This window comes from Streptomyces sp. NPDC058045, assembly GCF_042885635.1.
GTDB lineage: Bacteria > Actinomycetota > Actinomycetes > Streptomycetales > Streptomycetaceae > Streptomyces.
Window position 1 is genome coordinate 1 of the sequence record NZ_JBHVRR010000007.1, and the last position, 57671, is coordinate 57671.

General features: G+C 70.0%; 51 protein-coding genes, 2 tRNA genes and 1 pseudogene (1 of these 54 running past the window's edge). 30 read left to right on the forward strand and 24 right to left on the reverse strand.

Features of this window, described 5'->3' with window-relative positions; genetic code table 11:
• Nucleotides 1-91: 91 nt before the first annotated feature.
• Nucleotides 92-1564 carry a CCA tRNA nucleotidyltransferase gene (locus ACFVST_RS06475; RefSeq protein ID WP_390147469.1) on the reverse strand — a complete coding sequence of 491 codons (1473 nt, stop codon included), beginning with the start codon at nucleotides 1562-1564 and terminating at the stop codon, nucleotides 92-94.
• Nucleotides 1565-1806: 242 nt separating this feature from the next.
• Between ACFVST_RS06475 and ACFVST_RS06480 the strand changes: the two genes are divergently transcribed.
• The 7 genes from ACFVST_RS06480 (at nucleotide 1807) to trxA (ending at nucleotide 11862) form a co-directional block, all read left to right on the forward strand.
• The gene (locus ACFVST_RS06480) at nucleotides 1807-4197 is read left to right on the forward strand and encodes a DUF6049 family protein (protein WP_390147471.1); all 2391 of its coding nucleotides are present in this window, start codon (nucleotides 1807-1809) and stop codon (nucleotides 4195-4197) included.
• A 44-nt stretch (nucleotides 4198-4241) separates the two neighbouring features.
• A complete protein-coding gene (gene murJ, locus ACFVST_RS06485) occupies nucleotides 4242-6515 on the forward strand; it encodes a murein biosynthesis integral membrane protein MurJ (protein ID WP_390147473.1) in 2274 nt (757 codons plus the stop codon).
• A 128-nt stretch (nucleotides 6516-6643) separates the two neighbouring features.
• Nucleotides 6644-8485: a protein kinase family protein gene (locus tag ACFVST_RS06490; protein ID WP_390147475.1), complete on the forward strand. Its 1842-nt coding sequence runs from the start codon at nucleotides 6644-6646 to the stop codon at nucleotides 8483-8485.
• A 155-nt stretch (nucleotides 8486-8640) separates the two neighbouring features.
• Nucleotides 8641-9411 (forward strand): RNA polymerase sigma factor SigM, encoded by a 771-nt coding sequence (sigM, locus tag ACFVST_RS06495; RefSeq protein ID WP_390147477.1) that lies wholly within the window; start codon nucleotides 8641-8643, stop codon nucleotides 9409-9411.
• Entirely contained in the window at nucleotides 9408-10349 is a 942-nt protein-coding gene (locus ACFVST_RS06500) for an anti-sigma factor family protein (protein ID WP_390147479.1), read from the forward strand. The genes sigM and ACFVST_RS06500 overlap by 4 nt, the downstream gene beginning before the upstream one ends.
• Before the next feature lie 169 nt (nucleotides 10350-10518).
• Nucleotides 10519-11484, forward strand: a complete 966-nt coding sequence (gene trxB, locus ACFVST_RS06505; protein ID WP_390147481.1) for a thioredoxin-disulfide reductase — start codon at nucleotides 10519-10521, stop codon at nucleotides 11482-11484.
• A 45-nt stretch (nucleotides 11485-11529) separates the two neighbouring features.
• Nucleotides 11530-11862: a thioredoxin gene (gene trxA, locus ACFVST_RS06510; RefSeq protein ID WP_390147483.1), complete on the forward strand. Its 333-nt coding sequence runs from the start codon at nucleotides 11530-11532 to the stop codon at nucleotides 11860-11862.
• Nucleotides 11863-11985: 123 nt separating this feature from the next.
• Here trxA and ACFVST_RS06515 read toward each other — a convergent pair whose 3' ends face one another.
• From ACFVST_RS06515 to rpmH, 9 genes are all read right to left on the reverse strand, one after another.
• The gene (locus tag ACFVST_RS06515; protein WP_390147485.1) at nucleotides 11986-12603 is read right to left on the reverse strand and encodes a GNAT family N-acetyltransferase; all 618 of its coding nucleotides are present in this window, start codon (nucleotides 12601-12603) and stop codon (nucleotides 11986-11988) included.
• 170 nt (nucleotides 12604-12773) lie between these two features.
• Nucleotides 12774-13916, reverse strand: coding sequence for a ParB/RepB/Spo0J family partition protein (locus tag ACFVST_RS06520; RefSeq protein ID WP_390147487.1), 1143 nt, complete (start codon nucleotides 13914-13916; stop codon nucleotides 12774-12776).
• A complete protein-coding gene (locus ACFVST_RS06525; protein ID WP_390147709.1) occupies nucleotides 13913-15007 on the reverse strand; it encodes a ParA family protein in 1095 nt (364 codons plus the stop codon). Before ACFVST_RS06525 ends, ACFVST_RS06520 begins: the two co-directional genes overlap by 4 nt.
• Nucleotides 15008-15276: 269 nt before the next feature.
• The gene (rsmG, locus tag ACFVST_RS06530) at nucleotides 15277-15993 is read right to left on the reverse strand and encodes a 16S rRNA (guanine(527)-N(7))-methyltransferase RsmG (RefSeq protein WP_390147489.1); all 717 of its coding nucleotides are present in this window, start codon (nucleotides 15991-15993) and stop codon (nucleotides 15277-15279) included.
• Between the two features lie 118 nt (nucleotides 15994-16111).
• Nucleotides 16112-16624 (reverse strand): protein jag, encoded by a 513-nt coding sequence (locus tag ACFVST_RS06535; RefSeq protein ID WP_390147491.1) that lies wholly within the window; start codon nucleotides 16622-16624, stop codon nucleotides 16112-16114.
• A gap of 14 nt (nucleotides 16625-16638) precedes the next feature.
• Complete coding sequence (yidC, locus tag ACFVST_RS06540; protein ID WP_390147493.1) at nucleotides 16639-17967, reverse strand: membrane protein insertase YidC; 1329 nt, start codon at nucleotides 17965-17967, stop codon at nucleotides 16639-16641.
• 3 nt (nucleotides 17968-17970) lie between these two features.
• The gene (gene yidD, locus ACFVST_RS06545; protein ID WP_390147495.1) at nucleotides 17971-18330 is read right to left on the reverse strand and encodes a membrane protein insertion efficiency factor YidD; all 360 of its coding nucleotides are present in this window, start codon (nucleotides 18328-18330) and stop codon (nucleotides 17971-17973) included.
• Entirely contained in the window at nucleotides 18327-18698 is a 372-nt protein-coding gene (rnpA, locus tag ACFVST_RS06550) for a ribonuclease P protein component (protein ID WP_390147497.1), read from the reverse strand. Before rnpA ends, yidD begins: the two co-directional genes overlap by 4 nt.
• A gap of 19 nt (nucleotides 18699-18717) precedes the next feature.
• Nucleotides 18718-18855: a 50S ribosomal protein L34 gene (gene rpmH, locus ACFVST_RS06555; RefSeq protein ID WP_003956500.1), complete on the reverse strand. Its 138-nt coding sequence runs from the start codon at nucleotides 18853-18855 to the stop codon at nucleotides 18718-18720.
• A 523-nt stretch (nucleotides 18856-19378) separates the two neighbouring features.
• On the opposite strand from rpmH, the gene dnaA reads away from it, so the two are divergent.
• The 9 genes from dnaA to ACFVST_RS06600 all read left to right on the forward strand — a co-directional run bounded on the left by dnaA (nucleotide 19379) and on the right by ACFVST_RS06600 (nucleotide 32518).
• Nucleotides 19379-21604 (forward strand): chromosomal replication initiator protein DnaA, encoded by a 2226-nt coding sequence (gene dnaA, locus ACFVST_RS06560; RefSeq protein WP_390147711.1) that lies wholly within the window; start codon nucleotides 19379-19381, stop codon nucleotides 21602-21604.
• A gap of 1030 nt (nucleotides 21605-22634) precedes the next feature.
• Complete coding sequence (gene dnaN / locus ACFVST_RS06565; RefSeq protein ID WP_390147499.1) at nucleotides 22635-23765, forward strand: DNA polymerase III subunit beta; 1131 nt, start codon at nucleotides 22635-22637, stop codon at nucleotides 23763-23765.
• Nucleotides 23766-23926: 161 nt separating this feature from the next.
• Nucleotides 23927-24802 carry a phosphogluconate dehydrogenase (NAD(+)-dependent, decarboxylating) gene (gene gnd, locus ACFVST_RS06570; protein ID WP_390147500.1) on the forward strand — a complete coding sequence of 292 codons (876 nt, stop codon included), beginning with the start codon at nucleotides 23927-23929 and terminating at the stop codon, nucleotides 24800-24802.
• Between the two features lie 41 nt (nucleotides 24803-24843).
• The gene (gene recF / locus ACFVST_RS06575) at nucleotides 24844-25968 is read left to right on the forward strand and encodes a DNA replication/repair protein RecF (protein WP_390147502.1); all 1125 of its coding nucleotides are present in this window, start codon (nucleotides 24844-24846) and stop codon (nucleotides 25966-25968) included.
• On the forward strand, nucleotides 25965-26525 hold the full coding sequence (locus ACFVST_RS06580; protein ID WP_390147504.1) for a DUF721 domain-containing protein: 561 nt from the start codon (nucleotides 25965-25967) through the stop codon (nucleotides 26523-26525). The genes recF and ACFVST_RS06580 overlap by 4 nt, the downstream gene beginning before the upstream one ends.
• A gap of 329 nt (nucleotides 26526-26854) precedes the next feature.
• On the forward strand, nucleotides 26855-28942 hold the full coding sequence (gyrB, locus tag ACFVST_RS06585; protein ID WP_390147506.1) for a DNA topoisomerase (ATP-hydrolyzing) subunit B: 2088 nt from the start codon (nucleotides 26855-26857) through the stop codon (nucleotides 28940-28942).
• Nucleotides 28943-29013: 71 nt separating this feature from the next.
• Nucleotides 29014-31620, forward strand: coding sequence for a DNA gyrase subunit A (gene gyrA / locus ACFVST_RS06590; protein ID WP_390147508.1), 2607 nt, complete (start codon nucleotides 29014-29016; stop codon nucleotides 31618-31620).
• A gap of 18 nt (nucleotides 31621-31638) precedes the next feature.
• A complete protein-coding gene (locus ACFVST_RS06595; RefSeq protein WP_390147510.1) occupies nucleotides 31639-32358 on the forward strand; it encodes a DUF3566 domain-containing protein in 720 nt (239 codons plus the stop codon).
• 86 nt (nucleotides 32359-32444) lie between these two features.
• Nucleotides 32445-32518 (forward strand) — tRNA-Ile (locus ACFVST_RS06600).
• Between the two features lie 534 nt (nucleotides 32519-33052).
• Here ACFVST_RS06600 and ACFVST_RS06605 read toward each other — a convergent pair.
• Nucleotides 33053-33508: a DUF6344 domain-containing protein gene (locus ACFVST_RS06605; RefSeq protein WP_390147512.1), complete on the reverse strand. Its 456-nt coding sequence runs from the start codon at nucleotides 33506-33508 to the stop codon at nucleotides 33053-33055.
• Between the two features lie 361 nt (nucleotides 33509-33869).
• Here ACFVST_RS06605 and ACFVST_RS06610 point away from each other — a divergent pair, with 361 nt between their 5' ends.
• Nucleotides 33870-33998: a DLW-39 family protein gene (locus tag ACFVST_RS06610; protein ID WP_217710499.1), complete on the forward strand. Its 129-nt coding sequence runs from the start codon at nucleotides 33870-33872 to the stop codon at nucleotides 33996-33998.
• A gap of 331 nt (nucleotides 33999-34329) precedes the next feature.
• Entirely contained in the window at nucleotides 34330-35589 is a 1260-nt protein-coding gene (locus tag ACFVST_RS06615; RefSeq protein WP_390147514.1) for a hypothetical protein, read from the forward strand.
• A 22-nt stretch (nucleotides 35590-35611) separates the two neighbouring features.
• Here the strand turns inward: ACFVST_RS06615 and ACFVST_RS06620 are convergent.
• Together ACFVST_RS06620 and ACFVST_RS06625 are read right to left on the reverse strand one after the other, a co-directional pair.
• Nucleotides 35612-36941, reverse strand: a pseudogene (locus ACFVST_RS06620) (protein kinase).
• Between the two features lie 29 nt (nucleotides 36942-36970).
• Nucleotides 36971-37519 (reverse strand): helix-turn-helix domain-containing protein, encoded by a 549-nt coding sequence (locus tag ACFVST_RS06625; RefSeq protein ID WP_390147516.1) that lies wholly within the window; start codon nucleotides 37517-37519, stop codon nucleotides 36971-36973.
• 178 nt (nucleotides 37520-37697) lie between these two features.
• Here ACFVST_RS06625 and ACFVST_RS06630 point away from each other — a divergent pair.
• Nucleotides 37698-37770: transfer RNA gene (locus ACFVST_RS06630), tRNA-Ala, on the forward strand.
• Nucleotides 37771-38278: 508 nt separating this feature from the next.
• On the opposite strand, the gene ACFVST_RS06635 is transcribed toward ACFVST_RS06630, so the two are convergent.
• The 8 genes from ACFVST_RS06635 to ACFVST_RS06670 all read right to left on the reverse strand — a co-directional run bounded on the left by ACFVST_RS06635 (nucleotide 38279) and on the right by ACFVST_RS06670 (nucleotide 46653).
• Nucleotides 38279-38452, reverse strand: a complete 174-nt coding sequence (locus ACFVST_RS06635) for a hypothetical protein (protein ID WP_390147517.1) — start codon at nucleotides 38450-38452, stop codon at nucleotides 38279-38281.
• Between the two features lie 106 nt (nucleotides 38453-38558).
• Entirely contained in the window at nucleotides 38559-39737 is a 1179-nt protein-coding gene (locus tag ACFVST_RS06640; protein WP_390147519.1) for a DUF711 family protein, read from the reverse strand.
• Nucleotides 39734-40918, reverse strand: a complete 1185-nt coding sequence (locus tag ACFVST_RS06645) for a cytochrome P450 (protein ID WP_390147521.1) — start codon at nucleotides 40916-40918, stop codon at nucleotides 39734-39736. The genes ACFVST_RS06640 and ACFVST_RS06645 overlap by 4 nt, the downstream gene beginning before the upstream one ends.
• Nucleotides 40915-41634 carry a thioesterase II family protein gene (locus tag ACFVST_RS06650; RefSeq protein WP_390147523.1) on the reverse strand — a complete coding sequence of 240 codons (720 nt, stop codon included), beginning with the start codon at nucleotides 41632-41634 and terminating at the stop codon, nucleotides 40915-40917. Before ACFVST_RS06650 ends, ACFVST_RS06645 begins: the two co-directional genes overlap by 4 nt.
• A complete protein-coding gene (locus ACFVST_RS06655; protein WP_390147525.1) occupies nucleotides 41631-43358 on the reverse strand; it encodes a non-ribosomal peptide synthetase in 1728 nt (575 codons plus the stop codon). The genes ACFVST_RS06650 and ACFVST_RS06655 overlap by 4 nt, the downstream gene beginning before the upstream one ends.
• A 134-nt stretch (nucleotides 43359-43492) precedes the next feature.
• Entirely contained in the window at nucleotides 43493-44197 is a 705-nt protein-coding gene (locus ACFVST_RS06660) for a ubiquinone/menaquinone biosynthesis methyltransferase (protein WP_390147527.1), read from the reverse strand.
• Entirely contained in the window at nucleotides 44187-45203 is a 1017-nt protein-coding gene (locus tag ACFVST_RS06665; RefSeq protein WP_390147529.1) for a UbiA family prenyltransferase, read from the reverse strand. The genes ACFVST_RS06660 and ACFVST_RS06665 overlap by 11 nt, the downstream gene beginning before the upstream one ends.
• A gap of 67 nt (nucleotides 45204-45270) precedes the next feature.
• Nucleotides 45271-46653 carry a cytochrome P450 gene (locus ACFVST_RS06670; protein WP_390147531.1) on the reverse strand — a complete coding sequence of 461 codons (1383 nt, stop codon included), beginning with the start codon at nucleotides 46651-46653 and terminating at the stop codon, nucleotides 45271-45273.
• 325 nt (nucleotides 46654-46978) lie between these two features.
• Here ACFVST_RS06670 and ACFVST_RS06675 point away from each other — a divergent pair, with 325 nt between their 5' ends.
• From ACFVST_RS06675 to ACFVST_RS06690, 4 genes are all read left to right on the forward strand, one after another.
• Nucleotides 46979-47488: a hypothetical protein gene (locus ACFVST_RS06675; RefSeq protein ID WP_390147532.1), complete on the forward strand. Its 510-nt coding sequence runs from the start codon at nucleotides 46979-46981 to the stop codon at nucleotides 47486-47488.
• Nucleotides 47489-47513: 25 nt separating this feature from the next.
• Nucleotides 47514-47987, forward strand: a complete 474-nt coding sequence (locus tag ACFVST_RS06680; protein ID WP_390147534.1) for a hypothetical protein — start codon at nucleotides 47514-47516, stop codon at nucleotides 47985-47987.
• Nucleotides 47987-48295 carry a hypothetical protein gene (locus tag ACFVST_RS06685; protein ID WP_390147536.1) on the forward strand — a complete coding sequence of 103 codons (309 nt, stop codon included), beginning with the start codon at nucleotides 47987-47989 and terminating at the stop codon, nucleotides 48293-48295. The genes ACFVST_RS06680 and ACFVST_RS06685 overlap by 1 nt, the downstream gene beginning before the upstream one ends.
• 106 nt (nucleotides 48296-48401) lie before the next feature.
• Complete coding sequence (locus ACFVST_RS06690) at nucleotides 48402-49658, forward strand: MFS transporter (protein ID WP_390147538.1); 1257 nt, start codon at nucleotides 48402-48404, stop codon at nucleotides 49656-49658.
• 97 nt (nucleotides 49659-49755) lie between these two features.
• On the opposite strand, the gene ACFVST_RS06695 is transcribed toward ACFVST_RS06690, so the two are convergent.
• Nucleotides 49756-50454 (reverse strand): DUF5324 family protein, encoded by a 699-nt coding sequence (locus tag ACFVST_RS06695; protein WP_390147540.1) that lies wholly within the window; start codon nucleotides 50452-50454, stop codon nucleotides 49756-49758.
• 250 nt (nucleotides 50455-50704) lie between these two features.
• On the opposite strand from ACFVST_RS06695, the gene ACFVST_RS06700 reads away from it, so the two are divergent.
• Both ACFVST_RS06700 and ACFVST_RS06705 read left to right on the forward strand, forming a co-directional pair.
• Nucleotides 50705-51238 (forward strand): peptidylprolyl isomerase, encoded by a 534-nt coding sequence (locus ACFVST_RS06700; RefSeq protein ID WP_390147541.1) that lies wholly within the window; start codon nucleotides 50705-50707, stop codon nucleotides 51236-51238.
• Between the two features lie 153 nt (nucleotides 51239-51391).
• Nucleotides 51392-52291 (forward strand): rhomboid family intramembrane serine protease, encoded by a 900-nt coding sequence (locus ACFVST_RS06705; RefSeq protein ID WP_390147543.1) that lies wholly within the window; start codon nucleotides 51392-51394, stop codon nucleotides 52289-52291.
• 256 nt (nucleotides 52292-52547) lie between these two features.
• Here the strand turns inward: ACFVST_RS06705 and crgA are convergent, their stop codons facing one another.
• A complete protein-coding gene (gene crgA, locus ACFVST_RS06710) occupies nucleotides 52548-52799 on the reverse strand; it encodes a cell division protein CrgA (RefSeq protein WP_390147545.1) in 252 nt (83 codons plus the stop codon).
• A gap of 173 nt (nucleotides 52800-52972) precedes the next feature.
• Between crgA and ACFVST_RS06715 the strand changes: the two genes are divergently transcribed.
• The 5 genes from ACFVST_RS06715 (at nucleotide 52973) to ACFVST_RS06735 (ending at nucleotide 56801) form a co-directional block, all read left to right on the forward strand.
• Complete coding sequence (locus ACFVST_RS06715) at nucleotides 52973-53752, forward strand: DUF881 domain-containing protein (RefSeq protein WP_390147713.1); 780 nt, start codon at nucleotides 52973-52975, stop codon at nucleotides 53750-53752.
• A 106-nt stretch (nucleotides 53753-53858) separates the two neighbouring features.
• Complete coding sequence (locus tag ACFVST_RS06720; protein WP_390147547.1) at nucleotides 53859-54044, forward strand: hypothetical protein; 186 nt, start codon at nucleotides 53859-53861, stop codon at nucleotides 54042-54044.
• On the forward strand, nucleotides 54044-54700 hold the full coding sequence (locus tag ACFVST_RS06725; RefSeq protein ID WP_390147549.1) for an aminodeoxychorismate/anthranilate synthase component II: 657 nt from the start codon (nucleotides 54044-54046) through the stop codon (nucleotides 54698-54700). Before ACFVST_RS06720 ends, ACFVST_RS06725 begins: the two co-directional genes overlap by 1 nt.
• Complete coding sequence (locus ACFVST_RS06730) at nucleotides 54697-55974, forward strand: class E sortase (RefSeq protein WP_390147550.1); 1278 nt, start codon at nucleotides 54697-54699, stop codon at nucleotides 55972-55974. The genes ACFVST_RS06725 and ACFVST_RS06730 overlap by 4 nt, the downstream gene beginning before the upstream one ends.
• Nucleotides 55975-56033: 59 nt before the next feature.
• The gene (locus ACFVST_RS06735) at nucleotides 56034-56801 is read left to right on the forward strand and encodes a class E sortase (RefSeq protein WP_390147551.1); all 768 of its coding nucleotides are present in this window, start codon (nucleotides 56034-56036) and stop codon (nucleotides 56799-56801) included.
• A 71-nt stretch (nucleotides 56802-56872) separates the two neighbouring features.
• Here the strand turns inward: ACFVST_RS06735 and pknB are convergent, their stop codons facing one another.
• Nucleotides 56873-57671, reverse strand: partial view of a Stk1 family PASTA domain-containing Ser/Thr kinase gene (gene pknB, locus ACFVST_RS06740; RefSeq protein WP_390147553.1) — the end only. The gene runs 1220 nt beyond the window's last position; 799 of the gene's 2019 nt are visible here — the last part of the coding sequence; its start codon lies off the right edge, out of view; it ends in the stop codon at nucleotides 56873-56875.

Genomic DNA, 57671 nt, shown 5'->3' on the forward strand with positions numbered 1-57671 from the left:
AAGACCAACCCCCGCCCCCGGTGCGTTCCCCGGTCACCACGAGGGCCCGTGTTTCACGTGAAACACGGGCCCTCGTACTGCTGTCGAGCCGCTACGACTGGCTCTGCGTAGCCCACCACTCCTTGAGCGCGGCCTCGGCCTCTTCCTGGCCCATCGGCCCGTTCTCCAACCGCAGCTCCAGCAGGAACTTGTACGCCTGCCCCACCACCGGTCCAGGGCCGACATCCAGCGCGGCCATGATCTGGTTGCCGTCGAGATCCGGGCGGATCGAGTCCAGCTCCTCCTGCTCCTGGAGGCGCGCGATCCGCTCCTCCAGACCGTCGTAGGCCCGTGAAAGGGCGTTGGCCCGCCGCTTGTTGCGGGTGGTGCAGTCGGAACGGGTCAGCTTGTGCAGCCGGATCAGCAGCGGGCCGGCGTCCCGTACATAGCGGCGGACCGCCGAGTCGGTCCACTCCCCGGTGCCGTACCCATGGAAGCGCAGATGCAGCTCGACCAGCCGCGCCACATCCTTCACCAGCTCATTGGAGTACTTGAGCGCGGTCATCCGCTTCTTGGTCATCTTGGCGCCGACCACCTCATGGTGGTGGAAGGAGACCCGGCCGTCCTTCTCGAAGCGCCGCGTCCTCGGCTTGCCGATGTCATGGAGCAGCGCGGCCAGCCGAAGCGTCAGATCCGGCCCCTCCTCCTCCAGCTCGATGGCCTGCTCCAGCACGATCAACGAGTGCTCATAGACGTCCTTGTGCCGGTGGTGCTCATCCCGCTCCAGCCGCAGCGCCGGCAGCTCCGGCAGGACGTACTCGGCAAGCCCGGTGTCCACCAGCAGGCTGAGGCCCTTGCGGGAATGGGCGGAGAGGATCAGCTTGTTGAGCTCATCGCGTACGCGCTCCGCGGAGACGATCTCGATCCGCCCGGCCATCTCCTCCATCGCGGCCAGCACTTCGGGCGCCACTTCGAAGTCCAACTGGGCGGCGAAGCGCGCCGCCCGCATCATCCGCAGCGGATCATCGGAGAACGAGGCCTCGGGCGTGCCCGGGGTGCGCAGCACGCCCTCAGCGAGGTCGTCCAGCCCTCCGTGCGGATCCACGAACTCCTTCTGCGGCAGGGCCACCGCCATGGCGTTGACGGTGAAGTCCCGCCGGACCAGGTCGTCTTCGATGGAGTCGCCGTAGGAGACCTCGGGCTTGCGGGAGGTGCGGTCGTAGGCCTCGGAGCGGTAGGTGGTGATCTCGATCTCGAAGGTCTGCTCTCCGTCGCCGACCCGGCCCGACTTCTGGCAGCCGACGGTGCCGAAGGCGATGCCCACCTCCCAGACCGCGTCGGCCCAGGGCCGCACGATCTTCAGGACCTCCTCCGGGCGGGCATCCGTGGTGAAGTCCAGGTCATTGCCCAGCCGTCCCAGCAGCGCGTCCCGGACCGATCCGCCGACCAGGGCGAGGGAGAACCCCGCCTCCTGGAACCGGCGGGCCAGTTCGTCCGCGACAGGGGAGACCCGCAGCAGCTCGCTGACCGCACGCTGCTGCGCCTGACTCAGGGCACGGGGATTGTCTTCGTTGGCGTTCGGCACAACAGGAAAGGGTACGTGGCACCGCGCACTCGTCCCGCCCCCACCGGCCCCTGGAATCCGGCCCACCGCGGGACCGGTACCCTGCCCCAACCCGGTAGTCCGATCCGGTGGCACAGCGCGCGGCACTCAGGCACAGCGACCCTCGTTACCATGCGTGGACGCAACACCAACGAGTACCGACATCGCAGGCATCACCTGACGACGACTGACGACCACTGACGACGACGAGGACGGGCGAGCGCGTGGCCGAGGCGGCAGATCACCAGAGGACGAGTGCCTCGCCCGCCCGTCGATGGCTCCGGCGCACCGGCACCGCACTCGCCGGTGCCCCGCTGCTGGCCGGGCTGCTGCAACTCCCCGCCGCCGCCACGGCCCCCGTGAACGTACGGCCGGTCGCCGCCCAGTCCGATGCGGTCGGCTCGCACACCGTCGACGTCTCGCTGGACTCCCTCTCGCCGGACATCCCGGAGGACGGCGACACCCTCACCGTCACCGGGACCGCCACCAACAAGAGCCGACATGCGGTCAACAGCGCGGAGTTGGGCCTGCGGCTCGGTTCCGCGTTGCACGGCCGGTCCGCGATCGACGATGTGAACAGACGCAGCGGCTATCTGCCGGGCGTGGACGGCAACGCGGTCAGCGGCTCCTCGGCCACCCAGAAGTTCTCCCGGCTCGCTCCCGGCGTCACCCAGCACTTCAAGCTGTCCGTGCCGGTGGACAAGCTGAAACTCGGCGAGGACGGCGTGTACCCGCTGGGCGTCGGCCTCGCCGGCCGGACCTCGTCCCAGCCCTGGCAGCAGATGCTCGGCTTTGAGCGCACCCTGCTGCCGTACCAGTCCGAAGCCGCCGAGACCCGCACCAAGACCACCGTGCTGTGGCCGCTGATCTCCTCCAGCCATGTCACCGCGGAGACCGGCACCGGCGAGCAGCAGACGCCAATGTTCCGCAACGACGACCTCGCCAAGGAGATCGCCCCGGGCGGCCGCCTCAACCAGATGCTCTCCCTCGGCAAGAGCCTGGACGTCACCTGGGTCGTCGACCCGGACCTGCTCGCCTCGGTCAACGCCATGACCGGCAGCTACCTGATCAAGGGGCCGGACGGAAAAGCGGTCCCGGGCCGCGGCCAGAAGGCCGCCGCCCAGTGGCTGGACGACGTGGAGAAGGCCGTGGCCGGCTCCAAGGTGGTGGCCCTGCCGTTCGCCGATCCGGATCTGGCCTCGCTGGCCCACACCGGCAGGAATGTCACCGGGTCCATCAGCCACCTCAAGGACGCCACCGATGTGGCGGCCATGACGGTCGAGACGATCCTGCACACCAAGGCGGCCACCAACTTCGCCTGGCCTGCCGAGGGTGCCCTCGACCCGTCCGTGGTGGACGTCGCCACCTCGGCCGGCGCCGACACGATCATCGCCCGCAGCGACTCCTTCCCCGAGCACGGCGGCCTCTCCTACACCCCGACCGCGGCCCGGCCGATCGGCGGGGGGACCACGGCGGTGGTGGCCGACGCCCCGATGTCGACCGCCTTCAGCGGCGATATGACGCGCGCCGAGAACTCCACCCTCGCCATCCAGAACTTCCTGGCGCAGTCCCTGATGATCAACGCCCAGGACCCGGGCAAGCAGCGCAGCATCGTCGTCGCCCCGCAGCGGATGCCCACCGCCAGCCAGGCGCAGACCATGGCGGAGGCGGTACGGGCACTGCAGGACAGCGGCTGGTCGCAGGCACAGGATCTGACGGCCGCCGCCAAGGCAAGCCCGGACCCGCGAGCCACCACCCGCGTCCCCTCCTCGCGCGACTACCCGGCGTCGCTGCGACGGCATGAGCTGCCGCGGAGGGCCTTCGACGCCATCAAGCGGAAGCAGGACAAGCTGAACCGCTTCCAGGGGATCCTCGCCGACTCCTCGCGGGTGATCACTCCGTTCGGTCGGGCCATGGACCGCGAGATGTCCACCTCCTGGCGCGGCCGCACCAGCGAGGCGAGGCAGTTCCGGAAGGGCGTCTCGGACTATCTCGCGGTGCTGACCTCGGGCGTCGGGCTCATCCAGAAGTCGGAGACCAAGCTCTCCGGCCGCAGCGCCACCATCCCGGTCACCGTGCAGAACAACCTGCTGCAAGGCGTCGACCACCTCACACTCCGGCTGACCTCCACCAAGCCGACCCGCCTCAAGATCGGCGATGGCCCGTACGACGAGAAGCCGGTACTGGTCTCCAGCGGCCACAGCCAGTCCCTCAAGTTCACCACCAACGCCAACGCCAACGGCCCGGTGGAGGTGCTGGCGCAGCTCTACACGGACGACGGCCGCCCGTACGGGAAGCCCGTCAGCTTCACGGTGGACGTCAACGAGGTCACGCCGACGGTGATGCTCGTCATCGCGGGCGGCGTACTGCTGCTGGTGCTGGCCGGCTTCCGTATGTACACCCAGCGCAAGCGGGCGGCGGCCCGACGGGCGGCCACGGAGAACGCCGAGAGCCCCGAGACCGCCGACTCCCCCGACTCGACGGACGGCGCCGCGGCGGAGCGGGAGCCGGTGGCCGAGGGCGACGCCACGCCCGTGCAGCCGAGTGACGAGGCAGCGGACACCGCCCCGGAAAGCGCGGGGCCGTCCGGACCGGGTGAGAGAGTGGACCGTTGAGCGAAGCCATGGCCGCCGGGCCGGGACGATGAGGTGGGGTATCCATGAACGCGCCGTACGACGGTGACCGTCAGAGGGCAGGTGCCTCCCCGCCGGGTCCGCCACCCGGCACACCCGAGACCGGCCAGGTGCCCCCGCAGTCGACAGCCGACGGCCCCCACCACCCGCGGTCCCCCCACCCCGAGGACGGGCACGTCCAGGACCCGTACGCGCGTGACGCCCCGGATCCGTATCTGCAGGACGCCTATGCGCAGGACCCGTATCGCGCGCAGGACCTTGACGCTCAGGACCCGGTGGCCGAGGCGCTCTACGACCAGGCCGCGCACCCCCCGCCGCCCCCCGGCAGCCAGCCCGCGCCGCAGCCGCTCTACGCCCAGCCGCCCAGCACCCAGCAGCCCCCCGACCCGCGGATCTGGGCGCACACCCCGCCACCCGAGCCGGACGGCCCCACCCGCCACCTCCCGTACGGCGACGACGAGCGCACCACGCAGTTCGTCGGCGTGGACGACATGATGAGCCGGGACGGCGGACAGCAGCAGGGCGGGCAGGACGCCTTCGCCCATCTCTACCGCGACCAGCAGGTCGGCGGTGCGCGCCCGCCGGCGGAGCCCACGATGGCGCCGCCGGCCGCCCCCGCCGCGGCGGCGACCGCCCCGGCGCCCGCACAGCCCGCCACCTCCGGTGGCAAGGCCTCCGGCCTGCTGAAGTCGAGCGCGGTGATGGCGGCCGGCACCATCGTGTCCCGCGTCACCGGCTTCCTGCGCACCCTGATCATGGCCGCCGCCATCGGCGTCGGCACCCTCAACGACAGCTACCAGGTCGCCAACACCCTGCCGACGATGATCTACGTCCTGGTCGGCGGCGGCGCGCTCAACGCGGTCTTCGTACCGCAGTTGGTGCGGGCCATGAAGAACGACGACGACGGTGGCGAGGCGTACGCCAACCGGCTGCTCACCCTGGTCATGACGCTGATGGCGGCCGTGACCATCGTCTGCGTACTCGCCGCGCCGCTCTTCATCCGCATGATGGACAGCTCGGTCGCCTCCCATCCGGAGCGGATGGAGGTGGCCGTCGCCTTCGCCCGCTACTGCCTGCCGACCATGTTCTTCATGGGCATCCATGTGGTGCTCGGGCAGATCCTCAACGCCCGCGGCCGCTTCGGCGCGATGATGTGGACCCCGGTCCTCAACAACATCGTGGTCATCACCACCTTCGGCGCCTTCATCTGGGCCTTCGGCAGCTTCACCAGCTCCGGGGTGAGCGCCGACAACATCACCCCGGAAGGTGTGCGGCTCCTCGGCATCGGCACCCTGCTCGGCCTCACCGTGCAGGCGCTGGCGATGGTGCCGTATCTGCGGGAGACCGGATTCAACCTGCGGTTCCGCTTCGACTGGCGCGGCCACGGCCTGGGCAAGGCGGCCGGTCTCGCCAAGTGGACCTTCCTCTTCGTCCTCGCCAACCAGGCGGGCATGATCGTCGTCACCCAGCTCGCCACCTGGTCCGGCTCCGTCGCCGAGAAGCAGGGCTACACCGGCACCGGTATCACCGCCTTCAACTTCGCCCTGCTGCTGTGGCAGATGCCGCAGGCCATCATCACGGTCTCGGTGATGACCGCGGTGCTGCCCCGGATCTCCCGCGCCGCCCACGACGGCGACACCGCAGCCGTCCGCGACGACATCTCCTACGGGCTGCGCACCTCGGCCGTCGCCATCGTGCCCGCCGCCTTCGCCTTCCTCGCCCTCGGCGTCCCCATCACCGTGCTGCTGTACGCGGGCTCCGGCGCGGAGGGCGCCCGCAACATCGGCTACGTCCTGATGGCCTTCGGCCTGGGCCTCATCCCGTACTCGGTGCAGTACGTGGTGCTGCGCGGCTTCTACGCCTTCGAGGACACCCGCACGCCCTTCTACAACACGGTCATCGTGGCCGGCACCAACGCGGCGGGCTCCGCGATCTGCTTCCTGGTACTGCCCGCCCGCTGGGCCGTGGTCGGCATGGGCGCCTCGTACGGGCTGGCGTACCTGGTGGGTGTCGGCGTCGCCTGGGGGCGGTTGCAGCGGCGCCTCGGCGACCTGGACGGCCCGCATGTGCTGCGCACCTACTCCCGGCTCATCGGCGCCTCGCTGCCAGCCGCGATTGTCGGCGGTGGTGTGGGGTACGCGCTGTTGAAGGTCCTGGGCAACGGCGCCCTCGGCGGTCTGGCCGCACTGGTCTTCGGCGGTGCCGCACTGCTGGTCGTCTTCTATGTGGCCGCCCGCAGGATGCGGATCCAGGAACTGAACGCGCTGGTCGGTATGGTCCGCAGCAAGCTCGGGCGCTGATCTACAGCCGGCAGGGAAACCCCGCACAACCATCGCGGCCCGCCACGTGTCGTGCAGAGCGGTGGACTTTGGGCACAATTGGCTTTGGCCTCGTATGGAGTGCGATGAATGGGGAGGCAGGAACGACGGTGGCGGAACGGAGCACGGCTGCCGTCGACGTGGCAGACACCAGCGGTGAGGAATCGCTGACCGCGGAAGCGGGCGGGGCCACGGCCGACGGGGTGGACCAGACCCGGGACCAGAGCACTGCGGACGCGAGAACCACGGAGGTGGAGCACACGGCCGCAGCCTCTTCAGCCGCTGCCCCGGACTCCGATTCAGCCACCGGTGACGACGCTCCCGCCGGGGAGCCCGCCTCCAGCGCCGTATCCGCCTCACCCGTCAACGGCGCCGGCGCCAGAGCCGCCTCCGCGGCCACCCGGACCCCGCCGGAGCTGCACAGCGGCCATAAGCTCGCCGGGCGCTACCGGCTGGAGGAGTGCATCACCCGCCTCGACGGCTTCAGCAGTTGGCGCGCCGTCGACGAAAAGCTCCGCCGCGCCGTCGGCGTCCATCTGCTGGCGGCCGACCACCCGCGCGCCCGCTCTGTCCTGGCCGCCGCCCGCGCCTCGGCGCTCCTGGGCGACCTGCGCTTCGTACAGGTACTGGACGCGGTCGAGGAGAACAACCTCGTCTATGTCGTCCATGAGTGGCTGCCGGACGCGGTCGAACTGACCGCACTGCTCGCCGCCGGGCCGCTCGAAGTGCATGACGCGTACCAGATGGTCACCCAGCTCTCCCAGGCGATGGCGGCCGCGCACCGCGAAGGGCTGGCGCACCTCCAGCTCACACCGAGCGCGGTACTGCGGACCTCCACCGGCCAGTGGCGCATCCGCGGCCTCGCCGTCAGCGCGGCCCTGCGCGGCATCACCTCCGACGCACCGCAGCGCACGGACACCGAGGCCATCGGCGCCCTCCTCTACGCCACCCTGACCCAGCGCTGGCCCTACGAGGACGACGCGTACGGGCTCTCCGGTCTGCCCAAGGACGTCGGGCTGATCGCCCCCGACCAGGTCCGTGCCGGAGTCCACCGCGGACTGTCCGAGTTGGCCATGCGGGCTCTGGTCAACGACGGTGCCACCGCCTCCCGCCAGGATCCGCCGTGCACCACCCCGGACGACCTGGTGAAGGCCATCGCGGAGATGCCGCGCATCCGGCCCGCGGAGCCCACCTTCACCGCACCGCCCGAGTACCAGCGCACCACCTACCAGCAGGGCAACTACGGTCGGCCGGGCGCCAACGCCCCGGTCGTCCCTCCGGTGGTTCCGCCTCCGGCCCCGCTGCAGGGCCGTACCGGCCGGATCCTGAAGTGGGGGGTGTCGGCGCTGCTGATCGCCGCACTCGGCCTGGGGAGCTGGCAGTTGGCGACGGCGTTGATGGACCGCGGCAAGAAGCCCGGCGACACCGGCACCTCGCAGACCGAGAACGGCAGCGACAAGAACCGTCCCGGAGCCGGCAAGCAACTGAAGATCGCCTCGGCCAAGGAATTCGCACCCAACGGGCCGGGCGTCCAGGAGGACCAGGTGCCGCTGGCCATCGACGGCAAGTCGGAAACCGCCTGGGTGACGCCGCACTACAAGGGCTTCCCGAACTTCGGCAACCTGCCCAGCCGCAAGGAGGGCAGCGGCATCATCGTCGATCTGGGCAAGGTGCAGGACCTCTCCGGCGTCGATGTCTTCCTCTACCGCGGCGGCCAGAAGGTGGAGGTGCTGGCCGCGGGTGAGAGCGCTTCGGCCCCGGCGGCGCTCAGCGACTTCCCGCACCGGCTGACTCCGCTCTCCACCGCCGGGCAGCAGCTCCACAAGGACCTCGACAAGCCGGTACGGACTCGCTATGTCCTGGTGCACATCTCCTCGCTGCCGCCGGACACCACCTCCGGCTGGTACCGCGGTGGGATCTCCGAACTGAAGTTTCGCGGCACGCCCTCCTGATAACGCCCGACCGAAGCCCCTGGAGTCCGGACTCCAGGGGCTTCGGTCGGGCCTGGGAGGCACCGGTCGGCGGGCTCCCAGGGGGGTGATCGCGCTGTTTACAGGGTGGGGGGCCGCCTATAGTCTGATCGGCCCGAAGAGGCGTAGGGGGCACGGTGGGCGCGGAGGAGACCACAGGAGGTTCCGACCAGGATCTCCTCTCCCGCCACGTCGACGGCGATCCTGACGCCTTCGGTGAGCTTGTCAGACGCCACCGTGACCGGCTCTGGGCGGTGGCCCTGCGAACGCTGGGGGACCGCGAAGAGGCCGCTGACGCCGTCCAGGACGCTCTGGTCTCCGCCTACCGTGCGGCCCACACCTTCCGCGGCCAGTCCGCCGTGACCACCTGGCTCCATCGGATCACCGTCAACGCCTGCCTCGACCGGGCCCGCAAGGCCGCCTCCCGACGGACGTCCCCCGTCGAGGACACCGAGCGGCTGGAGCAGCTCCTGGAGCCGCACGAGGCCGCCTCAGCGCCGGCCGAACGCGGCGATCTGCACCGCCAACTCATCGACGCCTTGGGGACGTTGCCGCCGGAGCAGAGTGCCGCGCTCGTCCTCGTCGATATGCAGGGCTATCCGGTGGCCGAGGCAGCGCAGATCCTCGACGTAGCGCCGGGGACGGTGAAGAGCCGTTGCGCCCGTGGGCGGGCGAGGCTCCTGCCGCTTGTCTCCCATCTCCGTGCCGACAGCACCGAGGCTCCGGATTCCGTCGGCGGCCCAGGGCGGGAAAGCCGGAAGCCCGAAGCTGAATCCCCAACAGTCAAGGAGGGAAGGAACCAGAGGCGCAAAGCATCCGTCCCACCCGCAGAGACTCCCGGAGGTCGGCCTTCGGGCGTGGAACCGATCGATCCAGCAGCCGTGAAGGGCGGAGGTGGGCGCGCATGACAGCCACGACCGACACGGCCGGGCACCCCGAGATGGACGAGATCTCCGATCTCACCGAGGGCATACTCACCTCCACCCGCGCCGAAGAGGTGGAGCAGCATCTGGACGACTGCGCGGAGTGCGCCGAGGTTCATGCCTCGTTGCTTGCCATCCAGGGACTGCTGGGCAGTCTGCCGGATCCAGGTCCGATGCCGGAGGATGTCGCTGCCCGAATCGACGCCGCACTCGCCGACGAGACCAGCCGCGAGGCGGGCGACGTTTCACGTGAAACGGCTCGCGTTTCACGTGAAACACAAAGCCCTTCGATAACCACCGCCGGGTCTGGTGGGGTCGGCTCGTCCTCGGCACCCGATCGACCGGCGGGACATCCCAGGGCAGCGACCGGCCCCGGACGAAGCCGCCGGTATCGCCGTCGTAGGACGATCGCCCTCAGCGCGGTCTTCACCGCCGCCGCCATCGGTCTCGGCGGCCTGCTGCTCCAGTCCCTCGACGGTGACTCCCCGGGCCCGGCCGATGCCTCCGCGCGTCACTCCGCTTCAACGGCTGGCAGCTTCTCCAAGGATGGGCTGGAGGGCCGCGTCAGCACCTTGCTGAGCGAGAACGCCCCGCGGACCGAGTCCGGCTCCGCGGCCCCGAAGCCGTCCCTGATGCAGTCCGGCAAGGACACCCCGTCGGGCAACCACCAACTGCGCGAGACAGACGGCGCCGACACCGCGGTCCGGATACCGGCCTGCATCGCGCGCGGCATCGGCCGCAGCGAGTCCCCCCTCGCCGCCGAACAAGGCGTGTACGAGGGCTCCGACGCCTATCTTGTGGTCCTGCCACATGCGACGGACAACACCCAGGTCTCGGCCTATGTCGTCGACGCCGCCTGTGTGCACGAGCGGCCCGCCCCTCCCGGTACGGTTCTGCTGGCGCGGAGCTACCCCCGCCACTGAGGACTGCGCCCTCACCTTGCCCGATCCTCGTCCCGCTCAATGTCGTGCCCGCGTGGGCTCGGACACGTCGGGAATGCGGGCCCCGTAGGATCCGTTGGGTGGGGTGAGAGTCCGAAGACCGCTCCCTTGCAGCAGTACGCAGCAGCCGCCAGAGACGAGGAATCAAGCCGTGACCGACGTCCGAAACGTGATCATCATCGGCTCCGGGCCCGCCGGCTACACGGCGGCGCTCTACACCGCGCGCGCGTCGCTCAAGCCGCTGGTGTTCGAGGGCGCCGTCACTGCCGGCGGTGCGCTCATGAACACCACCGATGTGGAGAACTTCCCCGGCTTCCAGGACGGCATCATGGGCCCGGAGCTCATGGACAACATGCGCGCCCAGGCCGAGCGCTTCGGGGCGGAGCTGATCCCGGACGACATCGTCTCGGTCGACCTCAGCGGCGAGATCAAGAAGGTCACCGACACAGCAGGCACGGTCCATGAGGCCAAGACGGTCATCGTCACCACTGGCTCCCAGCACCGGAAGCTGGGGCTGCCCAACGAGGACAAGCTCTCCGGCCGCGGTGTCTCCTGGTGCGCCACGTGTGACGGGTTCTTCTTCAAGGACCAGGACATCGCGGTGATCGGCGGCGGCGACACCGCGATGGAGGAGGCCACGTTCCTCTCCCGGTTCGCCAAGTCCGTGACGGTCGTGCACCGCCGTGACTCGCTGCGTGCCTCCAAGGCCATGCAGGAGCGGGCCTTCGCCGACCCGAAGATCAAGTTCGTCTGGGACAGCGAGGTCGCCGAGATCCAGGGCGACCAGAAGCTGTCCGGTCTGGTGCTGCGCAATCTGAAGACCGGCGCCACCGAGTTGCTTCCGGTGACCGGGCTCTTCATCGCCATCGGCCACGACCCGCGGACCGAACTCTTCAAGGGTCAGCTCGACCTGGACGACGAGGGCTATCTGAAGGTCGAAGCCCCGTCGACCAAGACCAACCTCACCGGTGTCTTCGCCGCCGGCGATGTGGTCGACCACACCTACCGCCAGGCGATCAGCGCGGCCGGCACCGGCTGCTCTGCGGCGCTCGACGCGGAGCGCTTCCTCGCCGCGCTCGCCGACAGCGACACCGCGGCCGCAGCCGCGACCGCCTGACCACCCACCCCATCCCCCAAGCAGTAACGAGTGAAGGAGCCCGCCGTGGCCGGCACCCTGAAGAATGTGACCGACGATTCGTTCGAGCAGGACGTACTGAAGAGCGACAAGCCTGTTCTGGTGGACTTCTGGGCCGCCTGGTGCGGCCCGTGCCGTCAGATCGCCCCCTCTCTGGAGGCGATTGCGGCGGAGTACGGCGACAAGCTGGAGGTCGTCAAGCTCAACATCGACGAGAACCCGGCGATCGCCGCCAAGTACGGGGTCATGTCCATCCCGACCCTGAATGTCTACCAGGCCGGCGAGGTCGCCAAGACCATCGTCGGTGCGAAGCCGAAGGCCGCCATTGTGCGCGACCTTGAGGACTTCATCGCTGAGTGAACGGCCGAGCCGCCGTTCTTGGAAGACCGCTGTTTCACGTGAAACGCGCTGTTTCACGTGAAACACCAACGGGCCGACCCTCACCAGGGTCGGCCCGTTGGTCGTTTCCTGTGACGCCAGTTCCTAAAGAGGACGCAGTGCGGGTTCCTTCTGGACCGCTCCAAGGAGCCGGTCGATGGCCAGCTCCACGTCCTCCTTCCAGGAGAGCGTGGTCCGCAGCTCCAAGCGAAGCCGGGGATAAGCAGGGTGTGGCCGTACGGTCTTGAAGCCGACGGCCAGTAGGTGGTCGGCGGGGAGCAGGCAGGCGGGCTCCTTCCACCGGGCGTCACCGAAGGCTTCGATGGCTTTGAAGCCGCGCCGTAGCAGGTCCTTGGCAACCGTCTGCACCATCACCCGCCCCAGCCCCTGCCCCTGGTACCCGGGCATGGTCCAGGCCGTCATCAGTTGGACCGCGTCCGGGGAGACCGGACTGGTGGGGAAGGCCATGGAGCGCGGCACATAGGCCGGGGGCGCGTAGACGACAAAGCCGACCGGTACATCGTCCACATAGACCACGCGGCCGCAGGATCCCCAGTCCAGGAGGACGGCGGAGATCCAGGCCTCCTTCTCGAACTGCGGTGTCCCCGCCCTGATCGCAGCCTCACCACTGACGGGGTCAAGCTCCCAGAAGACACACTCACGGCACCGCTTGGGGAGGTCCGGAAGGTTGTCCAAGGTGAGCGGTACGAGCCGACGCCCCATGAAGGCAGATCCCTCACTTCCCATGCGCCTTGTCTGCTCGCATCGTATCCACGATGGGAATCCATCAGTACCGCGTGAAAGCAAAGAGCGGGCCGTGATCCGGTACGCAACCGGACAACGTCCCGCTCATGCCTTGCTGCTGCCAGCTTCCGCTAAGGGCCGACGGAAGGTCAGGCCTTGTCCTCGCTGTCCTCGCCGCCGCCCTTCTGAAGCACCGGGCCCTCGCCAGGAGCGAGAGTGCCCAGGATGCGTTCCAGGTCGTCCATGGAGGCGAACTCGACGACGATCTTGCCCTTCTTCTGCCCCAGGTCCACCTTGACCCGAGTCTCGAAGCGGTCCGAGAGCCGAGTGGCAAGGCCGCTGAGAGCCGGCGAGACACGGCCCCCGGCCCGCGGGCGCTTGGTGCGGGAGGCGTTCTGCGGACGCGAGCCCATGAGGTTGACGATCTCCTCCACGGAACGCACCGAGAGGCCCTCAGCGACGATCCGGTGGGCCAGCCGTGCCTGCTCCTCCGGGTCCTCCACAGCGAGCAGCGCCCGAGCGTGGCCCGCGGAGAGGACGCCCGCGGCAACCCTGCTCTGCACCTTGGAGGAGAGCTTCAGCAGCCGCAGCGTATTGGTGACCTGGGGGCGGGAACGCCCGATACGGTCGGCCAACTGGTCGTGGGTGCAGTTGAAGTCCTGGAGGAGCTGGTCGTAGGCGGCCGCCTCTTCCAGCGGGTTCAGCTGGGCCCGGTGGAGGTTCTCCAGCAAGGCGTCCAGGAGGAGCTTCTCGTCCTCTGTGGCTCGCACGATGGCGGGGATGCTCTCCAGGCCGGCCTCACGGCAGGCACGGAAGCGCCGCTCACCCATGATGAGCTCATAGCTCCCAGGGCCGGCCTGCCGCACCACGACAGGCTGGAGGAGGCCAACTTCCTTGATGGAGGTGACGAGTTCGGCGAGGGCGTCCTCGTCGAAGACCTCACGCGGCTGGCGCGGGTTGCGTGAGATGGCGTTCAAGGGGACTTCGGCGAAGTAGGCCCCGGCAGGTGTCGGAAGTGCCTCCTCCTGGGTATGCCCTCCCGTCCTCGCTCCTGCTTCCCCGACGCCCTTGCCCGACTCGGCCGGTGTCGTGGCCTCCGGGGAGACGGTGCTCTTGGGGAGGGTGGCGACCTTGGCCGCCGCGATACCGCGGTCGTTGGAGCGGGCGGGCGACGAGACACCGGCGGCCGATGTGCTGTTCCCGGCCGAGGAATGCGTCGCCTTCTCGGGACTGGGTGCCGGAGGAATGAGAGCACCGAGGCCGCGCCCCAGTCCTCGCCGTCGTTCGCTCACTGGATCCCCTCCGCCAAGTTCTGCTGGTCGCTGCCCGCACCGGGATGTGCGTGCTGCGCGTAGTACATTGCCGATCCCCGCAACGCGATCTCGCGCGCCGCCTCCAGGTAGGACAGTGCACCGCTCGATCCAGGATCGTAGGTCAGCACTGTCTGGCCGTAACTCGGGGCCTCGGAGATCCGCACAGAGCGCGGGATGCTCGTGCGGAGGACCTCCTCACCGAAGTGGTTCCGCACCTCGTCCGCCACCTGGGAGGCGAGGCGGGTCCGGCCGTCGTACATGGTGAGCAGGATCGTGGAGATATGCAGATGCGGGTTGAGGTGTCCGCGCACCAGGTCCACGTTGCGCAGGAGTTGGCCCAGTCCCTCCAGGGCGTAGTACTCGCACTGAATGGGGATCAGGACCTCGGCTCCGGCAACCAGGGCATTGACCGTCAACAGGCCCAGGGATGGTGGGCAGTCGATGAGGACGTAGTCCAAGGGCTGTTCGTAGGACTGGATCGCGCGCTGGAGTCGGCTCTCGCGTGCGACCAGTGACACCAACTCAATCTCCGCACCGGCGAGATCGATGGTGGCCGGAGCGCAGAAGAGTCCCTCGACATCCGGGACGGGTTGCACCACATCCGAGAGGGGCTTGCTCTCCACCAACACGTCGTAGATGGAGGGGACTTCGGCGTGATGGTCGATGCCCAGCGCGGTGGAAGCGTTGCCCTGGGGGTCGAGGTCGACGACGAGCACCCGCCCGCCATGGAGGGCCAGTGAGGCCGCAAGATTGACCGTGGTCGTGGTCTTACCGACCCCGCCCTTCTGATTGGCCACCACCATGACGCGGGTCTGCTCCGGTCGTGGCAAGCCTTCGCCGGCCCGGCCCAGAGCATCCACCGCAAGTTGGGCAGCGCGACCGATGGGGGTGTCGTCCATGGGTGCGGGTGTTTCACGTGAAACACCGTCTGTTTCACGTGAAACGCCGCTTCCCAAGGACTCGGTACGGGGACCGGGGACCGGATCGGTCATCGGTCCCGCGATGTTGGCGTCGGACCGCAAGGATTCACTCTCCTCGACTTCAGGCTCGCAATAGACAGAGCCTCCCATGCCTTTGGGGCGGCGAACCAGCGAGGCCCGCTCTTCTGTGGAAAAGTCCACCTCTGTGGACAACTCCGCGCCTCCTTTGGATGACCCAAGAGATCCGATGTTCTTGCGGTCCCGGGACTCGGCCGCAGCGCGGGCGCGACTGATGATGCCATTCAGCAGTGAGCGACGTTTCACGTGAAACACGATGCCGAGCGGCGCATCGCGCACCCCGTCGACACTCCGGGAGACAGGGCCACAGCACCCTTGGGTAGGTAGAACGCGGCTAGAACTCAGCGACGTCGGCGCGTGCGTCCCGTCCGGGCTGCCTTGGCTCGCTTGGCGGCGAAGCGGACTCCACCCGGGCTCTCGCCGACCTCCACCCGCACCACGGTGGACAGGGGATCGACCACGCCCTCCCCGACATGCAGTACCGAGGTCTCCACCGCACCGAGCTTGGCGAGTGCGGCGCTGGCGGCCTTCACCTCATCGGCCGCGGTGTCTCCCTTGAGCGCAAGCATCTCGCCGTACGGCCGGAGCAGCGGTACGCCCCAGGAGGCCAGGCGGTCGAGCGGGGCCACTGCGCGGGCCGTCACCACATGGACCGGGGTGAGTTTGCCTAGGACCTCCTCGGCACGGCCGCGGACCACGGTCACATGGTCTAGCCCCAGCAGCTCGACGACTTCATTGAGGAAGTTGGTACGGCGCAGCAGCGGCTCAAGGAGGGTGATCTTCAGGTCCGGGCGGACCAGAGCGAGCGGGATGCCCGGGAGCCCCGCACCGGACCCCACATCGCAGACGGTGACCGCTTCCGGGACCACTTCGGAGAGCACCGCGCAGTTCAGCAGATGCCGTTCCCAGAGCCGGGGCACCTCGCGCGGCCCGATGAGCCCGCGCCGTACTCCCGCGTCGGCGAGGAGTTCCCCGTAGCTAACCACGTCGTCAAAACGCTCACCGAACACCGCTCGGGCTTGCTCGGGCGCTGGGGGGAGCTCCGCTGCCTCCGTCACGGGGACCGTCCTTCCGTACCGCTTGAATAGTCAGGCTGACAAAGACCGGCCCCGTCTGCGAACAGACGGGGCCGGAAGCTGAGGGTCCCGCCGACCGCGACCGGACCCGGGGGTGCCGTCAGGCAGGAAGGACGACCACGAAGCGCTGCGGCTCCTCGCCCTCGGACTCGCTGCGCAGCCCGGCGGCCTTGACGGCGTCGTGCACCACCTTGCGTTCGAAGGGCGTCATGGGCTTGAGCTTGACCGGCTCGCCGCTGCTCTTGGCCTCGGAGGCGGCCTCGGCGCCGATCTCGGAGAGCTCCGCACGCTTGTTGGCGCGGAAGCCGGCCACGTCCAGCATCAGACGGCTGCGGTCGCCGGTCTCGCGGTGCACGGCGAGCCGGGTCAGCTCCTGGAGCGCCTCCAGCACCTCGCCGTCCCGGCCGACCAGCTTCTTCAGATCGCGGCCGTCGCCGTCGCTGACGATGGAGACCGCGGCCCGGTCGGCCTCGACGTCCATATCGATATCGCCGTCGAGATCGGCGATATCCAGCAGGCCCTCAAGGTAGTCCGCGGCAATCTCGCCCTCCTGCTCAAGGCGTGTGAGGGTGTCGCCGGCCTCGGCAGGGGGCGCGGTGATGCCTTCCTTCACTGGATGGACTCCTTCTACTTCTTGGACGGGTGCTTGGGCCGCTGCGGGCCGCCCTTGCGCGGTCCGGACTTGGCTTGGCGGGCGTTACCAGATGCGGGGGTGGACTTGCCACCGGACTTGTCCTCGCTCTTACCGGACTGGGTGTCGTCGCCCCCGTCCTTCTTCAGCGAGGGCTGTGCCGCGGACTGGCCGGCCCTGGAGCGCCCCTGGCTCTGGTTGGCCTTGGGGTTGGCCTGCGCGCCGGTGTGGTGCCGCTGGGACTTGCTCTGGCGCTTGGGCTGCTGGCGCTTGGGAGTACCGGCAGTCGTGGTGGTGTCTTCCTCGCCGTCGGCGGTCACCACCGCGGTGGCGTTCTCGCTGAGGACGACAGACCCGTCCGCCTGGGCGGCGAGACCGGACTTGCTCAGGCCGTTGATGAACTTTCGCTCGTACTCGTTGCGCTCGCGGCCCTTGGCGACGATGGCCTTGACGATGGCCTTCTCGCGTCGGTTACGGGTCTTGCGGTGGTGCGTGACGTGCTTGTACAGGCGCTCAAGGTAGGCGGCCTGGGCCTTGCTCCCGGGCGTCGGGTTGTTGTGGATCACGTACATCTGCTGGCCCATGGTCCACACGTTGGTGGTCAGCCAGTAGACGAGGACGCCGACGGGGAAGTTGATGCCGAAGACGGCGAAGATCACCGGGAAGACGTACATCAGCATCTTCTGCTGCTGCATGAAGGGCGTCTTCACCGTGGTGTCGACGTTCTTCATCATCAACTGGCGCTGCGTGTAGAACTGCGAGAACGACATCAGGAGGATCATGATCGCGGTCACGACCCGGACGTCGGTCAGCGAGGCGCCGAGCGCCGCGACCTTGTCCTGGCTGTCCATGAACTTCGCGGCGAGCGGGGCGCCGAAGATATGTGCCTTCTGGGCGCTCTGCAGCAGCGGCTGGTCGATGACGCCGATGGTCTTGCCGTTGGCGATGCCGCTGAGCACGTGGTACAGCGCGAAGAAGAAGGGCGACTGCGCCAGGATGGGAAGGCACGAGGAGAGCGGGTTGGTACCCGACTCCTTGTACAGCTTCATCATCTCTTCGGACTGGCGCTGCTTGTCGTTCTTGTAGCGCTCCTGGATCTTCTTCATCTCGGGCTGCAGCGTCTGCATCGCCCGGGTCGCCTTGATCTGCTTCACGAAGAGCGGGACCAGGCAGATACGGATCAGCACCACCAGAGACACGATGGACAGGCCCCAGGCCCAGCCCGTGTTAGGGCCGAAGATCGCCCCGAACAGCGTGTGGAACTGCACGATCACCCATGACACGGGTGTCGTGATGAAGCTGAAGAGGCTGGCAATCGTGTCCACTAATCAGGCTCCTTGAGCATGGGACGGGGTCTCGGCGACCGGGCTCTTGGTCTCGGCGGGGTTGTCCCCGGAGGGCTCGCCGGTGGCGGAGGGCCCGCCCTTGCGTTCGCGCCAGGCATTGCGCAGCAGCTCGTGCCAGCGCGGTCGCTTGCGCTCCGGAACATGGTCCACACCGCCGAGCGACCACGGATTGCACCGCAGCAGACGCCAGGCGGTGAGCGCCGTGCCCTTGATCGCACCATGCCGGTCGATGGCCAGGTAGCCGTAGCGAGAGCACGACGGGTAGTACTTGCACACCGGCCCGAGCAGTGGGCTGATGGTCCACTGGTACAGCTTGATCAAGGCCAGCAACGGGTACTTCATCGCGCGCCCCCTCCCAGCAGCCGTGTGAGTGCGGCGTCCAGGTCTCGGGCCAGCTTTTCGGAATCGGCACAGCCCGCATCGGGCAGGGCTCGTACGACTACCAGGCTACCGGGCGGCAGAAGTGGCAATCGGTCTCGTATGAGGTGGCGGAGTCGGCGCTTCACGGTGTTCCGCACGACTGCGTTTCCCACGGCTTTGCTCACGACGAAACCCGCACGCGACGGGGGAGCGTTCTCCCCCGGGGCGTGCGGGTCCGTTGCACCGCTACGTAGGTGGACGACGAGAAGCGGGCGTCCGGCCCTGCGTCCTCGGCGAACCGCGGCGGCGAAGTCCTCGCGCCGCCTCAGCCGATGCTCGGTAGGCAGCACTCCGTCATGACCTGGGTGTTCAGGCGGACAGGCGGGCGCGACCCTTGCTGCGGCGGGACGCGAGGATCGCGCGGCCGGCACGGGTGCGCATCCGCAGCCGGAAGCCGTGGGTCTTCGCGCGACGACGGTTGTTCGGCTGGAAGGTGCGCTTGCTCACTCGGGGGCTCCAGTAATGATTCGAAGGATGGCGGGTGCCGCCTGGCTGTCACCGTGCGCCCACGAGTAGCTCGCTTACGCCCGAGTGCACCGCTTCGCGACCACTCAGCGTGATCTTTGCCCATCGGAGGCAGGCGGCAGCAGCCATCGACAACTCGACCTCGCCACGGTACGTGGGGCTACGCCATCCGGTCAAACCAAGGTTCCGCGCCCCTGTTGACAAGGTCCGGAGGGGACCCGGCAGGGCCACGGCTGCACGGTCCGCCAGCGCATACGGGAGACTATGCACAGGCTGTGGACAACAACTTGAACCCTGGCCGTCGGGCTGACTACCGTGGCCGGACTCTGGATTCTTCCTCCCGCCCCGCGACGGTCCGTGCCCTTTCCGTCGCGCGCCCCGGCCGAGTTCCGCCGAACTCTGCTCGTTCCTGCCTGACGAATGCCGACCATCCCAAGAACCCCACGTTCGCGGGACCTGTGAGAGAGCGTGCCCTGTGGCTGACGTACCCGCCGATCTTGCCGCAGTGTGGCCCCGGGTTCTGGAACAGCTACTGGACGACGGGCGCGGGCAGGGCGTCGAGGCGAAGGACGAGCACTGGATCCGCCGCTGCCAGCCGCTGGCGCTGGTCGCCGACACGGCGCTGCTCGCGGTCCCGAACGAGTTCGCCAAAGGCGTGTTGGAGGGGCGGCTGGCGCCGGTGGTCAGCGAGACGCTGAGCCGCGAGTGCGGCCGGCCGATCCGGATCGCCATCACCGTGGACGACTCGGCGGACGAGCCCGGACCGGAGCCCGCGCCCGAGCCCGGCGGACACCGCGACACTTACGACCGCGACCCGTACGAGGGGACGCGCGAGCCCTATGAGGGCGGCGGGTACGGCCGGCGTGCGGGCGAGGACCAGGCGCCCCAGCATCCGCTTCCGTCCGACCGACCGGACCGACCGGTCCGTCCCGAACTCGCGGAGCGCGGCGACCAGTTGCCGGCGGCCCGGCCCGCCTATCCCGAGTTCTCCGGGTACTCCGAGAACTCGTACCCGGACTACCCGGAGTTCCCGCAGCAGTCCGGGGAGCACGGGCAGGCCGGGCAGCATGGGGGAGGGCCTGCCGGCGGGGTGCCCTATCAGCGGCCCGAGCCCGGGGCCTGGCCGCGGTCGGGGGCCGGTCAGGACGAGTACAACTGGCAGCAGCCGCGGCTCAGCTTCCCGGACCGCGATCCGTACGCCTCGCCGCAGCAGCCCCGCCACGACTACCGCCCGCCCGGCGCCGAGCGCCCCGGCTACGACTCCGACCGCCCCACCCCCGGCCGCCCCGCCTACGACCAGGACCGCGGCTACGACCAGGACCGCCCGCAGCGCACCGAGTACGAGCCCCAACGCGGTGACTACGACCAGCGCCCGGAGTACGAGGCCCAGCGGTCCGAGTACGAGCCGCGGGAGGCGCGGGGGGAGTACGAGCCGCCGCGTGCTGACTACGAGGGCCGCGGTGAGTACGAGGGGCGGGGGGAGCGGCGGGAGCCGGTGCCCGGGGGGATGCGTTCGGGGCCCGGTGGTCCGGGTGGGGGCGGGATGCCGCCCGGCCGGCCGGGGCATGGCGCACACGGCGCACACGGCGGGCACGGAGTGCACAGCGGCGGCCCGGTGTCGGCGCCGCTGCCCGCGCCGAGCGGAGCGCCGGGCCCGCTGGCGGCGCAGCCCGCACCGGCTACCGGGCCGGGCGAGCCGACAGCCCGCCTCAACCCGAAGTACCTCTTCGACACCTTTGTGATCGGCGCCTCCAACCGCTTCGCGCACGCGGCCGCGGTCGCCGTCGCCGAGGCCCCGGCCAAGGCGTACAACCCGCTCTTCATCTACGGGGAGTCCGGACTCGGCAAGACGCACCTGCTGCACGCCATCGGGCACTACGCGCGCAGCCTCTACCCGGGGACGCGGGTGCGGTATGTCAGCTCGGAGGAGTTCACCAACGAGTTCATCAACTCGATCCGGGACGGCAAGGGCGACAGCTTCCGCAAGCGGTACCGGGAGATGGACATCCTGCTGGTGGACGACATCCAGTTCCTCGCGGACAAGGAGTCGACGCAGGAGGAGTTCTTCCACACCTTCAACACCCTGCACAACGCGAACAAGCAGATCGTGCTCTCCTCGGACCGGCCGCCCAAGCAGTTGGTGACGCTGGAGGACCGGCTGCGAAACCGTTTCGAGTGGGGCCTGATCACCGATGTGCAGCCCCCCGAGCTGGAGACCCGGATCGCGATCCTCCGGAAGAAGGCGGTCCAGGAGCAGCTCAACGCCCCGCCGGAGGTACTGGAGTTCATCGCCTCGCGGATCTCGCGGAACATCCGGGAGCTGGAGGGCGCGCTGATCCGGGTGACGGCGTTCGCCTCGCTCAACCGGCAGCCGGTGGACCTGGGCCTCACCGAGATCGTCCTCAAGGATCTGATCCCGGGTGGCGAGAACGCGGCGCCGGAGATCACCGCCACCGCCATCATGGCGTCCACCGCGGACTACTTCGGGCTCACGGTGGACGATCTGTGCGGCTCCTCGCGCAGCCGGGTGCTGGTGACGGCCCGCCAGATCGCCATGTATCTGTGCCGGGAGCTGACCGATCTGTCGCTGCCCAAGATCGGGGCGCAGTTCGGCGGCCGCGACCACACCACGGTGATGCACGCGGACCGCAAGATCCGGGCGCTGATGGCGGAGCGGCGCTCCATCTACAACCAGGTCACCGAGCTGACCAACCGCATCAAGAACGGCTGACAGGGCCTTCGTCCGGCCGCACGTCCGACCGCGGCCCCGGCCTTCGTCTCGCGCCTCTCCTACGGGCGCCCGGTGACCTCAACACCGGGCGCCCGTAGGCGTTTTGGGGACCGCGCTGCCTGACCGGCGCCCTTCCGGGACCCCGACCGGCGGCCTCCCGGCACTCTGGCCAACGCCCCGACCGGCACCCCAACTGGCGCCCCGCGCAAGCGAATCCGCTCCCGGCACGAGGGCGTCGGCAGTCCTCCGGTGTTCGATTTCCGTCGAGGTTACGGGTGTTCTCCACAGATTCGCCGACTTTCTCGCGTCCACACCCTGGGGAGAGGAAAGTTGTCCAGATGGTGTCCACAGGCAGAGGTGGCTGAGGGATGATCTCCCAGGTGGGCAGGTTGTGGATTCGTGGATAACGGTCTTCCACAGACTGTGGACAACGGATTCGTCCACAGGCCGCTTCGAGAGTTGTCCACCGGCAACCCACAGGCTGAGGCCACTTGTCCCCAGCTTTCCCCAGCTTCTCCACACCCCTGTCCACTGTTCGGCAACACAACGCGCCCGCTCACCGGCCCGAGTGAAAGCCGTCACACCGGAGGTCGGGACAGGCCTGTGGGCAACCCGGAAAAATCTGGGGACGAGGCTGGGGACAAGTGGGCCGTCCCTGTGCATGGGGTGTGCAGAACTTTCCGTCGTCCACAGTCCGGCCGAGTTGTCCACCGGCTCCGCCCACAGGACCGGTGGATAAAAAACCGCCTCTGACCTGGGAAAACGACGTTATCCACGGTATCCACAGGCCCTACTACTACTGCCACACAGTTAGACCAGGGATTCCGTTTCGAAGTGGGGGCTGTGCACAACTCTCGCTTCGGCGGTCAGGCCGGGCCGGTCGCGACTTGACCGGGAGCGGCAACGACTGTCAGTGCGGTGCGTCAGACTGGTCCCCGGTGTCCTTCCCGTCCCGGGAGCCGGTGACACCGGGCCAGACGACGAATGACGAGCAGGGCGAGAGCGCCGGCAACAGCAGGAGGCGGCTTACGTGAAGATCCGGGTGGAACGCGACGTACTCGCGGAGGCGGTTGCCTGGGCGGCGCGCAGCCTGCCGGCCCGTCCTCCGGCGCCGGTCCTCGCAGGGCTGCTGCTGAAGGCCGAGGACGGGGCGCTGAGCCTGTCAGGCTTCGACTACGAGGTCTCGGCGCGGGTCTCGGTGGAGGCCGAGGTCGAGGAGGAGGGCACCGTCCTCGTCTCCGGCCGCCTCCTCGCCGACATCTGCCGCGCCCTGCCGAACCGCCCGGTGGAGATCTCCACAGACGGTGTACGGGCGACGGTGGTCTGCGGCTCCTCCCGCTTCACCCTCCACACCCTGCCGGTGGAGGAGTACCCGGCGCTGCCGCAGATGCCCACCGCCACCGGCACTGTGCCCGGTGAGGTCTTCGCCTCCGCCGCCGCGCAGGTCGCCATCGCCGCGGGCCGGGACGACACCCTGCCGGTGCTCACCGGTGTGCGGATCGAGATCGAGGGCGACACGGTCACCCTGGCCTCCACCGACCGCTACCGCTTCGCGGTACGCGAGTTCCTGTGGAAGCCCGAGGTGCCGGACACCTCCGCGGTCGCCCTGGTCCCCGCCAAGACCCTGCTGGACACCGCCAAGGCCCTGACCAGCGGGGACAGCGTGACCTTGGCTCTCTCCGGCTCCGGTTCCGGCGAGGGCCTGATCGGCTTCGAGGGCGCCGGCCGGCGTACCACCACCCGGCTGCTCGAAGGCGACCTGCCGAAGTACCGCACGCTCTTCCCCACCGAGTTCAACTCCGTGGCCGTGATCGAGACCGCCCCCTTCGTGGAGGCCGTCAAGCGCGTCGCCCTGGTCGCCGAGCGGAACACCCCGGTCCGGCTCAGCTTCGAGCAGGGTGTCCTCATCCTGGAGGCCGGCTCCAGCGAGGACGCACAGGCTGTGGAAAGGGTCGACGCGCAGTTGGAGGGCGACGACATCTCCATCGCCTTCAACCCGACCTTCCTGCTGGACGGCCTGAGCGCGATCGACTCCCCGGCCGCGCAGCTCTCCTTCACCACCTCGACCAAGCCGGCGCTGCTCAGCGGCCGTCCGGCGGTGGACGCGGAGGCCGACGACGCCTACAAGTACCTGATCATGCCGGTGCGGCTCTCCGGCTGACGGCGGCCGCGGTGGCCCGCTACCTCTGCCCGGGGCGCCGGCGCCCCGGGGCCCGCGGCTGAGCGGTTCTGTCCACAGGTGTGCACAAGACCCCGGGCGTAGGCTCGGACGCGGGTACGAAGATGTGCCGGTTCGCGATCTCGCAAGTGAAGGAACAACTGATGGAGCTCGGTCTCGTCGGCCTCGGCAAGATGGGCGGCAATATGCGTGAGCGCATCCGCCGCGCAGGCCACACCGTCCTCGGATACGACCGCAACCCGGACCTCGCCGATGTCCACAGCCTCGAAGAGCTGGTGGGCAAGCTCAAGGGCCCGCGGGTGGTGTGGGTCATGGTGCCCGCCGGTCCCGCGACGCAGTCCACCGTCGACGAGCTGGCGGCGCTGCTGGAGCCCGGCGACGTCGTGGTCGACGGGGGCAACTCCCGCTGGACGGACGACGAGAAGCACGCCGTCGAGCTGGGCCTCAAGGGCATCGGCTTTGTCGACTGCGGTGTCTCCGGCGGCGTCTGGGGCCTGGAGAACGGCTACGCCCTGATGTACGGCGGCGACAAGGACAACGTCGCCAAGGTCCAGCCGGTCTTCGACGCGCTGAAGCCGGAGGGCGAGTTCGGCGCGGTGCACGCCGGGAAGGTCGGCGCCGGCCACTTCGCCAAGATGGTCCACAACGGCATCGAGTACGCCATGATGCAGGCCTATGCCGAGGGCTGGGAGCTGCTGGAGGCCGTGCACTCGGTGACCGATGTGCGCGAGGTGTTCCGCTCCTGGCAGGAGGGCACCGTCATCCGCTCCTGGCTGCTGGATCTCGCGGTCAACGCCCTGGACGAGGACGAGCACCTGGAGCAGCTGAAGGGCTTCGCCCAGGACTCCGGCGAGGGCCGCTGGACGGTGGAGGCCGCCATCGACAACGCGGTGCCGCTGCCCGCGATCACCGCCTCCCTCTTCGCCCGGTTCGCCTCCCGCCAGGACGACTCGCCGCAGATGAAGATGATCGCCGCGCTGCGCAACCAGTTCGGCGGCCACGCCGTCGAGAAGAACTGATCCACAACTGATCCACACCCTGGGGAGGCCGGCGCACCGCCATGCACGTCACGCATCTGTCGCTGGCCGACTTCCGCTCGTACGCCCGGGTCGAGGTTCCGCTCGATCCGGGCGTCACCGCCTTCGTCGGGCCCAACGGGCAGGGCAAGACCAATCTGGTCGAGGCCGTCGGCTATCTCGCCACCCTCGGCAGCCACCGCGTCTCCTCGGACGCGCCCCTGGTCCGGATGGGCGCCGAGCGCGCGGTCATCAGGGCCTCGGTCCGCCAGGACGAGCGGCAGCAACTGGTCGAGCTGGAACTCAACCCGGGCCGGGCCAACCGCGCCCGGATCAACCGTTCCTCCCAGGTCAGACCGCGTGACGTGCTCGGCATCCTGCGGACCGTGCTGTTCGCGCCGGAGGATCTGGCGCTGGTCAAGGGCGACCCCGGGGAGCGCCGCCGCTTCCTGGACGAGCTGGTCACCGCCCGCGCCCCGCGGCTGGCCGGCGTCCGCTCCGACTACGAGCGCGTCCTCAAGCAGCGCAACACCCTGCTGAAGTCCGCCGCCCTGGCACGGCGGCACGGCGGCCGCGGCATGGACCTCTCCACGCTCGACGTGTGGGACCAGCATCTGGCCCAGGCCGGCGCCGAGTTGCTCGCCCAGCGGGCCGCGCTGGTCACCGCCCTCCAGCCGCTGGCCGACAAGGCGTACGAGCAGTTGGCGCCCGGCGGTGGGCCGGTCGCGCTGGAGTACAAGGCGTCCGCGGCCGGGCTCACCGGGCAGGATCGCGAGGAGCTGGCCGGGCAGTTGCTCACCGCGCTGGGCGAGGCCCGCAAGCAGGAGATCGAGCGCGGGGTGACGCTGGTCGGCCCGCACCGCGACGACCTGCTGCTGAAGCTGGGCCGCCTCCCCGCGAAGGGCTACGCCAGCCACGGCGAGTCCTGGTCGTACGCGCTGGCCCTGCGGCTGGCCTCGTACGAGCTGCTGCGGACGGACGGGCGGGAGCCGGTGCTGGTGCTGGACGATGTCTTCGCCGAGCTGGACGCCCGGCGCCGGGAGCGGCTGGCCGAGCTGGTGGCCCCCGGCGAGCAGGTCCTGGTGACCGCGGCGGTCGACGACGACGTGCCCGGGATGCTCAGCGGGACCCGATTCGAGGTCTCCGAAGGCCGGGTGGAAGAAGTATGAGCAACGCCACATCGGGGGCCGGGGACGAGCAGCGTCCGGCCGCGGATCCGTCCGGAGCCTCCGGTGTCGACCTGGCGCGGGTGGCGTTGCGCGCCGCCAAGGAGCAGGCGCGGGCCCGCGGCGCGGCCGCCCGCCAGCGCACCCAGGCCCGCCGTGGAGGCCTCCGCTCCGGGGCCCGTGCGGACGGCCGGGATCCGCAGCCGCTGGGCAGCGCCATCAGCCGGCTGATCACCGAGCGGGGCTGGGAGACACCGGCCGCGGTCGGCGGTGTGATGGGCCGTTGGCCGCAGATCGTCGGCGAGGACCTGGCCAAGCACTGTGTGCCGCAGCGCTATGACGACGCCCCTGACGAGCGGGTTCTGACGGTTCGTTGCGACTCCACGGCCTGGGCCACGCAGTTGCGGCTGCTCGCTCCGCAGCTCGTCGCCCGGCTCAACGAGACCCTCGGCCAGGGCACCGTACGGCTCATCAGAGTGCTCGGGCCGCAGGGTGCCGACCGCCGGTTCGGACCGCTGCGGGCACCCGGCAGCAGAGGCAGCGGCGACACCTACGGCTGAGCCGCGCCGCGCCCGCCCGGCCCGCCGCGGACCCGTTGCAATGGCATCCGCACGGCACCGTAGTGGGAGGTTGACGCTCTGAAGCGCTGAGCGGCGCTGTGAGCCTCTTGGAGCCCTGGTCCCCATATGGGGAGTCGGCAGAGGCCGTCTCAGGGCGGCACATGCGGACTCAGGTACCGGCAAACCCCCATCGCTGTCAGAGCCACCGGTACACTGGAGGAGGTTCACCTCCCACTTGTGGGACCCCACCGAGCAACGCCGACACGCTTACACAGGTTCACCTACGCAACATGCCGCAGCCGGTCCGGCCATCGCCGGGAGCCTGGCTGGTGCTGTGCCAGAAAGGGCGCTTCGTGGCCGATTCCGGCAACCCCAACGAGACCACCCCGTCCACTGCCGCCGGTCTGCCCGGCGAGGTACCGCCGCAGGCCGCGGCGGACCCGTCGTACGACGCCAGCGCCATCACCGTTCTTGAGGGTCTGGACGCGGTACGCAAGCGACCCGGCATGTACATCGGCTCGACCGGTGAACGCGGCCTGCACCACCTGGTGTACGAGGTCGTGGACAACGCCGTCGACGAGGCCCTGGCCGGCCACGCCGACACCATCGACGTGACGATCCTGCCCGACGGCGGGGTCCGCGTCATCGACAACGGCCGCGGCATCCCGGTCGGGATCGTCCCCTCCGAGGGGAAGCCGGCCGTCGAGGTCGTGCTGACGGTCCTGCACGCGGGCGGCAAGTTCGGCGGCGGCGGCTACGCGGTCTCCGGTGGTCTGCACGGCGTCGGCGTCTCCGTGGTGAACGCGCTGTCGTCCCGGGTGTCCGTCGAGGTGAAGACCGACGGGTACCGCTGGACGCAGGACTACAAGATGGGCGTGCCGACGGCGCCGCTGGCGCAGCACGAGGCCATCGAGAGGACCGGCACCTCGGTCACCTTCTGGGCCGACGGCGACATCTTCGAGACCACCGACTACTCCTTCGAGACGCTGTCCCGGCGCTTCCAGGAGATGGCCTTCCTCAACAAGGGCCTCACCATCCGGCTGACCGACGAGCGCGAGTCGGCCAAGGCCACCGCGGGCGCCGACGCGGGCGAGGCGGTGGACGACACCGCGGCCGAGCCGCGCACCGTCACGTACCACTACGAGGGCGGCATCGTCGACTTCGTGAAGTACCTCAACTCCCGCAAGGGCGAGGTGGTTCACCCCAGCGTCATCGACATCGACGCGGAGGACCGGGAGCGGCTGCTCTCCGTCGAGGTCGCCATGCAGTGGAACAGCGGGTACAGCGAGGGCGTCTACTCCTTCGCCAACACCATCCACACCCATGAGGGCGGCACCCACGAGGAGGGCTTCCGCGCCGCGCTGACCAGTCTCATCAACCGCTACGCGCGCGACAAGAAGCTGCTCCGCGACAAGGACGACAACCTCACCGGCGACGACATCCGCGAGGGCCTCACCGCGATCATCTCGGTGAAGCTGGGCGAGCCGCAGTTCGAGGGCCAGACCAAGACCAAGCTGGGCAACACCGAGGCCAAGACCTTCGTCCAGAAGGTCGTGCACGAGCACCTGACGGACTGGCTGGACCGCAATCCCAACGAGGCCGCGGACATCATCCGCAAGGGCATCCAGGCCGCCACCGCCCGCGTCGCCGCCCGCAAGGCCCGCGATCTGACGCGCCGCAAGGGCCTGCTGGAGACGGCCTCGCTGCCGGGCAAGCTGTCCGACTGCCAGTCCAACGACCCCGTCAAGTGCGAGATCTTCATCGTGGAGGGCGACTCGGCCGGCGGCTCCGCCAAGTCCGGCCGCAATCCCGAGTACCAGGCGATCCTCCCGATCCGCGGCAAGATCCTCAACGTGGAGAAGGCCCGCGTCGACAAGATCCTCCAGAACCAGGAGATCCAGGCGCTGATCTCGGCCTTCGGCACCGGGGTGCACGAGGACTTCGACATCGGGAAGCTCCGCTACCACAAGATCATCTTGATGGCGGACGCCGACGTCGACGGCCAGCACATCAACACCCTGCTGCTGACCTTCCTCTTCCGCTTCATGCGGCCCCTGGTCGAGGCCGGCCATGTCTTCCTCTCCCGCCCCCCGCTGTACAAGATCAAGTGGACCCGGGACGACTTCAGTTACGCCTACTCGGACCGGGAGCGGGACGCCCTGATCGAGCTGGGCCGCCAGCAGGGCAAGCGCATCAGGGACGACTCGGTGCAGCGCTTCAAGGGCCTCGGCGAGATGAACGCCGAGGAGCTGCGCATCACCACCATGGACCAGGACCACCGCGTCCTCGGCCAGGTCACCCTCGACGACGCCGCCCAGGCCGACGACCTCTTCTCCGTGCTGATGGGCGAAGACGTCGAAGCCCGGCGGCAGTTCATCCAGCGCAACGCCAAGGACGTCCGCTTCCTCGACATCTGAGGACACCCAGAGACCTCTGCGCCGGCCCCCTCCCGGCGGACCAGAGCAGTCCGAAAGGATCCAGTACGGCCATGGCCGACGAGAACACCCCGAGCACCACCGAAGAGGCAGCGGACACCCCTGTGGAGGCGATGCGCCTGGAGCCCGTCGGGCTCGAAACCGAGATGCAGCGCTCGTATCTCGACTACGCGATGTCGGTCATCGTCTCGCGCGCCCTGCCCGACGTCCGCGACGGCCTCAAGCCCGTCCACCGGCGCGTGCTGTACGCCATGTACGACGGCGGGTACCGGCCCGAGAAGGGCTTCTACAAGTGCGCCCGCGTCGTCGGCGACGTGATGGGCAACTACCATCCGCACGGCGACAGTTCGATCTACGACGCCCTGGTCCGCCTCGCCCAGCCCTGGTCGATGCGGATGCCGCTGGTCGACTCCAACGGCAACTTCGGCTCCCCGGGCAACGACCCGGCCGCCGCCATGCGGTACACCGAGTGCAAGATGGCGCCGCTCTCCATGGAGATGGTCCGCGACATCGACGAGGACACCGTCGACTTCACGGACAACTACGACGGCCGCTCCCAGGAGCCGACCGTCCTGCCGTCCCGCTTCCCCAACCTGCTGATCAACGGCTCCGCCGGCATCGCCGTCGGCATGGCCACCAACATCCCCCCGCACAACCTCCGCGAGGTGGCCGCCGGCGCCCAGTGGTACCTGGAGAACCCGGAGGCCAGCCACGAGGAGCTGCTGGACGCGCTCATCGAGCGCATCAAGGGCCCCGACTTCCCCACCGGCGCGCTGGTCGTCGGCCGCAAGGGCATCGAGGAGGCGTACCGCACCGGGCGCGGCTCCATCACGATGCGCGCCGTGGTCGAGGTCGAGGAGATCCAGAACCGGCAGTGCCTGGTCGTCACCGAACTCCCCTACCAGGTCAACCCGGACAACCTCGCGCAGAAGATCGCCGACCTGGTGAAGGACGGCCGCATCGGCGGCATCGCCGACGTCCGCGACGAGACCTCCTCGCGCACCGGCCAGCGCCTGGTCATCGTGCTCAAGCGGGACGCCGTCGCCAAGGTCGTCCTCAACAACCTCTACAAGCACACCGATCTGCAGACCAACTTCGGCGCCAACATGCTGGCCCTGGTCGACGGAGTGCCCCGCACCCTGTCCCTGGACGCCTTCATCCGGCACTGGGTCACCCACCAGATCGAGGTCGTCGTCCGGCGCACCCGCTTCCGGCTGCGCAAGGCCGAGGAGCGCGCCCACATCCTGCGCGGCCTGCTCAAGGCCCTGGACGCCATCGACGAGGTCATCGCCCTGATCCGGCGCAGCGACACGGTGGACATCGCGCGCGGCGGCCTGATGCAGCTCCTGGAGATCGACGAGATCCAGGCCAACGCCATCCTGGAGATGCAGCTCCGCCGGCTCGCCGCCCTGGAGCGCCAGAAGATCGTCCAGGAGCACGACGAACTCCAGGCGAAGATCGAGGAGTACAACCGGATCCTCGCCTCCCCGGTCCGCCAGCGCGGCATCATCAGCGAGGAACTCACCGCGATCGTCGAGAAGTTCGGCGACGACCGGCGCACCAAGCTGGTGCCCTTCGAGGGCGACATGTCCATCGAGGACCTGATCGCCGAGGAGGACATCGTCGTCACGGTCTCCCGCGGCGGCTACGTCAAGCGCACCAAGACCGACGACTACCGGGCCCAGAAGCGCGGCGGCAAGGGCGTACGCGGCACGAAGCTGAAGGAAGACGACATCGTCGATCACTTCTTCGTCTCCACCACCCACCACTGGCTGCTGTTCTTCACCAACAAGGGCCGCGTCTACCGCGCCAAGGCCTATGAACTCCCCGACGCGGGACGGGACGCACGCGGCCAGCACGTGGCGAACCTGCTGGCCTTCCAGCCCGACGAGGCCATCGCCGAGATCCTCGCCATCCGCGACTACGAGGCCGCGCCCCACCTCGTCCTCGCCACCAAGGCCGGCCTGGTCAAGAAGACCCCGCTCAAGGACTACGACTCGCCCCGCTCCGGCGGCGTCATCGCCATCAACCTCAGGGAGACGGACGGCGCCGACGGCACCTCCGACGAACTGATCGGCGCCGAACTCGTCTCCCCCGACGACGATCTGCTGCTCATCAGCAAGAAGGCCCAGTCGATCCGCTTCACCGCCACCGACGACGCGCTGCGCCCCATGGGCCGCGCCACCTCGGGCGTGAAGGGCATGAGTTTCCGCGAGGGCGACGAACTCCTCTCGATGAATGTCGTCAGGGCCGGTACTTTCGTCTTCACCGCAACCGACGGCGGGTACGCGAAGCGCACCTCCGTCGACGACTACCGCGTCCAGGGCCGCGGCGGCCTCGGTATCAAGGCCGCCAAGATCGTGGAGGACCGCGGTGAACTGGTCGGAGCGCTGGTGGTCGAGGAGAGCGACGAGATCCTCGCCATCACGCTGGGGGGCGGTGTGATTCGCACGCGAGTCAGCGAAGTCAGGGAGACGGGCCGTGACACCATGGGCGTCCAACTGATCAACCTGGGCAAGCGCGACGCCGTCGTCGGCATCGCGCGCAACGCCGAGGAGGGCCGGGAGGCAGAGGAGGTCGACGTCGCCGGGAGCGCCGAAGACACCGAGACCGACCAGTCCGCCGGTACGGACGAGGGCGAGCAGCCCACGGCCGAGTAACGCGAGGAGTGAGTGGACGTGAGCAGAGCCGCGGGCGCCGGAAAGCACGGATCCGGATCGGACGGACCCGGCCCGGAAGGCGCCCGTGGCACTGCCTCAGCCACCACCCCGCATGGCTCGCATGGATCCCAGGGGGGAACTGTGACCGAAACCCGAGGGCACCAGGGAATGCCGCCCTCCTATGACGCGTACTCCGGCGGCGCCGGGTACCAGGGCGCACCCGCCGAGCCCTCGGGCACCCCGCTGCCGGGCGAACGCCAGCCGCAGCAGCAGTCGGGCCCGTACCACCCGCCGCAGGCCTACCAGACGCCGCCCACCGGCTCGGTACGCCGGCCGCGCACCGGGGCGCGGACCACTCCGCGGACCCGCAAGGCGCGGCTCCGGGTCGCCAAGGCGGACCCGTGGTCGGTGATGAAGGTCAGCTTCCTGCTTTCCATCGCGCTCGGCGTGTGCACGGTGGTGGCGGCCGCGGTGCTGTGGATGGTGATGGACGCGATGGGCGTCTTCTCCACCGTCGGCGGCACCATCTCCGAGGCCACCGGCTCCAACGAGGGCAGCGGCAGCGGCTTCGACCTCCAGTCCTTCCTGTCGCTGCCGCGGGTGCTGATGTTCACCAGCGTCATCGCGGTCATCGACGTGGTCCTCGCCACCGCGCTCGCCACCCTCGGCGCCTTCATCTACAACCTCTCCGCGGGCTTCGTCGGCGGCGTGGAACTGACCCTGGCCGAGGACGAGTAGCCCCGCTCGGAACTGCTGTTATGGCCCCCGGGTAACCGATTTTGGGACTGGCCGCCTCGTGCGCTAACCTTCAGTCGTCAGCGCGCGGGGCTATAGCTCAGACGGTTAGAGCGCTTCCCTGATAAGGAAGAGGCCACAGGTTCAAGTCCTGTTAGCCCCACATCGACCAGAGGCCCGGTACTCCACGGAGTGCCGGGCCTTCTGCGTACCCGGATGCGTACGGGAGCCAGGGCCGGCGCGGGCACACGAAGACGCACCGGCGTCCGACGGGGGCGGCAGAAACCGCGGGGCCACATGACTGAGCCACCGGCCGAACACGGACCGGTGTGGCCGCCGAAGCGGTACTGCTGCACTCTCCTGACGGGCGGTGCGTGGTGCGTGGTGCGCGGGCTGCGCGGTGCTTGCGGTCTTCGGGTCTTGCGGCGCTTGCGGTTGGTGCTGGTCTTGCTGGTGGTGCTGGTCCCGCTGGTGGTGCTCGGCGCTGGGCCGGTGGTACCTGGGGCTGATCTGCTGGAGGGCGTGCCGGTTCAACCAGGGATGCCGGGTGAACTGCCGGTCCTGGCGGACCTGTTGGGGCTGCCTCGCTGGGCAGAAGCTTCAGGCGACTCAGGCGAAATCACGTGGTGCTGCAGGTCGTACGGGGTGTTTCAGAAGGGGCTGGGTGGTGCTCGGTACTGCGGGTGGTGCCGGGGGATCAGGCGGCGAGGGCATGGGTCGAGGCGCCGGAGTCCATGTCTGCCGCGGTGACCTGGGCGGGCAGGGTGACCGGGGCCGACTCGTCGTGGTCCGGGACGATGCTGCCGCCGGTGCCGGAGGGCGTGGTGCTGTCCGGGAGGGTGACCGCGGTGCCGGGGAGGAGCGCGTCGGCCGGCGGGAGCTTGCGGCAGCTCGGGGAGGAACCGTGTGCCTCGGCGCAGATGCGCTGCTTCATCGTGGGCGGCAGCGACCGTTCCCTCGGCGGCGTCGCCCGGTGCACCGGGGCCGGCAGGATGTGCGGCGCGGAGTCGGCGGCCTTGTCCTTGCAGGTGCCCTCGACCTGGGGGACGGGGCTGGCGGCGGCCGCCGGGGAGGCGAAGCCGAGCGCGGAGAGTACGGCGAGGACGGCGGAGATGACTGCGGTCCAGAGCTGCATGACCCGGTTTCCGGCCATGATCCCTCACTTTCGGGTTGGGCGATTTGCGTACTTTCCCAATGATGTGTACGCCGATCTTTGAGTGAAGGACCCACGCTCGGGGCGCCGCGATGTTCAGATGAACACCACTCGGATGGCGGGAAGTGATCAGAAAACCGCGGTGAAGCTGCGGAAGATTACGTTCGGCGTCCGTCCGTGCTCGCCTCGTGTCACTCCGGGATCCCGATTCGCCCCGGTCGCGCAGATCGTCGCCGATGATCTACTGGTGCTGCCGGTACGGCAGTTGGAGGGCACCGGGGAGGTCACCGATCGGTCTCGACCGGTGTGTATAGTCGGGCGCCAGAAGGTCCTCCAAGTCAAGGAAAGACGAGGTCGCGCGGTGAAGAAGCTTCTCCTGATCGCACTGGCTGCCATCGGCGGGCTCCTCGTGTACCGCCAGATCCAGGCGGATCGCGCCGAGCAGGATCTGTGGACGGAGGCGACCGACTCCGTGCCCACGGGTTCGTGAGCAGACGACAGCAGACTCCACCGGGCCCTGGTCGCGTCACGCGGCCGGGGCCTTGTGCTGTCCGGGGCGCCTGTGGCCGGGGTTCGCTGCTGTGAAGCGGCGGCTTGCGGCCCGCGGTCGGCCGGTGTAGGCGGTCGGCGGGTGACCGGTTCGCGCTCCGGGCCGCCCGATTGGCAGGATGGTCCACCGCCCGCTCCGCCACCGCATGGCGCAGGAGCCGGTGGCCGGATCACGAGGGGACGAGGGGGAGGCGATGGGACGTCTCGTACGGAGGCGGCTCGCAGGCAGGGCGGGGCATCGGCCGGTCCTGGCGGGAGCGGCGGCGCTTTGCGTGCTCGCTGCCCTGCCCGGCCCGGCCCTGGCCGCGGATGGGGACTACGCCTACGAGGCCGGCGCCCGCCCCGTCCCCGCCGCCAAGTCGACCGACACCGCCGCACAGCTTCGGCCCGGCTCGACGTACCGCAGCAGCATCACCGTCGGGGCGGACGGCTCGGGGCGTGCCTACTACCGGGTGCGGCTGGACGCCACCTCCAACGCCTACGTCTCGGTGACGGCGGTGCCGCCCATCGGCCAGAAGATCGCATACGACGACGGGATCAGGGTGTGGATGCAGAGCGCGGACCGCACGCCGATCTGCTCCGGCGATCCCGCCACCTTCGGTGCCGGGGAGAACCTGCGGCCGATCGTGGCCACCGGGTCCCGCATCATCGACTCCGCTCCCCTGTGCCCCAACGCCGGCACGTATTACGTCATGGTCGAGCGGACCAGCGGGAAGCACTCCAGTCACGATGCCTGGGGGCTTGAACTGCGTTACTCCGCCGAGCCGTCGCTGAAGGGGACCGAGGCCGGGGAGGAGCCGGAGGTCTGGAACTCCGCCACTCCTAAGCTCCCGCGCGGGAAGCAACAGGGGAGCCGGAAGCGGTCCGGCGGGGCCGGGTTCGGCTCCGCGGTCGCTGTGGAGACCGGTAGCTTTCGGGGCTCCGTGACACCCGGTCGCACCCGCTACTACCGGGTGCCTGTCGACTGGGGTCAACAGGTATACGCCGAGGCCGAGTTGGGCGGTACGAACGGGGCGGTGGACGCCAACTCCTTCGATGGCGTGATGCTTTCGCTCCACAACCCGGCCCGCACGCTGGTGGTGGAGCGGGGCACCTCCTACACGGGATCCTCGCGGTCCGTCGCCCTCGACCCGCTGCCCCCGGTCGACTACCGCAACCGCTTCGCCGCACGCACCGAGCGGGCAGCGATGCGCTTCGCCGGGTGGTACTACCTGGCGGTCAGTGTGGCCCCGGACGTCGGCCTGAAGTTCGGCAAGGGCCCCTATGCGCTGACCCTGCGGGTCAAGGTCAGCGGGCGGGCCAAGAGCGGTCCCCTCTACAACGGCAAGCCGGTGCCGGCCGCCGCGTTCGGAGTCACGGACCGGGACCGGGAGGCAGCCGCGAACGGGGACAGCGCCGACGCGGGGGCCGGCGCCACGAAGCCCGACGGTGCGATGCGCACGCTGGCCGTGGCCGCGTTCGGTGCGGGGCTGACGCTGGTGCTGGTGCTCGGTGGCTGGACCGTGCTGGCCCGGCGCCGGGCCACCCGCTGAGGACGGCCATCCCCGCACCAACTCACAATTGGGTTAGCGCCCACGTACCTACGGCGAAGCAGATCAGGGCGGCCAGCAGCAGGGTCAGTACCGCCTTGGGCGGTGGGCCGGGGCGCTTCCCGGTGCCGCTCGCGGGTGCCGTCGTCGCCCCCGCCGCTGCTGGAACGGCGGGTACCTCGGTGTCCGGCGGTTGGGATGGCCCCGCCGTGATGCGGGGTGCGGGCGGGCCTTGCTGGGAGCCACCGGGGTGCGCGGGGTACGGGGACGGCTGCGGGGGGCTGGGGTGTTGTGGGGCGGGGGTGGCTGCTCCGGGGGCTCTGAGGAGCATGGTGGCTCTGGTCAACTCGGGTGCTTCGTCGGGGGGTTGACCCTCACAGGGCGCTGCGGGGACTGAGGCGCTGACATCCCCCGTGCCGGTCCCTGTCCTCGGATCGGGAGCCGCCGGGGCTGGGGTCTCGACCAGGGCCTGGGCCTGTGCAGGACCCGACGGGCTGTAACCCGGAGGGAGGGGGCCGATCTGGTCGAAGATCTCGACGGGTTCGTCGTCGGAGTCCGGGGCGGGCAGGACCTCGACCGCGGTGGCCAGGGCCTTGCGTGCGCCGGCCGCGGTGCGGAAGCGGGTCTCCGGGTCCGGCTGGATCAGGCCTGCCACCACCTGCCACAGCGGTTCCGGCACCTCATCGGGGGGTGGCGGGGTGCCCTGCTCGCGGAACTGCTCCATCAGCGACTTGATGTCCGGTTTGCCGCCCCCGAGCAGATAGAGGGCGACGAGGCCGACGGCGAAGAGATCCGCGGGGAAGTCGGGTTCGTCGCCGAGGACTTGCTCCGGGGCGAAGTAGCCCGGGGTGCCCACCACATAGTCGGTCTCGGTCAGGCGCGGTTCGCCCTTGCGCATGGAGATGCCGAAGTCGGACAGGCGCAGATGCGGGCGGCCGGTGCCGGTGGCCTCCAGCAGGATGTTGGCCGGTTTGATGTCGCGGTGCACCACGCCCTCCGCGTGCACCGCGGCCAGCCCCGCGAGGAGTTGGTCGAGGAGGGTGCAGACGAGGTGCGGCGGCAGCGGGCCGTACCCCGATCACATGGGCCAGCGAGCCGCCGCTCACCAGGTCCATGGTGAACAGCACCTTGTCGTCGTCGGCCGCCCAACTGGCCGGCGCCAGCACATGCGGGTGGTCGATCCTCAGCGCCTGCTCCCGTACGAACCGCAGCAGGGTGTGCGCGTCGCTCTGCTGGAGCACCTTGGCGGCGACATAGCGGCCGCGCCGCCGATCCCAGGCGCGCCACACCGCGCCGACTGCCCCGCGTCCGATCGGGTCGACCAGTTCGTACCGGCCGGCGAAGACCTCGCCCATGGTGGTGCGCCGCTCCTCTCCGACCGGTGTCAGGACTGGTGGGCCTGGTAGTGGGAGACGGCGTCCGCGGTGCGGCCGGCGCCGTAGACACGGAGGAACTCCGCCAGCTCGGGTTGGCTGCCGGCGAGGGTGTCCGCGGCGTCGATGATGTCGCCCGCGGCGGCCACCGAGCGCAGCAGCGACTGGATCTCCCGCACGACGCGCTTCACCGTCGGCGCACCCGAACTCGACGTGGTTCCCGTGGTGTTGGTCAGCATGGAGCCGCCCTGCGACTTCTTGATCTCCTCCATGCGGTCGGCGGCCTCGCCGGCGCTGGTGCTGCCGTCGGTGACCTGCGCGGCCAACTCCTGGAGCTGTTGCACCCGCTGCACCACCGCCGGGTTGCCGATCTTTGCCCGCTGGCCGCTCATGAGTTGGGAGAGCATCGGCGCCGACAGGCCGAGCACCGCCGCCAGGCGGGCCTGGTTGAGCCCCAGATCGTCGATGAGCCGGCGGAACAGCGCCCCGAGAGGCTCCCCGTACCAGTTCCGCTGGAGCTCACGGGCTCTGCTGGTTGCTTCCTGCTGCGCGGCGTCCATCGCGTCTCCCCATCGCTTCCCCGAGAACCGGGCTTCGCTTCAGCGAACCCCCCTGCCTGGCATCCTACGGAGCTGCACCGTGTGCCGGGACCCCCCGATCCTTTTGCGACCCACCCCGCGGGACCCGGTACTCTGTTCTCCGACGCGCCCCCCGGCACCACCGCGGGCGCACGTCAGAGGGGCCTTAGCTCAGTTGGTAGAGCGCTGTCTTTGCAAGGCAGATGTCAGGGGTTCGACTCCCCTAGGCTCCACAGCAGGTCAGACGCCCCCCGGGACAGGTCCCGGGGGGCGTTTTTCATGATCAGAGTCCGCATAGAATCCACAACCCCACGCCGGAGACATACAAGGGCATCACGTGATCAGACGACGCGGGCGCACCAGATCGTTTTGGGGTGCTGATGACGGGGGCTGGCGTGGACTCCCCCACACGCGCCAGACGCGCGCCTGCCACCTTGCCTGCGGTACCGAGCGGGGAGGCTTGGACCGCGGGGTGGCGTCTGTCCTCTGCCGGTCGACCCAGCGGGGGCCGCCACAAGAAACGTAGCCGCCCCGCCCCCGCTGGCTGCGGGGCGGATCACTCTGCCTGGGTCAGAGCGATCGGCATGAGGGCAGCTTGCGGTTCCCCATGCGCATTAGTGGGGCCGGCCGGTGCGGCGGAAGGCACCGGCCGGGGCACTGGCATCCCGCCCGCCGCGACGTCGTCCGGCATGAATCCGGGACTATCGTCGGCGGGGCGGATCAGGGGCGCTCGGGGGCTATCTAAGGGGCCAGAGCAGTGGCGTGGGCGGCGTACAGGTCGTCTGTGCTGGTGAGTTGGGCGTCGGCGCGGGGCTTGTGCAGCCAGGTGCGGCCGTCGAGTTCGCAGGGTGCGCCGGAGATGGGGGATGGGGCGCGGTGCCGCGGTCCGATCGGCCGGGCGTGCGGCCACGCCATGGCCTGGGGCGATCTGGTGATGATGCGGCGCCAGTTGCACCCTGGGCCGCCGCGCGGAAGTGACCGGCGGGTAATCGCCAGGCGTGTGAGCGGCCGCGGCTGAGCCTCAACGAGCAGGCGGGTAGGCGATGTTGATGATCTGCTCCGCCCGGAACTCCGTGCGGTGCGGGTCGGCGGTGGGCGGGGCGAGCATCAGGCGGGCGGACAGCGGTTTCGTCCAGCGTGCCGAGAGGGCCGCCATGTCCGCGATCAGCGCGTCGACCTCGTGCTCCGAGGTCGACGCGGGCAGCGGGACGGTGTCCAGGCCGGCGCCGCAGACCGAGGAGTAGGCCAGTACCGAGTCGGCGTCGAGGCGGCCCTGCTGCCAGGCGTGTGCGAGTACCCGGTCCTCCAGGACGGGGAGCATCAGGCCCGCGTAGCCCACCGTGGGCAGGCCGACCGAGCGGATGCCCGCGGTGACCGCCGCGCAGGCCGCCACCAGCCCCGGAGCGCCGAAGCGGACACCGCCGACGGTCTCCAGGAACTCCCCGATACTGGCGTCGGGGGCGCAGGCCGGGGACGGGTCGAAGCCGTGGAACAGCAGCCCGTGGCGTTCGCAGGCCGGGCGCAACAGGCCGTCCAGCGGGGCGAGTTGGTCGTACAGGCAGTCCCTGGTCAGCTCGCTTGCTGCGGTGAGGTCGCGGGGGGCCGCGGTGCGGGCGCGGGCCAGGAGCGGGCCTGCCGATTGGAGTCCCACGCTCACCCCGGCCCGCAGTCCGTCGCTGTAAGAGCCGGGAAACAGAGGGGCGTTGGGGCCCAGGTGGGCGACGGCGGCGAACCGGAAGTTGGCCTCCGCGTCCCGGCTCGCCAGCTCGCGGATCACGGCCCCGCTGAAGGCGACGGCCGAGTGGTCCACCTCCCCGTCGTCCGCGACGACGACGGCGAGGAACAGCGACCGGTGCGCGACCAGTACGTCCGCGACCTCCGTGGGCTTCAACTCCGTGAGTGCGGACGGCCGTAGGGCGCCCAGGGAGGCGCTGCCCACGCCGGAGCAGCGGCAGCCCTCGACCAACTCGGCTGCTCGCGCGCTGAGTTGGCCGGCGTCGAGCGGCCGGTCGAGCGCCGGGCTGGAGAGGCGCACCGTCTGCACCTCGTACCCGGCGGCGGTGAGCCGCTCGCCGATGTCCAGCGCCTGTTCGCCGTGGCGGCGGACGGCGTCGGTGTCGGCCTGTCCGCCCCGGAAGACCTCGTCGGGGAGGCAGAGGGTCACCGCGCGGACCGGGGAAGTGGGTGTCGGCTGTGTCATGGGTGCAGTACCACCGGGAGTTCGTTGAGGCCCCAGGTGAAGTTGGAGCCGTTGTAGCGGGGTTCGCCCTCCAGGGTCACGGAGCGCACGGTGTCCCGCAGGACCCGCAGATAGGCGCCGATCTCCAGGCGGGCGAGGCGGCTGCCGAGGCACATATGGCGGCCCGCGCCGAAGCTCAGATGCCGGTTCCCGGTGCGGTCGACGTCGAAGGTGTCGGGGTCGTCGAAGACCTCCGGGTCCCGGTTGGCCGAGCCGATCCAGGTGACGACGCGCTGGCCGGGCCGCACCTCGGCGTCCCCGATGCGCAGGGCCTCGGTGGCGGTCCGCAGGACATGCATCCCGGGCACCGACCAGCGCAGTGCCTCCTCGGTGGCGACGGCCGGATCGGCCTCCCCGGACAGAACGTGGCCCAACTGGTCCGGGCGCTCGGCCAGTTGGAGGGTGAGGGCCGCCAGGGTGAAACGGGTCGTCTCATTGCCACCGGCCAGGATGCCGCTGAAGTTGAAGACCAGCTCCTGGTCCGTCAGCCCGCCGCCGCCGGAGTTCCGCGCGGTGAGACCGCTGATGAACTCGTTCTCGCCCGTCCTGCGGTTCTCCCGCACCAGATCGCTGAAGTACTTGAAGATCTCGCCGTTGGCCGTGACGCGCCGCACCTCGGAGGGCGACTCGAAGGCCTCGGTGGTCTTCCTGCCGATCCACTCCCAGTCCGAGCGGGGCAGGCCCATGATCGCGCAGATGACATCGGTCGGGATGCGTTCGAGCTGCCGGAGCAGATCCGGGCCGGGCTCCCGGACGGCCGTGGCGACGACATCGGCGACGACCTTCTCCACATACGCCTCGGCCCGGGAGAGCACCTCGTGGGAGAACGGCTGGATGAGGACCCGCTTCATCCGGGTGTGGTCGGGCGGGTCGGCGACGATCAGCATCTTGTTGGCGACGGCGTCCACCGCGCGGTCCGCCGTGCCGAGCCGCATCCCCTTGGTGGAACTCATCCGGGTGCTGTCGCGGTGCACGGCGACCGCATCGTGGTACCGCATCACGTTCCAGAAGCCCTCCGGCTCGCCGGCCGGGTGCTGCCAGGACACGGGATCGTTCGCCCGGTACCAGGCGAAGACCTCGTAGAAACCGGTGCCTTCGAAGAGACCGGGCGCGAAGAGGTCCGGTGCGCTCTGCCGGGTCATCCGCGCACCGCCCCCCGGAGGTCGGCGTCCGCGGCCAGTGCGGCGAGAACGCCCGGGTCCATGAACTCGTGATGGCCCGCGTCGATCACCCGATGCCCCCGGTGGACGGCGGCCCGCTCCCGCCAACCGGCCATCTGCTGGGCGGTGACCACGGTGTCGCGGCGCCCGGAGACCGAGCACAGCGGCGTATCGGCCAGCGGCGCGGCGGGCACCCGGTAGCCGGTCATCAGCCGCAGATCGCAGCGCAGCGGCAGGACGGCGTACCGGGCGAGCGCGGTTCCGCGGACCGACGGGTGGAGCAGCGCCGCCAGTTCCTCCTGGGGCGGGTCCGCGGCGGGGAAGGTGCTCCAGTGCTCGGGCGAGCGGGCGGCGGCGACCACCAGCGAACGGGCCGCGGCGCCCCCGGCTTCGAGCCGCCGCGCCACCTCGTAGGCGAGGAGCGCGCCGAGGCTGAGCCCGAGCAGTACCAGTGGGCGGTCCGCCGCGGTGTCGCGCAGCTCGCCGGTCACCGTGTCCACCACCTCGGCCAGCCCGCCGGGCGCCGGGTCCTCCAACCGGTCCTCGCGGCCCGGGAGTTGGACCCCGAGCAGGCCGGTCCCGGTGGGTAACGCCGCCGCGGTCTCCCGCAACCGCAGACATCCGGCGCCCGCCTGCGGGAACACCACCACGGTCGCGGCGCCCGGTTCGGCCGCGGTGAAGGAGCGCAGATACGTCACGCGGCCCTCACCTCGTCTATCCGCCGCGCGAGCGCCAGCGGGGTCCTGGTGGTGAGTACGTCGTTGATGGAGACCGCCACACCCAGCTCCGTCTCGATGCTGGAGGCGAGTTGGGCGGCGAGCAGGGAGTGCCCGCCGATGGCGAAGAAGTCGGCGTCCTGGGCGACGGCGTGCCCGAAGGCGCCGCCCCAGCTCTCCAGTACCCGGCCGAGGACATGGTCGTCCTGCGCGGACCCGGCGCCGTCCGGGTCGGACCCGCCCGGTCGCGCGTCCGGCTCGGACTCGCCCAGCCGCGCGGCGAGTTGGGCCTCGCCGAGTTCGGCCACCGTGTGCCGGGCGACCTTGCCGGTCGGCTCCAGCGGGATGCCGGTGATGCGATGGACCAGGGTGGGGCACAGGGGGCGCGGCAGCCGGGCGGCGAAGCGGTCGGCGAGCCGGGTCCGCAGCTCCTCGCCGAGATCCTGGCCAGGGGCGGTCAGCACGCCGACGGCCAGGGTGGGCGGCTCACCGCGGGTGTGGGCCACCGCGGCCTCGACGCCGGGCACCTCGCGGGCGATGCTCTCCAGCTCCTCCAGCTCGATCCGGAAGCCGCCCACCTTGACCTGGTTGTCGGCCCGTCCGAAGATGCCCAACTGCCCGTCCGCGCCCAGCACTCCGAGGTCCCCGGTACGGAAGTGCCGCGCGCCGTCCCGGTCGGTGAACCGCTCCGCGCCCGGCCCGCCCGGGTCGACATATCCGAGGGCGACACCGGCGCCGCCGATGAGGACCTCGCCCGCGGTGCCCGCCGGGACCTCGTTCAGGTCCTCGTCCACGACGCTGACCGTGTAGCCGGAGAGCGGGCGGCCGACGGTGCGCGGGTCGTCCCCGCGGGCGGTGTCGGCCAGGGTGGCGGCGATGGTGGCCTCGGTCGGCCCGTACACGTTGATCACCCGGGCGGCGGCCGCCCGCAGGCGGTCGGCCAGGCTGTCCGGGCAGCGCTCCCCGGCCACCACGGCGACCTCGGCCGACGGCAGTTCGGTGAGCGTGGCGTACAGCGAGGGGGTCATACAGAGGTGGTCGATCTCCCGTACGGCCAGGGCCTGTTGGAGGTCGCCGAGGGCCGGGTCGAGCGAGACGCAGGTGACGCCGTTGACGAAGGGGGTGAGGACCGACCACAACCAGCCGTCGAAGCCCGGGGAGACGACCGAGACGGCCCGCCCGCCGGGCCGGTACCCCAGCGATCCCGCGTTGGCCAGCAGATTCGCCAGCGCGCCGGAGCCGACCCGCACTCCCTTGGGGCGGCCGGTGGTGCCCGAGGTGTAGACGACGTACGCCTCGGTGCGCCGCCCGGTGCCGGACCACTCGGCCCACTCGAACTCGCCCTGCCCATCGGCCTCTTGGGCCTCCGAGCCGTCCGTCCCGACCAGCACCTGGTCCAGTTCAGCGGCCTCCGGCTCCGAGGAGAGCAGCACCTTGCACCCGGCGTCCGCCACGATCCAGCGGCGGCGCTCGGCCGGGTGCCGCTCGTCCAGCAGGACCGCGGAACAGCCGTTGGCCCAGATCGCCAGCAGGCTGCTGAGCGCGTACCGCGAGCGGCCCGCCATCACGGCGACCCGCTCGCCCGCGCCCACCCCGGCCTCATCGAGCCGGCGGGCCAGCGCCCGGGTCGAAGCGGCGAGCTCCGACCAGGTCAGCGCCTCGCCGTCGATGCCGACGGAGGCGGGGCGGTCGGAATGCCCGGACACCCAGAATTCCAGCGCCTTCCTGGCGTGCGCGATATGCGGAACGGTCGTACGCCTGCCCGGAACAGGATTACCCACCAGAACTCCCCCTAGTTCACCCGTGACTTCTCAGTGCGCCTCGGTGCCGTCGCCCGCCGTCAACTCGCTTTGGTGGCCCACAGAATGACGTTCGTACCGAAGAACTTCTTGCGCCACCCGATATCCCTGAACCCGAGCCCGTGCAGTGCCCTGGCGACGCTCTGCGGTGATTCGAAGGCGCGGGTACTGGATTCCAGATAGGTGTAGGACTTCCGGTCGCGTGCCACGACCTGTCCCAGCAGCGGAACGATGACTCGCATACCCCATTTCACCAACGGCTCCACCAGGCCGCTCGGCGGGCACGTCTCCAGGATCACCAGCCGGCTGCCGGGCTTGAGCACCCGGTGCTGTTCCCGTAGGACGCGGTCGAGATCCGCCACGTTCCGGAGCAGATAGCCCTCGGTGATCCCGTCGAAGGACTCGTCCTCGAAAGGCAGTTCAGTGGCGTCCGCGTGCTGCCAGGACACCGCGCCGGCCCCGGGCTTCTCCCTCGCCCGGTCCAGCATCTCCTCGGAGAAATCGGCACCGGTGACCTTGACCGTGGGGTATCTGCGGGCCGCCTCCAGCGCGATCACCCCGGTACCTGTGGCCAGGTCCAGCAGTTGTCCGCCCTCGGGGGGCGCGACGCGGGCGGCCACCTCCCGGCACCATTTCTGATGACGGCCGAGCGTCATGACGAAGTTCATCCGGTCGTAGTACCCGGCGATCTTCTGGAAGATCCCGTGCACTTCGGAGCCCTTGCCGTGTGTGCGGTCACTCGTCAACTTGTCCCGCCCTCTCCATGGGAACGCCTGCCTGCGCATCGGCCCGGGTGATGTGGTGGCTCACCCTGGAGTCCGAACCGGACATGTCCGCCCAGGCCATGACCGCGACGGCGAACAGCCCGATCACCGCCGCCCCGACCGACGGCCGCACCCCGAAGAGCAGCAGGCCGAGAAAGACCACGGACACGTACATGTCCCGTTGACCGACCAGGTTGTACTCGATCGGCGTCCGGGCCCGGACCATGGAGATCATGTTAGCCACGGCCGGGATCAGCATGACGCCCGCATAAAGCAGCCGGTCAGGCATATCGGTGGCGAGAACGAGCATCGGGAACGCGGCGTACACCGCGGAGGTCGCAATAGCGGCGACCCAGGCACCGGCGAGCTGCGAGGGCAGCAGTACGGGAATCGTCCGCAGCCCGGCCGCTTTGTCGCCCGCGTAGTCCGGGACGTTCTTCATGATGCCCTTGGCGAAATACCAGCAGAAGAGGAAAACCCCGAGAAAGACCGGCTGGTAGGAGTCGTAATGGGGGATCTTCCACCAGGAGTCACCGAGCAGCGCACCCGCGATATAAGGCTCGGTGACCGCCATCGAGAAGACCGCCATACCGATGACCGGCCTGCCTTTGAGCCGGAGCCGCTTCGAGGAGTAGCCCAGCACCAGGAAAACACTGAACGCCCAGAGCAGCGTCTGCGCGAAGGAGATCAGCAGCGAGAGCACCAGCATGACGCCGAGGCTCCCGTACAGCACCCGCTGGAGCAGCCCCACGCCCGCCGCCTCGACCAGACCCAGACGGCCCGGCACGTTCTCACCGTCCTCCACAAGGTCGGTCACGGCATTGTGGGCATTGGCCGCCAGCGGGGCGAGTACATGGAAGAGGACACCGAGCAGCACCGTGAAATCAAACCGGTGATCGGCCATGGCCGCGCCCACGCAGTAGGAGAGCGGACTGACCAGGAGCGTACGGGGACGCACATTCTTGACCACCGCGCTGAAGCGCGACATACGGCGCATGTGTAGAACCTCTCTCATGGAATCGTGCCACCGCCGGAAAAGCGCACCGAGAACTGCGTCACATACGGGTGAGGGTCAGCCCGAAACCCGCACGGGGCCGAAGGGTGAGCAGCGCTCTGGGGGCAGGTCCCGCGGATTCCCGCTGGGATATCTCGAACTTGTCGAGAACACCGGACAGCAGCATCCGCATCTCCGTCATGGCGAACCCCTTGCCGATGCACATATGGGCCCCGGCCCCGAACGGCAGAAACGTCCCCTTGCCGGGGACACCGTTCAGAAAACGCTCCGGAAGGAATTCGTCGGGCCGTTCCCAGACGGCCGGATCCCGGTGGATGGCAGCCACATTGAGCATCACAAAGGCTCCCCCGGGTATCTCCGAGGAGCCGATGCGTACGTTCTCCGCCACCTGCCGGGGAATGGTCGGCGACGGCGGAAACAGCCGCATTCCCTCATTGATGACGCGCTCCAGCAGAGTGCTGCCCTGCCGGTCCCCCGCGCCGGCCGGGGCGGGCGCGCGCACCTCGTCACGGACCTCCCGCTGAATGTCCGGATAGCAGGCGAGCAGATAGAGGATCCAGGTCAGCGCACTGGCCGTGGTCTCGTACGCGGCGACGAAGGTGGTCAGCACCTCGTCCCTGACCTCGGTGTCGGTCAGCGGCTCCGCACTCTCGCCGACCCTGGCCGCCAGCAGGATGTCCAGCAGATCGCCGTGCTGTTCGCCGCCGCCGCGCCGTTCCCTGATCAGCCGGTGCACCAGGCCGTCCAGGTCCCGCATGGTGGCGGCGAAGTTCCGGTTCCGCCGGCTGGGCACGCCCACCGGGAGGGAGAGCGGCCCCCGGAGGCGGCGGTCGACGAAGTCCAGCAGGAAGGAGATGGTGCCGGGCGTCAGCACATCGGCCACCGTGTCGCCGGACCGGCTGAACATACACCTGGCAACGATGTCCAGGGCGAAGGACAACATCGCCTCGTGGACGGCCAGTTCGGTGCGTTCGCGCTCTTCCCAGCGCCCGAGGTGCTCCCCGATCACCTCGCTCATCTTCTGCCGCATCCCGGCCAGGCTGGGGCGGCTGTACATCGGCTGGAGTGCTCTGCGCCTGCGTAACCACTGGTCGTGGAACGGATTGCTGATCAGGCCGTCCCCGAGGACCAGCCGCAGCGGGTTCTCACCGTCCGGTTTGCCGAAGGTGTGGATGTCGGAGAGGACGATGTCGGCGGCGGTGCTCCGGTTGACGAAGACCATGCGCTTGGGACCGACGGAGAAGTAGGAGAGTTCCCGGCCGTCCAGGGCGGCGTACTGGATCGCGTTCAGCAGGTCCGAGCGCAGGCATAACAGGTCGCCCACTCCGGGCAGCCGCCGCGGTGGGACGGTCGGCGCGGAGAGGACACCGCTGTCGTGGCGCCGCTTCCTCGCGGGAAGCGTGCACGTAACGGTCCCCGCCATTCTGGCCCCCCGGTGAATCGCCAACAAGCGCCTACAAGTCCTACAGCCCCGAAGTCCGACCGGGCAAGCAGATGGCAGGAACGTGCCTCCTGCCCCTGGCCACCTTGCCTCCGGGATAACTGACACGCCGTCAGTGCCCATAACGCGACCACACCCATCGAGGTATTCCGGTAACCGAAAAGACCGGTCTATGCGAGTCGATATGCAGTCGCTGCTTAAAGGCCGATACGTAATGAAGAGGGCAATTTCAAGTGCGGGTAACATGCCGGGCATGACGGTGGCAGACACAGGGGACAGGGACGCTCGCCCAGCGGGATTCCCGGCAGTGCGCGTCGCGTTCGCCGTGGTGGCCGTCGCGTTGATCGTGGCGGCCGTGGTGGTCGGCCGGTGGGCGCGCCTCGATGCCTCCGGGCTGAGCAACTACGTCGCGCTGGCCGTCGTCTGCGTCCCCATGGGGGCCGGGCTCGCCGCCTGGGGAGTATGGGCCGCCCGCTCGCGGGTACGCGGCGCGCCCGCCCGACTGCTCGCCTCCGCCGGCACCGTGGCGGCCGCCATCGCCCTCGGCTCGCTCACCGTGGCCGCCTGGGCCCATACGGATCCGTACGGCAGATACGACCGTTCCTTCGGCGGCGCGGACCGCTGCCTGGCCGGAACTCCCTACGCCAGCACACGAGCTGACGTCGCGTTGGGCGAGAAGGACAACACGCTCACGGTCACGCCCTCGTCCGACGGTGACGCGACGCAGAAGCTGCACTTCGTCCACGCCTCCAAGGGCGGCGACCTCCGCCCCGCCGACCAGCAGACCCGCCAGATCATCACGTCGAACGGCTGCTGAGCGAGGCTCCCCACGTAGGTCTGTCATGCGCCTGCTGGGGCTGCCCGTCCTCCTGCGGTATCGCGATTCCCTTGCCGGGCAACCTGGTGGAGAGCCCGTCCCGCCGTTTCACCGAGGGTCCGCCCGCCCGACGGCGTACTCCGGCTCGACACCCCGGTCACCGCGATCCGCCGGACCGCGGGACGGTGCGGGTCCCGCCGCGCACACCGCGGACTCGGTCCTGCACACCGGCCACGCGGTACTCGCCGTACCCCCGGCGCTCGCCCTGGCCCGGATCGACTTCGACGGCCAACTACCCGCGGAACCAGCCCGGTTGGCCCGCCTCACCCCGGTGTGGACGGGAGCCGTGGCCAAGGTCCTCGCCCGCTACCAGGACCTCAGCGCGGACAAGGTGATCCGGCGTCCGCACGAGGAGTTCAGCGCCATCGGGTGGCACCTGGGCCAGCAGGCGCACGTCGCCCACCGAGTTCCGGGGTGGGGCTGGGTTCGCCGCGACTGATGGACTCGGCCAACCCGGAGAAGTTCCGCGGCGCCCTGCCCACCGTCGACCGGCTCGCCGCCTTCCGGGACACCGACGCCGAGCGGGTGCACGCCCGGATGCGCGCCATAGCTGCCGGCAAGGTCTCGGCGCCCGGCCAACTCACCGTCGTCGCAACGCACTTGCTCACCGTGCTGCTCAACCACGAGTACCAGCACGACCAGTGGATCGGCGAGGTGCGCGCGGACCACCTCGGGCATCCGCTCCCACCGGACCCGGACACCGACCGGGTACACCGCCTGGACGGCTGTCCGGTCCTCGCGCCATAGGGCTTGTCCCGCACTCCCGGGACCGCCCACGGGACGGCCGGCAGTGCAGACAGGCCCCGCGCCGTGTCCGTAGAGTCCCCTCCAGCCGTCTGCGAAAGAGCCGCCTGTGACCGCCACCGATTCCGCCGCCTCCGCCGGTATATCGCGCCGCCCCGAGGACCAGCGCCGCGTACTGACCGTCCTGGTCGTCAGCCAGGTCCTCAGCGGCGCCGGGCTCGCGGCGGGCATCACCGTCGGCGCGCTGCTCGCCCAGGACATGCTCGGCTCCACCGACCTCGCCGGGCTGCCCAGCGCGCTGTTCACCGCGGGCTCGGCCCTCGCCGCCGTCGGGGTGGGCCGGATATCCCAGGCCCGCGGCCGCAGACCGGGCCTGGCCGCGGGCTATCTGACCGGCGCCGTCGGCAGCGCGGGCGTCATCGCCGCCGCCGTCGCCGACAGCCCAGTCCTCCTCTTCACCGCCCTCTTCGTCTACGGCGCCGGCACCGCCACCAACCTCCAGGCCCGGTACGCGGGCGGCGACCTCGCCGCCCCCGCGCACCGGGCCCGCGCCGTCTCCACGGTGCTGGTCGCCACCACCCTCGGCGGGGTCGCGGGGCCCAATCTGGCCGCACCCACCGGGGCGTTCGCCGAGCGGCTCGGCCTCCCCGGGCTGGCCGGCCCCTTCCTCCTCGCCGGTGCCGCCTACGGGCTCGCCGCCCTGGTCCTCGCGGTCTGGCTGCACCCCGACCCGCTGCTGCTCGCCCGCGAACTCGCCGACGGGCAGCAGACCGGTACCGCCCAGGAGAGCGCGGCACCGGTGCACCGCCCCGAGTTGATGCTCGGCGCGGTGACGATGGTGCTGACCCAGCTCGTGATGGCCGCGATCATGACGATGACCCCGGTCCATATGCACGACCACGGCCACGGAACCGCCGCCTCCGGCCTGGTCATCGCCATCCATGTGGGCGCCATGTACCTGCCCTCGCCGCTGACCGGCTGGCTGGTCGACCGCTACGGCCGCCGCATGATCGCCGCGGCCTCCGGGGTCACCCTGCTCGCCTCCGGTGTGCTGGCCGCGTTCGCCCCGGAGGACTCGGTCGCCCTGCTGGCCCTGGCACTGGCGCTGCTCGGCCTCGGCTGGAACTTCGGCCTGGTCTCCGGTACCGCGATGATCACCGACGCGGTGCCGCTGGCCACCCGCGCCAGGACGCAGGGCGTGGTCGACGTCGCCATCGCCTGCGCCGGCGCCACCGGCGGTCTCGCCTCCGGCCTCGTGGTCTCCGCCGCCGGGTACCCGGTCCTCGGAGTCGCCGGAGGCGTCCTCGCGCTCGCCGTCATCCCCGCCGCCGTCCTCACCGCCAACCGCCGCCCGGACCCGGCCTGACGCACGCCCACCAGACCCGACGCCCCCGGACACGACGGTGCCCCGGCCGCACGGGGGAAAGCGGTCGGGGCACCGTCGTGTCCGGGGGCGGGGCGGGCTACTCGCGGTCGTCGCGGTCTGCGGTCTCCGCCTCGTCCTGCTTGGCCTGCACCTCGGGGTCGAGGCCGCGGCGCGCTTTGGCGCTGCCGTCGACGGCGGTCAGCCGGCTCGGGCTGTCCGGGACCTCGGTGGCGGCCGGGGGCTCCACCAGCCAGTCCGGGTTGGCCTGCCGGTCCCACCACTTCCAGGCGGCGAACGCGCCACCGGCCACCGCACCCACCAGGGCCATGCCCTTCACGACGCGGCCGACGCGGGCACGGCGGTCCCGGCGGCGGACCAGCTTCTCGATGTCGCGGGCGCTGAGCCCGCTGCGGGCCGCGGCCACCGCGGCCGCCCGCCGCGCCAGCAGCTCCTCCTTGACGGGCTGCGCGGCGGCGATGGCCTGCTCGATCCTGGGCCGCGAGGTGGCGGCGGCCTGCTTCGCGGCGGCGCGGGCCCGGTCCGCGGCCTCGTCCAGCGCGGGCGGTACATGGGTGCGCGCCAGCTCGATGCGCGGCGCGAGATGGCTGTCGTAGCGGGCGCGGGCCTGTTCCGCGGCGAAGGCCACTCTGGGTGCCAGACGCACCCGGGCCTCGTCCAGGTACTGCATCGCCCGGTCCTTGGCGGTGTCGGCGTAGGGCGCCACCACTTCCGCGGCGTGCAGCACGCTGTCCTTCGCCGAACCGGTCGCGGCGCGCACGCGTTCAATGCGGGTCACGGGAATCCTCCTTCGGTGGCGTACCGTCAATCACCTTTCCACCCCCTCAAAGATCATGCCTGCCCTTGGGGCGGGCGCCATGCGTGGGGGTGCATCCGGGTCAGCGCACCCGGTGGACTCGATGCGATTTCGCCCCTTTTCGGTACCCGTCGGGGGCGGGGACATGCGGTGTGGACGGGGTTCGCCTGGCCATCCGGGGCGGCGTCCGTGCGAGGATTCCGGTGTCACAGAGGACAACGGAAGGCAGATCGTGGCTGAGCAGCTTTACGCCACCCTGAAGACCAACCACGGCGACATCGTGATCCGGCTGCTGCCGAACCACGCGCCGAAGACGGTCAAGAACTTCGTGGAGCTCGCCCAGGGCGAGCGTGAGTGGGTCCACCCGGCGACCGGCAAGAAGTCCACGGACCGGCTGTACGACGGCACGGTCTTCCACCGGGTGATCAGCGGTTTCATGATCCAGGGCGGCGACCCCCTGGGCAACGGCACCGGCGGCCCCGGCTACGAGTTCGAGGACGAGTTCCACCCGGACCTCGCCTTCGACCGGCCGTACCTGCTGGCGATGGCCAACGCGGGCCCGGGCACCAACGGTTCGCAGTTCTTCGTCACCGTGGCGCCGACGGCCTGGCTGACGCGCAAGCACACCATCTTCGGTGAGGTCGCCGACGAGGCCAGCAAGAAGGTCGTCGACACCATCGGCGCCACCCAGACCAACCCGCGCACCGACCGCCCGGTCAACGACGTGGTCATCGAGTCCGTCGTGGTGGAGACCCGCGCGGCCTGAGCCCGCGCCCCGGGCCGCCGCCCGGGAACCATTGCGCCCCGCCCGTCCGTAAGGAAGGGCGGGGCGGGTGTGTGTACGGACCGCTCCCGCGCACACCGCATCCCGGCAGAATCCCCGACCGCAGCGGCGGCCGGTACGAGACGGAGGCAAGCCATGGACCAGGTGCCGGACGGGCCGAAGGGGCCGCAGGACGCATCGCACGGCCTGCCGGTCTGCTACCGCCACCCGGACCGGGAGACCGGTATCCGCTGCACCCGCTGCGAGCGCCCGGTCTGCCCCGAGTGCATGGTCAGCGCCTCCGTCGGCTTCCAGTGCCCGGAGTGCGTACGCGGCGGTTCCGGCTCCGGGCGCGCGCCCTCGGCGAGCAGACCGCGGACCCTGGCGGGCGGCGCGATCACCGCCGATCCCCGGCTGGTGACGAAGATCCTCATCGGGATCAACGCGGCCGTCTTCCTCGCCACCCTGGCCGCCGGGAACGTCTTCACCCACACCCTGTGGCTGATCGGCCTGGCCTACGACCAGGTCGAGCACGGCGTCGTCGGCGTCGGCGACGGGCAGTGGTACCGGCTCTTCACCGCGATGTTCCTGCATCAGCAGTTTCTGCACATCGGCATGAACATGCTGGGGCTCTGGTGGCTCGGCGGCCCGCTGGAAGCGGCCCTCGGCCGGGTCCGCTATCTGGCGCTCTACCTCATCTCCGGCCTAGCCGGCAGCGCCCTCACCTATCTGGTGGCCTCACCGGCCACGCCGTCCCTCGGCGCCTCCGGAGCGATCTTCGGCGTCTTCGGCGCGACAGCGGTGCTGATGCGGCGGATGCGCTACGACATGCGGCCGGTCGTCGCGCTGCTGGCGATCAACCTGGTCTTCACCTTCACCGTGCCCGGCATCGCCTGGGAGGCACACGTCGGCGGTCTGGTGGCGGGCGTGATCATCGCCTACGCCCTGGTGCACGCCCCGCGGGAGCGGCGGGCGCTGGTCCAGTGGGGAGCCTGCGCGGCGGTACTGCTGATCACCATGGCCCTGGTGCTGGTGCGGACGGCACAGCTCACCTGAGTTGTCCACAGCGGGTGCCCATACCTGTGCATGGTGTGCACACACCTCCGCCCCTCATCACTGACCTGGGGTTTTCCGTCAGTGACCAGGGGCGAACAGGTGAACGGACTGCGGTATGTCTGTCACACCGGCGTCAATAGCCGGGAAGTTATCCACAGATCTTCAGCCTATCCCCAAGTGTGGACAGGCCTGTGGATAACTTTGGCCAGAGGACGCCGGAGGACACCGGCGGACGTTCAGCGCAAGCCGGTGAACGCTATTTCCACTGCGTGGAGACACCGAATCCGGCCGCGATGAAGCCGAATCCGACCACGATGTTCCAGTTGCCGAGCGCGTCGATCGGGAGCTTGCCGTCGGTCACGTAGAAGACCACGATCCACGCCAGACCGATTGCGAACATGGCCAGCATCACCGGCGCCACCCAGCTCCGGTTGGTCAGCTTGACCACCGTTGCCTTGGTCGGCGGCGGCGAGTAATCGGCCTTCTTGCGGATACGTGACTTCGGCACGAGGGTCTCTCCTGTCGATGCGCTGCGTGGCCGCGCAGGTGGACTGGGCTTCCGGCCGGCGGCCCCAGTGCAGCGTACATACGTGACTGCGGGGGGAGACCGGGCACTCCCCAAGGCGTCGGTTAGCGTAGTGCGTCCCAGGCGCCGTAAGGAGTAAGGGTACTTTGGGTACGCTGAGCAATTCTGCCGACTCCCACGGGCAGAACACCAGTCCCGTGCGCACCAGCCGTCACCGTCCTGTGCGTCTGCTCACCGCGGCCGTCTTCGCTCTCGCCGGGCTGATGTTCTTCACCAGCTTCAACACCGCCAAGGGCACCAACATCCGTACCGATTCATCCCTGTTGAAGCTCTCCGACCTGGTCCGCGAACGCAGCCAGAAGAACGGCACCCTGGAGAACACCAACAGCGCGCTCCGCGGCGACGTGGACCGGCTCACCCGCGGCCACGACTCCACCTCCCGCACCGAGAGCGCCCGCCGCGAAGCACTCGCCGACCAGGCCGCCACCCGCGAACTCCGCGGCCCGGCCGTCTCCGTCACCCTCGACGACGCCCCGCCGGACGCCGGCCCCAAGCTCCCCGGCTACCCCGAACCGCAGCCCAACGACCTGGTCATCCACCAGCAGGATCTGCAAGCCGTGGTCAACGCGCTGTGGCAGGGCGGCGCCAGCGGCATCCAGGTCATGGGCCAGCGGCTGATCTCCACCAGCGCCGTCCGGTGCGTCGGCAACACCCTGATCCTCCAGGGCCGCGTCTACTCCCCGCCGTACACGGTGACCGCCGTCGGCGACCCGGAGAAGCTGAAGCAGACCCTCGCCGCCTCCCCGCAGATCCAGAACTACATGCTCTACGTCAACGGCTACGGCCTCGGCTGGGAGGTCAAGGACCGCGGCGACCTCACCCTCCCCGGCTACACCGGCACCGTCGACCTGCACTACGCCCGGCCCGTCTCCTGACCGTGCCCGGGAAGAGTGGTCCCTGCCGAGACAACGGCCCGGCCCGCCCGGCGCCTCGCTACCCTGGTCGGGAATGCACCACAGGCGAGCAGTGAGTAGGGACGGCATGTACGGCTGGATCTGGCGGCATCTGCCGGGCAACACATGGGTCAGAGCGCTCCTCTCCCTCGTCCTCGCCCTGGCCGTGGTCTACCTGCTCTTCCAGTACGTCTTCCCCTGGGCGGAGCCGCTGCTTCCGTTCAACGACGCCACCGTCGAGAACGGCGCCTCCGTACGGACGGTGGTGCTGTGATGACCGCCACCGGCCCCGGCGCCCGCATCCTCGTCGTCGACAACTACGACAGCTTCGTCTTCAACCTCGTTCAGTACCTGTACCAGTTGGGCGCCGAGTGCGAGGTGCTGCGCAACGACGAGGTGAGCACCGCGCACGCCAGTGGGGGAGGGTTCGACGGTGTGCTGCTCTCCCCCGGGCCCGGGACGCCCGAACGGGCCGGGATCTGCGTGGAGATGGTGCGGCACTGCGCCGCCACCGGCGTCCCCGTCTTCGGCGTCTGCCTCGGGATGCAGTCGATGGCGGTCGCCTACGGTGGGGTGGTGAGCCGCGCGCCGGAGCTGCTGCACGGCAAGACCTCGCCTGTGGTCCACACCGGCCAGGGCGTCTTCGCCGGCCTCCCCTCGCCCTTCACCGCCACCCGCTACCACTCGCTCGCCGCCGAACCGGCCACCGTACCCGCGGAGTTGGAGGTCACCGCCCATACCTCCGACGGCATCGTGATGGGGCTGCGGCACCGCCAACTCCCAGTCGAGGGCGTGCAGTTCCACCCCGAGTCGGTACTGACCGAGCACGGGCACCGGATGCTGGCCAACTGGCTCGCCGTCTGCGGTGACCCGGGGGCGGTGGAGCGTTCGGCGGGCCTGGCCCCCGTGGTGGGCAGGGCCACGGCGTGACCGCGCTCCGCCCCGAGCGCGAGGGGGGCCGGCCCTGGTATGCCGGGCGCGAGATGCGCGGCTACGAGGACACCGGTGCGTTCGAGGCGGCGGTGGAGGGTCTCGCCGATCCGCTCAACGACCCGCTCCCCGGGGCCGGTTCACCGCGGCGCGCCCCCCGGCACGGCCGCCCGGAGCCCCCCGCGCCCGCCTGGGCCCACCCCGGCCGGCCCGAGTCCCCGGAGCCCGCGCCCGACCCGCACAACGCCCCAGCCCCCGCCCAGGACCCGTACCCCGCCCCCGTCCGCGAGACCTACCAGGCTTATGGCACCGCGGAGTTGACGGCCGAGGCGGATGCGTACGGAACAGATCCGTATGAGGCGGATGCGTATGTCGCCCCGGAATCAACGGAGTTGGCGGAGCCGGAGGCAGAGGCGGCGGCCGGGGCGGTGGGCGGTGCCACGGGGGGTCGGGCCGCGCGGCGTAAGGCCGCCAGGCGCGGGGGTGGCCGGCGCCGGGCCGGTGGGCGCCGTGGCGTCCGTGAGGTGGCCGGTGCCGAGGCGGACGCGGCGGCCAAGCCGGTCAGCCGGGTGGAGGCGCGGCGGGCGGCGCGGGCGGCGAAACCGACCGCAGGTGTCCTCGTCAGCCGCGCGGTGGGCGAGTTCTTCATCACCGTCGGCGTGCTGATGCTGCTCTTCGTCACCTACCAGTTGTGGTGGAGCAACATCCGCGCCCACCAGCAGGCCGACGGCGCCGCCCACCACCTCCAGGACGACTGGGCCAAGGGCAAGGGCAAGCCCGGCGCCTTCGCCCCCGGCCAGGGCTTCGCCATCCTGCACATCCCCAAGCTCGACGTGGTGGTGCCGATCGCGGAGGGCATCGACAAGAACCGGGTACTGGACCGCGGCATGGTCGGCCACTACGACGCCAAGACCATCAAGACCGCGATGCCCGGCGACAGGACGGGCAACTTCGCCGTCGCCGGACACCGCAACACCCACGGCGAACCGTTCCGGTACATCAACCGCCTCAAGCCCGGCGACCCGATCATCGTCGAGACGCAGGACACCTACTTCGTCTACAAGATGGCGAGCATCCTGCCGCAGACCCCGCCGAGCAACGTCGGTGTGCTGCGGCCCGTCCCGCCGGGTTCGGGTTTCACCGGGCCGGGCCGGTACATCACACTGACCACCTGCACCCCCGAGTTCACCAGCACCTACCGGATGATCGTGTGGGGCAGCATGGCCGAGGCCAGACCGCGCAGCGAGGGCAAGCCGCCCGCGCTGGTCGGCTGAGCCCGCCACCGGCCCCTACCCCGGACACCCCGTACACGGCAGACAAGGCAGACGCAGCAGTGGTAGCCACCAGGGACCCCGACGAGCAGGCCGGTCACGAGGAGGAGCCCGTCGACGGCGCCCCCGGACCGGATCCGGACCGTTCCCGGGGCCGCGGCCGGATCGCCACCGCGGTCATGGTCTTCGGTGAACTCCTCATCACCTGCGGCCTGTTGCTCGCCCTCTTCGTCGTCTACTCACTGTGGTGGACCAACGTCGTCGCGGACCGGGCGGCCGGCCGGCAGGGCGACCGGGTGCGCGACACCTGGAAGCACCCGGGCAGCGGCGCACCCGGCGCCCTGGACACCCGGAACGGCATCGGCTTCCTCCATGTGCCCGCGATGAAGAACGGCGAGGTCCTGGTGAAGAAGGGCACCTCCGCCAAGGTCCTCAACGACGGCGTGGCCGGCTACTACACCAAGCCCACCAGGTCCGCCCTCCCCGGCGACAGGACCGGCAACGTCACCCTCGCCGCCCACCGCGACGGCCACGGCGCGAAGTTCCACCGCATCGACAAGGTGCGCGACGGCGACCCGATCGTCCTGGAGACCCGCGACAAGTGGTACGTCTACCGGGCCTACAAGATCCTGCCGCAGACGTCCAAGTACGACGTGAACGTCATCGACCAGGTGCCGAAGGCGTCCGGCAGGAAGCACCCCGGCCGGTACATCACCCTCACCACCTGCACCCCCGTCTACACCTCCGACTACCGGTACGTCGTCTGGGGCGAGTTGGAGCGGGTCGACAAGGTGGACCATGAACGCACCCCGCCACCGGAACTGCGCTGAGCGGCCGGAGCGGCGAAGACCCGGTGACCTGATGGTCACCGGGTCCCGTTCACCTCGTCACCGCAGGCGGCTCAGGGCTCCAGTCCCGCGGTGCCGCCGAAGAAGCCGCCGCCGTCCTGGGGGGTGTTCTGCTGGCCGCCGCCGTCCTGCTGGCCGCCCTGCGGGTTGATCTTGGGCATGGTGGCGATGATGACGGCGGAGCCCTTGTCGACCTGGGTGTTGGCGCCCGGCTCGGTCGTCATCACCATGGCGTCGTCGTCCTGCGGGCCCCGGATGTCGCCCACCGTCAGCCCCGCGGCCTCGATCGCCGTCCTGGCGTCGGCGAGCCGCTGCCGGCCCACGTCCGGCACCGCGACCTTCTCCGGCGCGGCCGGCTTCTTGGCGACCTGCACGGTCACCGTGGAGCCGGGATCCACCTGGGAGTTGGCCGCCGGGGTGGTCGCGATGACCTTGCCCTCCTCGACGTCGGCGTTCTCCACGTCCTGGCGGGTCACCTGGAGCCCGTTGGCCTCGATCTGCGTCTTGGCGGCCTCGAAGTCCTGCCCGGTCACATCGGGGACCTGGACCTGCTTCTTCTCCTGGGCCACGGTCAGCGTGATCGTGGTGCCCTTCTCGACCTCCTTGTCCCCCTCCGGGGACTGGGTGATCACCGTGCCGGGCTTCTGCTCGGACTCCTGCGACTCCTTGCGGACATCGGTGAAGCCCTTGCCCTCCAACTGCGACTTGGCCTTCTCGAAGGACAGACCCGTCACATCCGGTACCGCGATCTTGGGGGCGCCGGTGGAGACCGTGACGTTGATCGTCTGGTCCTTGTGCACCTCGGTGCCGGCGGCCGGATCCTGGTCGCAGATGCGGTTCTTGGGCTGGTTC

Coding starts and splice junctions, on each gene's coding strand:
- murJ (WP_390147473.1), top strand. CDS start 4,242: ATGAACGCGCCGTACGACGGTGACCGTCAGAGGGCAGGTGCCTCCCCG.
- ACFVST_RS06500 (WP_390147479.1), top strand. CDS start 9,408: ATGACAGCCACGACCGACACGGCCGGGCACCCCGAGATGGACGAGATC.
- ACFVST_RS06515 (WP_390147485.1), bottom strand. CDS start 12,603: ATGGGGCGTCGGCTCGTACCGCTCACCTTGGACAACCTTCCGGACCTC.
- ACFVST_RS06525 (WP_390147709.1), bottom strand. CDS start 15,007: ATGGGAGGCTCTGTCTATTGCGAGCCTGAAGTCGAGGAGAGTGAATCC.
- yidD (WP_390147495.1), bottom strand. CDS start 18,330: ATGAAGTACCCGTTGCTGGCCTTGATCAAGCTGTACCAGTGGACCATC.
- gnd (WP_390147500.1), top strand. CDS start 23,927: ATGGAGCTCGGTCTCGTCGGCCTCGGCAAGATGGGCGGCAATATGCGT.
- recF (WP_390147502.1), top strand. CDS start 24,844: ATGCACGTCACGCATCTGTCGCTGGCCGACTTCCGCTCGTACGCCCGG.
- ACFVST_RS06580 (WP_390147504.1), top strand. CDS start 25,965: ATGAGCAACGCCACATCGGGGGCCGGGGACGAGCAGCGTCCGGCCGCG.
- gyrA (WP_390147508.1), top strand. CDS start 29,014: ATGGCCGACGAGAACACCCCGAGCACCACCGAAGAGGCAGCGGACACC.
- ACFVST_RS06605 (WP_390147512.1), bottom strand. CDS start 33,508: ATGGCCGGAAACCGGGTCATGCAGCTCTGGACCGCAGTCATCTCCGCC.
- ACFVST_RS06625 (WP_390147516.1), bottom strand. CDS start 37,519: ATGGACGCCGCGCAGCAGGAAGCAACCAGCAGAGCCCGTGAGCTCCAG.
- ACFVST_RS06635 (WP_390147517.1), bottom strand. CDS start 38,452: ATGGCGTGGCCGCACGCCCGGCCGATCGGACCGCGGCACCGCGCCCCA.
- ACFVST_RS06640 (WP_390147519.1), bottom strand. CDS start 39,737: ATGACACAGCCGACACCCACTTCCCCGGTCCGCGCGGTGACCCTCTGC.
- ACFVST_RS06645 (WP_390147521.1), bottom strand. CDS start 40,918: ATGACCCGGCAGAGCGCACCGGACCTCTTCGCGCCCGGTCTCTTCGAA.
- ACFVST_RS06665 (WP_390147529.1), bottom strand. CDS start 45,203: ATGTCGCGCTTCAGCGCGGTGGTCAAGAATGTGCGTCCCCGTACGCTC.
- ACFVST_RS06670 (WP_390147531.1), bottom strand. CDS start 46,653: ATGGCGGGGACCGTTACGTGCACGCTTCCCGCGAGGAAGCGGCGCCAC.
- ACFVST_RS06680 (WP_390147534.1), top strand. CDS start 47,514: ATGCGCCTGCTGGGGCTGCCCGTCCTCCTGCGGTATCGCGATTCCCTT.
- ACFVST_RS06685 (WP_390147536.1), top strand. CDS start 47,987: ATGGACTCGGCCAACCCGGAGAAGTTCCGCGGCGCCCTGCCCACCGTC.
- ACFVST_RS06705 (WP_390147543.1), top strand. CDS start 51,392: ATGGACCAGGTGCCGGACGGGCCGAAGGGGCCGCAGGACGCATCGCAC.
- ACFVST_RS06720 (WP_390147547.1), top strand. CDS start 53,859: ATGTACGGCTGGATCTGGCGGCATCTGCCGGGCAACACATGGGTCAGA.
- ACFVST_RS06725 (WP_390147549.1), top strand. CDS start 54,044: ATGACCGCCACCGGCCCCGGCGCCCGCATCCTCGTCGTCGACAACTAC.